This window comes from Stenotrophomonas lacuserhaii, from assembly GCF_039674585.1.
GTDB classification, from domain to species: domain Bacteria; phylum Pseudomonadota; class Gammaproteobacteria; order Xanthomonadales; family Xanthomonadaceae; genus Stenotrophomonas; species Stenotrophomonas pennii_A.
Genome location: NZ_JBDJNU010000003.1, coordinates 113,029 through 170,699, shown reverse-complemented (window position 1 = coordinate 170,699; position 57,671 = coordinate 113,029). Strand labels below are relative to the sequence as shown.

Below are 57,671 nucleotides of genomic sequence, written 5' to 3'. Positions count from 1 at the left end.
GGCCTGGGCGGCGATCTTCGACTACTACGTATTCGGCCCCGCCGAGCGCGCCGGGCAGCATCTGCCCGAAGCCGCCAGGGGCGAGCTGGCACCGTTCGATACGACCCAGGCACGGCGCATGCGCGCCCGGCTTCTGGCGCTACTCAACCGTTGATGGGGACATCGCATTGAACGCTGTGGACACAACAGAAGGGCGGATCCGCAAGGTCGTCATCGCCGGCGGTGGCACTGCCGGTTGGCTTGCCGGCTGCGCGCTGGCCCACCAGTTCCGCGATCAGCTGGACATCGTTCTGGTGGAGTCCGAGCAGATCGGTACCGTCGGCGTGGGCGAATCCACCGTGCCGCCCATCCGCATGTTCCACCGCTTCCTGCAGATCGACGAGCAGGAGTTCCTGCGCGCGGTGGCCGGTACGTTCAAGCTCTCGATCTCGTTCGAGAACTGGCGTCGCCCCGGGGACCGTTTCATCCATCCGTTCGGCACGATCGGGCAGGGTACCTGGGCCACGCCGTTCCACCATTTCTGGTTGGAGAGCCTGCGCCGGGGCATGCCCTCGGACCTGGGCGAATTCTGCCTGGAAAGTGCGGCCTCGCTGGAAGACCGGTTCTCGCTGCAGACCCAGCCGCAGGCCAGCTACGCCTATCACTTCGACGCCAGTCTCTACGCCAGGTTCCTGCGTGGCAAGGCCGAAGCAAACGGCCTGCGCCGGGTGGAAGGCAAGATCCGCGAAGTCCGCCAGCACGCCCATGACGGCGCGGTGGCATCGCTGGTGCTTGAAGACGGACAGGTCATCGAGGGCGACCTGTTCATCGACTGCACCGGCTTCCGCGGGCTGTTGACCGAGCAGACCCTGCACACCGGCTATGAAGACTGGCACGAATGGTTGCCCAGCGATCGCGCCGTTGCGGTACAGACCGAGTCGGTGGATCCGCCGGTGCCGTACACGCGCGCCATCGCACACGAGGCCGGCTGGCGCTGGCATATCGCGCTGCAGCACCGGGTGGGCTGTGGGCTGGTGTTTTCCAGCCGCCACATGTCCGATGACGAGGCGCAGGCCAAGCTGCTGCGCGACATCGAGGGCCGGCCCCTGCGTGACCCCTGGCTGGTGCCGTTCCGCAGCGGGCGCCGGTTGAAGGCATGGAACAGGAATGTGGTGGCGCTGGGGCTTGCCAGTGGGTTCATCGAGCCGCTGGAATCCACCAGCATCCACCTGACCATCAGCGCGGTGGTGCGCCTGATCCAGTTGTTCCCGCTGGAGGGCATCAGCCCATCGCTGATGGCGCTCTACAACGATGTCAGCCGTCAGGAAATGGAGCACGTTCGCGATTTCATCATCCTGCATTACCACGCGAACCAGCGCGACGAGCCGATGTGGAAAGCGTGTCGGGAGATGGCACTGCCGGAGTCGCTGCAGGTTCGCCTGCGCGCGTGGCGCGAGCGCGCCCACGCCTGGCAGGACCCCGGCGAACTGTTCCGGGTCGACTCGTGGACCAGCGTCCTGACCGGGCAGGGCATCCAGCCGGGACCGCCGCATCCGCTGTCGCGCGCCATCAGCGATGCGGACCTGCGCACGCTGCTGGAGCGCATCCGTCGGCCGGTGCAGCAGGAGGTGGCGAAGATGCCGTCGCAGGCCGCGTTCATCGAGCGCTACTGCAACGCGTCGGCGCAGGCATGGCAACCGGGCATGGCGGTGACATAGCCGCCCGACATGCTGTTGCCGCTGATTGGTAGCGCTACCTTCAAGCCAAGACGGATGGAAACGATGGATCTGGTTGCCGGAATCGACGCGGGTACGCAAAGCCTGAAGGTGGTGGTCTACGACCCTGCCGGGCGCAACGTGGTGGCCAGCGCCAGCGCGCCCTTGGCGCTGGCCAGCGGTGCCGACGGCAGCCGGGAACAACAGCCGGCAGACTGGGTCGCGGCACTGCACGCCTGCTTCGCCGACATCGAGCCCGCGCTGCGCTCGCGCATTGGCGCGCTGGCCGTTTCGGGCCAGCAGCACGGGTTCGTGGCGGTCGATGCGGCCGGTGAGGTGCTGGCACCGGCCAAGCTGTGGTGCGACACCAGCACCTCGGCCGAGTGCGGGCAGATCATGCAGGCGGCAGGCGGCAGGGCGCGCACCATCGCGCTGGCCGGCAACCCCGTCCTCACCGGGTACACGGCTTCCAAGCTGCCATGGACCAAGGCCCATCGGCCCGAGGCCTATGCCCGGCTTGCGAGCATCCTGCTACCCCACGATTACCTCAATTTCGTGTTGACCGGACAGCGTTTCTGCGAGTACGGGGATGCGTCCGGCACGGGCTGGCTGGACGTACGTACCCGCACCTGGTCGAGCGAGCTGTTGCATGCGACCGATCCCGAGCGCGATCTTGCGGCCTGCCTGCCACGCATCGCCGGGCCCGAAGAAGTGTTCGACATCGACCCCGCCACGGCGACGGCGTTGGGGCTGCCGGCGACGGTGAAAGTGGCTGTCGGAGGCGGCGACAACATGATGGCGGCCATCGGCACCGGCTGCGTGGTGCCGGGGCGGCTGGCGATGAGCCTGGGCACCTCGGGCACGCTGTTCGCTTACTCCGATACACCCGTGGTCGATCCGGACGGGGCATGGGCGGCCTTCTGTTCGTCCACCGGCGGCTGGCTGCCGCTGATCTGCACGATGAACTGCACCGTGGCGACCGAGCAGGTCGCGTCGGCTTTCGGCTTCAGCACGCGCGACGGCGACGCTCACCTGCGAGCGACTCCGCCCGGTGCAGACGGGCTGGTGATGCTGCCGTACCTCAATGGCGAACGCACGCCGGACCTGTCGTTCGGCAAAGGCATGCTGGCCGGGCTGGACACCATCAACATGACGCCTGCACACCTCTATCGCGCGGCGATGGAAGGGGCCACTTACAGCCTGAAGTACGGCTTCGATGCCTTCGTACGCGCGGGCATGTCGTTCGATTCCATCGTGCTGACCGGCGGCGGCAGCAACAGCACGCAGTGGCGGCAACTGGTGGCCGATGTGTTCGGCCTGCCGGTGGACGTACCCACCCAACCTGAAGGCGCCGCGTTCGGTGCGGCGCTGCAGGCGGTGTGGGCGCTGGGCCACGCGCGGGGCGAAGCCACCTCGATCGCCGAGATCGCCGACCAGCACGTGGCGCTGGACCCACTCCGGTCCGCACGACCGGACCCGGCGCGCATGCAGGCCTACGCCACCGCCTATGCACGGTTCCTGCGCCACCTCGATGCCATCACGCCGCTGTATCGCGACGGATCCCCCTCAACGCCACACCCCGCACAACGACAGGAAGACCCCTAATGACCACCCAGCCCTTCATCGGCAGCAAGGAATACTTCCCCGGCATCGGCCGCATCCCCTTCGAAGGACGGGGGTCGGACAACCCGCTCGCCTTCAAGGTCTATGACGCGGACAAGCTCGTCGGGGGCAAGACGATGCAGGAGCACCTGCGCTTCGCGGTCTGCTACTGGCACACCTTCTGCAATGCCGGGCATGATCCGTTCGGCCCGGGTACCCGGCATTTCCCTTGGGAAGCCGGTTCGCCGATGGCCAGCGCCGAGGCGAAGCTGGACGCGGCGTTCGAGTTCTTCACCAAGCTGGGCGTGCCGTACTGGTGCTTCCATGACATCGACCTGGCACCGGACGCCGACGACGTCGGTGTCTACGAAAAGAACCTCAAGCACATGGTGGCGCTGGCCAAGGCCCGCCAGGACGACACCGGCATGAAGCTGCTGTGGGGCACGGCCAATCTGTTCTCGCACCCGCGCTACATGAACGGTGCGTCCACCAATCCGGACTTCGCGGTGGTGGCGCGGGCCGCCGTACAGGTGAAGGCGGCGCTGGAAGCAACCGTTGAACTGGGCGGCGAACATTACGTGTTCTGGGGTGGCCGCGAAGGGTATGCCGCCCTCGCCAATACGCAGATGAAGCGCGAAGTCGACCACCTTGCACGCTTCCTGACCATGGCGCGCGACCATGGCCGCAGCATCGGCCTGAAGGGCAATTTCCTGATCGAGCCCAAGCCGATGGAACCGATGAAACACCAGTACGACTTCGACAGTGCCACGGTGGTCGGGTTCCTGAAGGAACACGGCCTGGACAAGGATTTCAAGCTCAACATCGAGGCGAACCACGCCACGTTGTCCGGCCACACCTTCGAGCACGATCTGCAGGTCGCGTCGGACCACGGGCTGCTGGGCAGCATCGATGCCAACCGCGGCAATGCCCAGAACGGCTGGGATACCGACCAGTTCCCCACCGATCTGTACGACACGGTCGGCGCGATGCTGGTGGTGCTGCGCCAGGGCGGGCTGGAGGGCGGCCTCAATTTCGATGCCAAGGTGCGCCGTGAATCGACCGACCTGGAAGACCTGTTCATCGCACACGTGGGTGGCATGGATGCGTTCGCCCATGGGCTGGAAGTCGCCCACGCGCTGATCAACGAGTCGCCGCTGGAACAGTGGCGGAAGGAGCGTTACGCCAGCTTCGACAGTGGTACCGGCAAGGCATTCGCAAGTGGCGCGCTCAGCCTTGCCGAACTGGCCGCGCAGGGTGCGAAGGGCGGCGAGCCCAGGCAGGTCAGCGGCAAGCAGGAGCGCTACGAAAACCTGATCAACCAGTACCTGCTGCGCTGACCGCGCAAGCTCGCGTCGATGGAACCCAACCGGGGAGGGGCAGGGCAATGCAACAGGCAGTGAACAGCGGCGAGAACACCCGACTGATCGTCCTGATCAGCGTGGTGGCGACGATTGGCGGATTCCTGTTCGGGTTCGACAGCGGCGTGATCAATGGCACCCAGGACGGACTGCACCAGACGTTCAAGTCCGGCGAATGGATGCAGGGATTCGAGATCGCCTCGATGCTGCTGGGCTGCGCGTTCGGCGCCTTCAGCGCCGGCCGCCTGGCCGATCGCCTTGGCCGCCGCAACGTGCTGATCGTATCGGCGGTGCTGTTCCTGCTGTCGGCGATCGGCGCCGGTGCAGCCCCGTCGTCGGCGATGTTCATCATCGCGCGGGTACTGGGCGGTTTCGCGGTAGGCGCGGCCAGCGTGATCTCCCCGGCGTACATCGCCGAAGTCGCGCCGGCGCGTTACCGTGGCCGCCTGGCCACGGTCCAACAGATCGCGATCATCAGCGGACTTACGGCCGCGTTCCTGTCCAACTATCTGCTGGCGGCCACCGCAGGTGCCTCGACCGAGCCGCTGTGGGCAGGCCATGCGGCCTGGCGCTGGATGTTCTGGATGCAGGCGGTACCCTCGCTGTTGTTCCTGGTGCTGCTGTTGGCCATTCCAGAAAGCCCGCGCTACCTGATGGTGAAGCGCCGCAAGGACGAGGCCTTGCAGGTGCTTGGGCGGCTGTTCGGCGCGGCCGAAGCGCAGGCCAAGCTGGCCGAGATCGATGCCTCGCTGTCGACCGACCACCATCGCCCGAGGCTTTCGGACCTGCGTGACAAGGCCAGCGGCAGCGTCCGCCCGATTGTCTGGGTGGGCATCGGCCTGGCGACCTTCCAGCAACTGGTTGGCATCAACGTGGTGTTCTACTACGGCGCCGTGCTCTGGCAGGCGGTCGGCTTCTCTGAGAACGACGCCCTGCTGATCAACATCCTGTCCGGTGCGCTCAGCATCGGCGCCTGCATCGTGACCGTGCTGCTGATCGACCGCATCGGGCGCAAGCCGTTGCTGTGGGTCGGCTCGGCCGGCATGGCGGTGGCCTTGGCGCTGCTGGTGTCTTCCTTCGCCAGCGGCTCGCTGGTCGATGGGCGCCTGCAGCTGCCCGGCGGCATGGGCACGCTGGCGCTGGTGGCTGCCAATGCCTACGTGGTCTTCTTCAACGTCTCCTGGGGTCCGGTGATGTGGGTGATGCTGGGCGAGATGTTCCCCAACCAGATCCGCGGCTCGGCGCTGGCGGTGGCTGGTGCGGCGCAATGGACCGCCAACTTCGCCGTGACGGTGACCTTCCCGATCCTGCTGGCCGCCATCGGGCTGGCCGCAACCTACAGCCTCTACCTGGTGGCGGCGGTCATCTCGGTGTTCTTCGTGCTGCGGTTCGTGCACGAAACCAAGGGCAAGGAACTGGAGCAGATGGAAGGATGAACACGATGACGAATCGACGCTTCATGCAGGCCCGTGGTGGCGTACTGCTGGCCGCGCTGGTGCTGGCCGTGGCGGCCTGCGGGAACGAGGGGAAACCCGTTGCAGCTGCGCCGGCCGACCCGGATCCGTGGCCGCAGGTCGCCTGGCCGCTGGCCGAGGATGCGGCCCTGGAGGAACGCATCACCGACCTCATGGCTACCCTGACGGTGGAGGACAAAGTCGGCCAGCTGGTGCAGGGGGACATCGCCAGCGTCACCCCGGACGACGTGCGCCGCTACCGGCTGGGTTCCATCCTGGCAGGCGGCAACTCGGACCCCGGCGGCCGTTACGATGCCTCGCCTGCGCAATGGCTGGCACTGGCCGATGATTTCCATGCCGCGTCGATGGACACCTCGCACGGCGGCAAGGCGATCCCGGTGCTGTTCGGCATCGACGCCGTGCACGGGCAGAGCAACATCATCGGCGCGACCCTGTTCGCGCACAACATCGGCCTGGGCGCGACCCGCAATCCGGAACTGCTGCGCCGGATCGGCGAGATCACCGCACTGGAGACCCGCGTGACCGGGATGGAGTGGGCCTTCGCACCGACCGTGGCGGTACCGCAGGACGATCGCTGGGGACGCACCTACGAAGGCTATTCCGAGTCGCCGGAGGTGGTGGCCAGCTACGCCGCTGCAATGGTCGAAGGCCTGCAGGGCAAGGTGGGCTCGCCCACCTTCCTCGACGGGCGCCACGTGATCGCTTCGGTGAAGCATTTCCTCGGTGATGGCGGGACCGTCGATGGCAAAGACCAGGGCGATGCCCGGATCGATGAAACCGAGCTGGTGCGCATCCACGCGGCCGGCTATCCGCCCGCCATTGCCGCAGGCGCACAGACCGTCATGGCGTCGTTCAACAGCGTCAACGGCGAGAAAATGCACGGCCACAAGCCATACCTGACCGATGCGCTGAAGGATCGCATGAACTTTGGTGGATTCGTGGTGGGCGACTGGAACGGCCACGGGCAGGTGAAGGGCTGCACCACCACGGACTGCCCTGCCACCATCAACGCCGGCCTGGACATGGCGATGGCATCGGACAGCTGGAAGGGCTTCTACGAGACCACGCTGGCGGCGGCCAGGGCCGGCACCATCAGCCCGCAACGCCTGGATGACGCGGTGCGTCGCATCCTGCGGGTCAAGCTGCGCCTGGGCTTGTTCGAGGCGGGGAAACCGTCTTCGCGTGCGGTCGGCGGCCAGTTCGCGCTGATCGGTGCACCGGCCCATCGCGCGGTCGCCCGGCAGGCAGTGCGCGAGTCGCTGGTGCTGCTGAAGAACCAGGGCGGCGTGCTGCCGCTGTCGCCGAAGCAACGCATCCTGGTGGCCGGTGACGGTGCCCACGATGTCGGCAAGCAGGCCGGCGGATGGACGCTCAACTGGCAGGGCACCGGCACGACGCGCAAGGATTTCCCGAATGCAGACAGCATCTTCGAGGGCATCGCGCAGCAGGTGAAGGCGGCCGGTGGTCACGCCGAACTTGCGGTTGACGGACGCTATGCGACCCGACCGGATGCAGCCGTGGTGGTGTTCGGGGAAAACCCGTACGCCGAGTTCCAGGGCGATCTGCCGACGCTGGCGTACAAGCCGGGCGACGATGCGGACCTGGCGCTGCTCAAGCGCCTGAAAGCCGATGGCATTCCCGTTGTCGCGGTGTTCCTCAGCGGACGCCCGCTGTGGGTCAACCGTGAGCTCAATGCCGCCGATGCCTTCGTCGCGGCATGGCTGCCGGGCTCGGAGGGCGCGGGCATCGCCGATGTACTGCTGCGCGGTCCCGATGGCAATGTCCAGCACGACTTCAAAGGCACCTTGAGCTTCAGTTGGCCGCGCACGGCGACCCAGTACGCCAACAACGTGGGCCAGAAGGATTACAACCCGCTGTTCCCGTTCGGCTTCGGGATGACCTACGCCGACAACGGAGCACTGGCCCTGCTGCCGGAAATTTCAGGCGTGACCGGCAAGGAAGGGGCGGTCGGTGTGTTCTTCGCACGCGGTGACGCCGGCCCCGGCATGGCGCTGCGACTGGAAGACGACACAGGGCAGGGCGTGACGGTCACGAAGGTGCCGGATGCCCTCGCGTCCGACCTGCTCACGGTTGCCGGCGTGGATCATCTGGCGCAGGAAGACGGGCGCCGGCTCAGCTGGTCGGGCAAGGCCGAGGCGACTGTCGCACTGCAATCGCACACGGCGCTGGATTTGCAGCGCGAGAGCAACGGCGACCTGATGCTGTTGACCACCCTGCGGGTGGATTCCGCACCGCAGGGCGATGCCTGGCTGTCGGCGGGCTGCGGCACGGGTTGCACGGCGCGCATCGCGATCGGTCCCACGCTGGGGCGATTGCCGGCAGGCCAATGGACACGCGTAGGGGTGCCGCTGAAGTGCCTTGCCGCCGCGGGTGCGGATGTCGGCAAGCTGGATCGCCCCTGGTCGATCGGCGCGGCGGGGAAGATGACACTGGCGGTGTCGCGCGTAGCGCTCGGGGCGCTGAACGAGGCGGAGACCACCATCGAGTGCACAGGCGCGTGACGGTGCGTGCTGCGCTAGGGAGGCCCGGGAGGACGCGCGACCGAATCGCGCACCACCAGGCGGTGGGGCACGACGTGGTCAGTCAGTACACGTACGCCTTGCTGCCGGCGGCGGATGGTGCGCAGCAGGATTTCGACCGCGGCATCGGCCATCGAGGCGATCGGCTGATGGACAGTGGTGAGCTCGGGCCAGACGGTGGTTGCGGCCGAGGTGTCATCGAAACCGACGACCGACAGGTCGCGGGGCACCTCAAGGCCGCGTCGGTGGGCAACGGAGATCGCCGCCGCCCCCATGTCGTCGTTGCTGGCAAAGATCGCGGTGGGCGGCCGACGGTGGCGCAGCAGCTTCTCGGCGGCGGCCAGCCCGGAGCGGTAGGTGTAGTCGCCCTGCTGGACCAGGGCGGGGTCGACTTCCAGCCCTGCGTCATGCAGCGCGCTGACGAAGCCGTCGTAGCGCCGCGCGCTTGCGCTGAGGTCGCTGCGCCCGCAGATGAAGCCGATGCGGCTGTGGCCGTGCTGGATCAAGTGTTCGGCCAGTTCCCTGCCGGCGTGGAAGTCGTCGATGCGCACGCAGGAAATGTCGTTGCCGAGGTGGCCCGATGCGATCGCGACCACCGGGATGCCCGCCCTGAGCAACTCGTTCACCGCAGGCTGCGACTCGCACAGCGGCGGCGGCAGGATGACCCCGTCGACCCGGCCGGCAAGCGCACGCGCCGACCTGCGCTCTGCGGCAGGGCCCAGATCGTCCCAGTAATCGACGACCAGCTGGATCGCGGCGCCCGACGCCACGCGCAGCAGCCCGACCAGCAATTCGCGCAGGTAGGCACCACTGGGATCGGTGTAGATCAGTGCGATGCGCGTGTGCTGTGCGGCGGCCAGCGAACTGGCGGCGAGGTTGGGCGTGTAGCCGAGTTCACGCACCGCGCGCATCACGCGCTCACGGGTGACATCGCGGACTTTGCCCTGGTTGATCGCGCGCGATACGGTCATCGGCGAGACCCCGGCCAAGGCCGCCACTTCGTCGATCGTCACGCCACTGGTTTTGCGGCGGACCGATTTCTTCGGCTTCTCCAATACGCGCTCCCGTTGTGCTTCATGGCGCCATTGCAAGCCGCGCACGTCCCGAGCTTACAAGGTTTACCGCCCGCGCTGCGGGGTCGCCCGGATGGCAAGCGGTGTCATTGGATCCTGGCTGCCGTGGTGGCCCTGATGACCTGCATCGGCAGCGCGCAGGCAGAGGATGGCTACGCGCTGTGGATGCGCTATGCACCCCTCGATGCCCCGCTTGCCGCCGCCTACCGCACGCAGCTGGCCGAAGTGGTTGCGCCTGATCACACACCGGGACAGCGCGCCGCACGCGAAGAGCTGGAGCGTGGCCTGGCCGGACTGCTTGGCAGCGCCCCGCCCATGCGGGTTGCGGCGGCCACCGGGCCTGCCGTGGTGCTGGGTACGCCGCAGTCATCGCCGTTGATCGCGCCGTTCGGCGAGCAGATGGCATCGCTGGGCGGGGAGGGCTACCTGCTCGAACGTACGCGTCTGGGTGGGCACGATGTGATGCTGGTGGCCGCTCGCACGGATATCGGCGTGCTGTACGGCACCTTCCATCTGCTGCGCCTGCTGCAGGCCGGCACGGCACTGGACACCCTTGCAGTGCGCGAATCGCCGCAGCTCGGTCGGCGCGTACTCAACCACTGGGACGACCTGGACGGCCATGTGGAACGCGGCTATGCAGGCCGCTCGCTGTGGGAGTGGCAGACCCTGCCGGAATGGCGGGACCCGCGCTATAACGTCTACGCACGCGCCAACGCGTCGGTGGGCATCAACGGCACGGTGCTGAACAACGTGAATGCCAACGCGCAGAGCCTGGCACCGGAGTATCTGGACAAGGCAGCGGCGCTGGCCGACCTGTTCCGGCCCTACGGCATCCGGGTCTACCTGAGCGCGCGCTTCAGCGCGCCGATCGAACTGGGCGGGCTGGAAACCGCCGATCCCCTCGACCCGGCGGTACGGCGGTGGTGGCGGGACAAGGCCGCGGACATCTACAGCCGCATTCCGGATTTTGGCGGCCTGCTGGTAAAGGCCAATTCGGAAGGCCAGCCCGGCCCGCAGGACTACGGTCGTTCGCACGCCGAAGGTGCCAACCTGCTGGCCGATGCGCTGGCCCCGCATGGCGGCGTGGTGATGTGGCGGGCCTTCGTCTATGCGCACGACGTTCCTGCGGACCGGGCCACGCAGGCCTATACCGAGTTTGTCGGCCTGGACGGTGGCTTCCGCCCGAACGTGATCCTGCAGGTAAAGAACGGCCCGATCGATTTCCAGCCGCGGGAGCCGTTCCATCCGCTGTTCGGTGCCATGCCGCGTACCCCGCTGATGATGGAGGTCCAGATCACCAAGGAGTATCTCGGCTTCGCCACGCACCTGGTGTATCTGGGGCCACTGTACGAGGAAGTGCTGCACGCCGAAACCCACGCACGCGGTAGACGTTCCACCGTGGCGCAAACGCTCACTGGCATGGCCGGCGTCGCGAATATCGGCAACGATCGCACCTGGAGTGGATCGCACTTCGACCAGGCCAACTGGTACGCCTTCGGCCGTCTTGCGTGGAACCCGGGGCAGCGCGCCGCCGACATCGCGGCGGAGTGGGCGGCGATGACCTTCTCACCGGATCGCGGGGTGGTACAGCCCATCGTCGGCATGATGATGGGCTCGCGCGAGGCGGCGGTGAACTACATGACCCCGCTTGGCCTGCATCACCTGATGGCGCGCGGACACCACCATGGCCCCGGCCCGTGGGTCGACGGCGGTCCGCGCGCGGACTGGACGTCGGTGTACTACCACCGCGCCGACCGCGATGGCATCGGCTTTGACCGCACCGCGCGCGGCAGCAATGCCGTGGCCCAGTACGCGCTGCACGTGGCAGACCGCTACGGTGACCCGCAGCAGGTCCCCGAATCGTTGATGTTGTGGTTCCACCACCTGCCATGGGACCACCGCATGGCGTCCGGCCAGACCCTGTGGGACGAACTGGTCCGGCGCTATGCGCAGGGCGTGCGCGGTGTCGAGGACATGCAGAGTACCTGGGCAGGCCTGCGCGGCAGGGTGGATGCACAACGCTACGCGCAGGTTGACGCCTTCCTGCGCATCCAGCGCCGCGAAGCACAGTGGTGGCGCGACGCCAGCGTGGCGTACTTCCAGGCGGTCAGCGGCCGGCCCTTGCCGGAGGGAGAGGCCGCGCCGCCGCATCCGCTGGCGTGGTACCAGGCCCTGCAGTCTCCGTCCGCGCCGGGAGATGGCCGATGAGCCGGGCAGCGTGGAGGGGCTGGCTGCTGGCGATCACGCTGGGCTGCTGCGCAGGGCCCGCACCGGCGCAGCACACGGTGGCGACGTTGCTGCATCCGCTGTTCCAGGATCACGCCGTCCTGCAGCGGGACCAGGAGATTCCGGTCTGGGGGACTGCCGCTTCGGGCGTCAGCGTCCGGGTGGAGCTGGCGGGCCGGAACGCCACCGCGCGCGCCGATGACAGCGGCCACTGGCTGGCCATGCTGCCGCCGCTGGCGGCAGGCGGCCCGTACGAACTGGCGATCCGGGCCGGGGATGCCGTCCAGGTCGTGCGCGATGTGCAGATGGGCGACGTCTGGCTGTGTTCCGGGCAGTCGAACATGGAGCTTCCGGTCTGGCGCGCGCTCGATGCCGCCAGCGAAATCGCTGCCGCCACGCAGCCGATGATCCGCCTGTTCAGCGTGCCGAAGGCGGCGGCCGTTTCGCCACGACAGGAGTTTGCAGGACCCGTTGCCTGGCAGCCCGCGTCGCCGGCTACCGTGCGCGACTTTTCCGCTGCCTGCTTCTACTTCGCGCGTGAGCTGCAGAAGACGGTCGCGGTACCGATGGGGCTGATTCAGGCGGCGTGGGGCGGTTCCCGCATCGAGGCATGGACCAGCGCCTCTGCCCTGCGCCGACAGGACGGCATGGACCCGGCGCTGGACGTACTGGCGCTGTACGCAACCGATCCGGTGGCCGCCACCGTCCGATGGGGCCAACACTGGCAGCAGTGGTGGTCCACGCACACGGGCGCGGGCGCCGATGAACGCCCATGGCAGCCCGCGGCAGATCGCACCGGCTGGCAGCAAGCGCCGTCCCTGCTGGGGGCATGGGAGCACTGGGGCGTGCCTGCGCTTTCCCACTACAACGGCATGGTCTGGTACCGCAGCCAGGTGACCCTGACCGTGGCACAGGCAGGGCAGGGCGCACGCCTTGAACTGGGTGCGGTGGATGAGACGGACATGACCTGGGTCAACGGCGTGGCCGTGGGCAGCGAGAACGCGCCCGGCACGGCGCGGTCCTATGCGGTGCCGGCGGGCCTGCTGGATGCCGGTGCCAACACGGTGGTGATCAATGTGCTGGATACCTATGGCGACGGCGGCCTGGCAGGTCCTGCAAGCGCCCAAGCGCTGGTGCTGGACGATGGCACGCGCCTGGTGCTGGACGCGCCCTGGCAGTACCAGCCAGCGCCCACGGCGCAGGCCCCACCGCTGGCGCCGTGGCACGCCGCCACGGGGTTGTCGACGCTCCACAACGGCATGATCGCCCCGCTCGGCCAGCCTGGCCTGCGCGGAATACTCTGGTACCAGGGCGAATCCAATACCGGCGACGGCGCGGACTATGCGGTACGCCTGCGCGGCCTGCGCGATGACTGGCGCGCGCGGTTCGGTGCGCAGGTGCCCTTGCTGGTGGTGCAGCTGGCCGGCTATGGCCAGCCGCCCGAAGCACCGACGGAAAGCGGCTGGGCACATGTCCGCGAGGCGCAGCGGCGGGTCGTGGCAGAAGACCCGCACGCCGGCCTCGCACTGGCGATCGACATCGGCGACGCCTACGACATCCATCCCCCCAACAAACAGGAACTCGGCCGGCGCCTGGCGCGCGTGGCACGCCGCGTCGTCTACGGCGAGCGCGCGATCGCCGCGTCCGGCCCGACCGCACGCACGGCATCGCGTACTCCTGCGGGGATACGGATCGCCTTCGATGACGTCACCGGCGCCCTGGCCACCACCGGTGCCAACGGCCCCATCGGCTTCGAACTATGCGATGCGCAGGCGCGGCAATGCACCTACGTGGAGGCGCTGCTGGACGGCCCTGACGTGGTGCTGCAAAGCCCGCAGCCAGCGCCCGGCGCGCGCGTGCGCTACTGCTGGGCCGATGGCCCGATCTGCACACTGCGCGATCGCAGCGGCGCACCGGCCGGCCCCTTCGAACTGTCACTCGACGCTGCGGAGATTCCATGATGCTGACGCGCCTGCTGCTCGCCACGATGATCCTGTTGTCGGCCGCTGCGACGCCGCCGCTGGGGGCCGCGCCTGCGCCACCGGTTCATTTCGACTGGTTCGAGTACGCCGGTCGTGACGCTGCCTTCGAAGCGCCCCTGCCGCCCGGGCACTACCGCAACCCGATCCTCGCCGGCTTCCACGCCGACCCCAGCATCACCCGTGCGAACGGCCGCTTCTACCTGGTCAATTCCAGCTTCACCTACTTCCCCGGCATCCCCGTTTTCGAAAGTGTGGACCTGGTGCACTGGAAGCAGATCGGCAACGTCATCGACCGCCCGACGCAGCTGGATTTCGATGGCCTGAGCGTGTCGCGCGGTATCTTCGCTCCGGCAATCTCGTACCACGACGGCCTGTTCCATGTGGTCACCACCGCAGTGGACAGTGGCGGCAACTTCATTGCTACCGCGAGCGATCCTGCCGGGCCGTGGTCAGACCCGCACTGGCTGCCGGGCGTGGAGGGCATCGATCCATCGCTGTTCTTCGACGACGATGGCCGCGTGTACCTGCTGAACAATGACGTGCCGCCCTCTCGGCCGCGCTACGAGGGCCACCGTGCGATCTGGATGCAGCAGATCGACATGGACAACTACGCGCCGATGGGCCCGCGCAAGGTGCTGATCGACGGCGGCGTGGAGCCGGCGAAGAACCCGATCTGGATCGAAGGACCGCACCTGTACAAACGCGAGGGCTGGTATTACCTGTCCGATGCAGAGGGCGGCACCGGGCCGCAGCATTCGCAGGTGGTGCTGCGCAGCCGTGATGTCTGGGGACCTTACGTCCCGTATGCGGGCAACCCCATCCTGACCCAGCGCGACCTGCCGGAGGACCGGCCACTGCCGATCACCAATGCCGGCCATGCGGACCTGGTGGAGGGGCCGGATGGGTCGTGGTGGGCGGTGTTCCTTGCCAGCCGCAACTATGCCAAGCGCCACTACAACACGGGGCGGGAGACCTACCTGCTGCCGGTCCGCTGGCGCGACGGCTGGCCGGTGATCCTGCCAGCCAACCAGACCATTCCGTATGCGCTCAAGGCACCGTCATGGATGCAGGGCGATGCGTCGCAGGCACCGTTCACCGGCAATTTCGTCGATCGCGATGAGTTCGATGCGCCGACGCTCGGCAGCGGCTGGCTGCGCGTGCGTGTGCCCAAGCAAGCATGGGCAGACCTGCGCGAGCGCCCCGGCGCGCTGACGCTGCACCCGCTGGCGGAGAACCTCGACACGCTGCGCAACCCCGCCTTCCTGGGCCGACGCCAGCAGCACCTGCGCTTCCAGGCCAGCACCGCGATGGGGCGCCCGGCAGCAGGCGTGGCGGCTGGATTGGCTGCGTTCCAGAGTGAAGCGTACTGGTATTTCCTTGGCGTCCGCCGCCTCGGCGCTGACCGCGTGACGGTCTTCCTGGAAGGACGCGACGGCGGCGGGACGACCCGGCTGCTGGCCAACCGCGAGGTGGACGCGAGCGCTTCGCTGCGGCTGAAGATCACCGGTGATGAAGCCCGCTATGCCTTTGCATTCGACAGCGGCGACGGGCATGGCTGGCAGACCCTCGCAGGCGAGGTGGATGGAACGGTATTGAGTACTGATCGCGCAGGCGGCTTCGTGGGCGCTCTGCTGGGACCATTCGCACGCGATGAGCGTGCCTTGAGGAGTAAATGATGACGCGCACGCCCCGGCTCCATCCCCCGATGTTCCGCACGCTGGCGCTGTGCGCCGCCATTGCCTTGAGCAGCGTCGGCCAAGCGGCCCAAACCCAGCCCTGGCGCGACACCTCGGCAAGCTTTGAAAGCCGCGCCGCCGCGCTGGTGGCCCGGATGACCCTGGAGGAAAAAGCGGCGCAGATGCAGAACGCCGCGCCGGCCATCGAGCGCCTCGGCGTTCCCGCCTACGACTGGTGGAACGAAGGCCTGCACGGGGTGGCACGCGCAGGGCAGGCGACGGTGTTCCCGCAGGCCATCGGACTGGCCGCCACCTTCGACGTGCCGCTGGTGCGCCAGGTGGCCACCACCATCAGTGACGAAGCGCGGGCCAAGCATCACCAGTTCGTCCGCGAAGGGTCACATGGCCGCTACCAGGGGCTGACCTACTGGTCGCCGAACATCAACATCTTCCGCGACCCACGCTGGGGCCGCGGCCAGGAAACCTACGGCGAAGACCCGTACCTCACTGCGCGCATGGGCGTGGCCTTCGTGCACGGACTGCAGGGCGACGACCCGGTGTACCGCAAGCTGGATGCCACGGCCAAGCACCTGGCCGTGCACAGCGGGCCGGAGGCCGACCGCCACCACTTCGATGCCCGCCCCAGCAAGCGCGATCTGTATGACACCTACCTGCCGGCGTTCGAAGCGCTGGTGAAGGAGGGCCAGGTGGATGCGGTGATGGGCGCTTACAACCGCGTCTACGGCGAGTCCGCCAGCGCCAGCCGCTTCCTGCTGCGCGATGTACTGCGCCGCGACTGGGGATTCAAGGGTTACGTGGTGTCCGACTGCTGGGCCATCGTGGATATCTGGAAGCATCACAGAATCGTTCCCAGCCGTGAAGCTGCCGCGGCATTGGCGGTCAAGAACGGTACCGAACTGGAGTGTGGCCAGGAGTACGCCACGCTGCCTGCCGCGGTACGGCAAGGGCTGATCACTGAAGCAGAAATCGACGATGCGGTGACCCGGCTGTTCACCGCGCGGATGCGGCTGGGCATGTTCGACCCGGCCGAACGGGTGCGCTGGGCGCGGATTCCCGCATCGGTGAACCAGGCCCCGGCGCACGATGCGCTGGCGTTGAAGGCCGCGCAGGAATCGCTGGTACTGCTGAAGAACGAAGGCGTGCTGCCGCTGTCACGCGACCTCAAGCGCATCGCCGTGGTCGGCCCCACCGCCGATGACACCATGGCGCTGCTCGGCAACTACTTCGGCACGCCGGCCGCACCGGTGACCGTCCTGCAGGGAATACGCGATGCAGCGAAGGGCATCGAGGTGCGCTATGCACGCGGCGTGGACCTGGTCGAAGGGCGCGACGATCCCAACGCCACCCCGCTGATCGAAGCGGCCTACCTGCGGCCGTCGGCCGACTCGCCGGAACGGGGCCTGCGCGGGGAGTACTTCCGTACGGCGGATCTGTCCGGCACGCCGGCCCTGGTGCGCACCGACGCCCAGATCGGCTTCCGCTGGGATCGCGGTTCACCGACCGACAACCTGCTGGCCCGCGGTGAAGCCGCGCCGGGGCAGGGCATTCCCAGCGATGGTTTCAGCATCCGCTGGAGTGGCGAGCTGGTGCCGCCGGTGTCTGGCCGCTACCGCATAGAGGCAGCAGCCGACGACGGCTACCGCCTGTACATCGATGGCAAGCGGGTACTGGACCGGTGGGGTGACAGCGATCGCCTGCAGGGCGATGGCGTTGAACTGGACCTGCAGGCCGGACGCGCCTACGCGCTGAAGCTTGAATACTTCGATGCCGAGCGCGATGCCGGCGTGCGGCTGGGCTGGCGCATGCCCGGTGCGAAGCCGCCGTTCGAGGAAGCGGTGGACGCAGCCCGCGAAGCGGACGTGGTGGTGTTTGTCGGCGGGCTGACCGGCGATGTGGAAGGCGAAGAAATGAAGGTCAACTACCCCGGTTTCGCCGGCGGTGACCGTACCGATCTGCGCCTGCCCGCGCCGCAGCGTGCACTGCTGGAAGCCCTGCATGCCACCGGCAAGCCGGTGGTGATGGTGCTGACCGGCGGCTCCGCGCTGGCCGTGGACTGGGCCGATACGAATGTGCCGGCAATCCTGATGAGCTGGTACCCCGGGCAACGAGGTGGCACGGCCGTAGGCCAGGCCCTGTTTGGCGACGTCAATCCCGGCGGACGCCTTCCGGTCACCTTCTACAAGGCGGACCAGGCGATGCCGGCGTTCGACGATTACACGATGGAAGGACGCACCTACCGCTATTTCCGCGGCGCCCCGCTGTATCCGTTTGGACACGGGCTGTCCTACACCCGGTTCAACTACGGCACGCTGCAGCTCGATTCCGCCCGCATCGGCGGCGACGGGACGCTCAAGGTGCAGGTCGAGATAACCAACGCCGGCAAGCGCCCGGGCGATGAAGTCGTGCAGTTGTATGTGCGGCGCATGCAGGCACAGCCCGGCGATGCCCAGCAGGAGCTGCGCGGCTTCCAGCGTGTCCACCTGGCCCCGGGCGAACGGCGCACGGTCGCCTTTGATCTGCAGGCGAAGGACGCCCTGCGCCAGTACGACGAGATACGCGCGGCGTATGCCGTGCCGGCCGGATCCTACGAGGCCAGGGTGGGCAGCTCCAGCACCGACATCCGCGCGACAGGCAGGTTCACCGTGGAGGCCGGCCGTGACTGATGCAGGCAGCGTGGCAAGCACCGAACACACGCTGTCGATCCGGGAAAAGGTAGGCTACAGCCTGGGCGATCTCGCGGCGAACCTGATCTTCCAGACGCTGATCACCTACCTGGCGTTCTTCTACACCGACGTATATCGGCTTCCGCCCGCCACCGCCGCAACGATCATCTTCGTGATCGGCGTGCTCGGCGCGTTCGTGTTTACGCCGCTGGTCGGCATTGCCGCCGATCGCACGGTCAGCCGCTGGGGCAAGTTCCGGCCGTGGATCCTGTGGACGGCGATTCCGTTCGGGGTGTTGTCCTTGCTTGCCTTCAGCACGCCGGACCTGGGGCCCCGCGCGAAGATCGTCTACGCCGTGGCCACCTACGGCCTGCTGATGCTGGTATACGCGGCCAACAACCTGCCGTACTCCGCGCTCAGCGGGGTGCTTACCGGCAGCATGGCCCAGCGCAACAGCCTGTCGGCCTACCGCTTCGTGGCGGTGATGATCGCGCAGTTCATCATCCAGGTGCTGCTGTTGCCGCTGGTGCTGATCCTCGGCGGTGGCGATCGCATGCTGGGCTTCGAGCGGGTCATGACGGTGTTCGCGGTGGTGGGCACGCTGTTCTTCCTGACCACCTTCGCCACCACGCGCGAACGCATCGTCCCGGCCCGGGAACAGACCGCCGGCGTACTGCAGGACCTGTCCGACCTGCTGCGCAACCGGCCGTGGAAGGTGATGCTGCTGCTGACCATCCTGGTGTTCGTCAACCTGGCCCTGAAGGGCGGCACCTACATCTACTATTTCCAGTACTACATGCGAGATGCCGCGCTGGCGGGCTTCCTCGACAGCTCCGGCTTCAACGCTTTCATCGGCGGATTGAACGCAACGCTGAGCAGGTGGGGCCTGGCCGGATTCAGCTGGCCGGAAGACCCGGCGACCTCGGCCTTCAGCCTGTTCAACGCGTGCGGCATCCTCTGCATGATCCTGGGCATCGGCGTATCGCGCCGGCTGGCTGACCGCTTCGGCAAACGGGATGTCTTCGGTGGCGCGCTGCTGGTGTGCACGCTGTTCCTGCTGGCGTTCTACTTCTTCCCGCCCACCGCAGTCGGCGTGGCCTTCATCGCCTTCATGCTGCATGGGTTCTGCTACGGAATCACCATCCCGCTGCTGTGGGCGATGATCGCCGACGTCGCCGACTATTCGGAGTGGAAGAACCACCGCCGCGCCACCGCGATCGTGTTCTCCGCGATGCTGTGCGGCCTGAAGATCGGCCTGAGCATTGGCGGTGCGCTGGTTGCGGGGATCCTCGCGCACCATGGCTACCAGGCTGGCGCGGAACAGCAGCCGCAGGCGGTGGTGGACGGCATCCGTCTTACGGTCAGCGTCTACTGCTCGATCCCGTTCCTGCTCGCGGTGGCGCTGCTGTTCCTGTATGAGATCGACAAGCGTATGGAGAACCGGATCGAGCAGGAGCTGCTGCAGCGCCGGCAGGCTGGCAACCTTGACCAGCTGGCGGTGCGTGCGATCTCCCGGCCCGTGGTGACCCACCTTTACACGGCAGATCCGTCGGCCCACGTGTTCGAAGGGCGGCTGTACATCTATCCCTCGCACGACATCGACAGCGGTGCTCCGTTCGATGACGAGGGCGGTCACTTCGGCATGGAGGACTACCATGTGCTGCGGATGGATACGCCCGCTGGCGAGGCCATCGACTGCGGCATCGCGCTGCATGTGCGCGATGTTCCCTGGGCCAGCCGGCAGATGTGGGCGCCGGACGCGGCAAGCCGTGATGGGCGCTATTACCTTTATTTCCCCGCCAAGGATGCGCAGGGCCTGTTCCGCATCGGCGTGGCGGTAGGGGATCGTCCGGAGGGCCCGTTCACTGCCGAAGCAGAGGCGATGGAGGGCACGTACTCGATCGACCCGGCGGTGTTCGAGGACGACGACGGCACGCATTACCTGTACTTCGGTGGCATCTGGGGGGGCCAGCTGCAGAAGTACCGTGACAACCGCTTCGATGCGGCGCACGAGGAGCCCACCGGCGATGCGCCTGCATTGGGGCCACGCGTTGGTCGGCTGGAAGCAGGCATGACCCGGCTTGCCGAGCCCACCCGGGAAATCGTGATCCTGGATGAGCACGGACTGCCGCTGCGCGCCGATGACCATGCGCGCCGCTTCTTCGAGGGACCCTGGCTGCACAAGTACCAAGGGCGGTATTACCTGTCGTACTCCACCGGTGATACGCACCTTCTGTGCTACGCAACCAGCGATAGTCCGTATGGACCGTTCATCTATGGCGGGGTGATCCTCAAGCCGGTGGTGGGCTGGACCACGCACCATTCCATCTGCGCATTCGAGGGACAGTGGTATCTGTTCTACCACGATGCCTTGGCGTCCGGCGGGGTCACCCACCTGCGCTCGGTCAAGTGCACGCCGCTGCACATGGAAGCCGATGGCAGCATCCGCACCATCGACCCTTATGGCGCTTGAACCTTGGTCACCGCTGGATGATGCGCAGGCGCCGCTGGCAGGTGGCCAGCTGCATTGGCTGCGGGCGGGCAGGGTGGCGATCGCGCTCGCTCCTGAAGCAGGCGGACGGATCGCGCAGATGCGGTACGACGGCGTGGACTGGCTGGCAGGCGAGCGCGAGGGCAGGGCGGCTGCCATCGGCTGGGGGTGCTACCCGATGGTGCCCTGGGCTGGGCGCATCCGGCGTGGTCGCTTCAGCTTTGATGGCAAGGATTTCACGCTGCCTGCGAACCTTGGGGCGCATGCGATCCACGGGGTGGGATTCTCGAGGCCATGGCAGATCAAGCGCCTCGAAGTGGACACTGCGATGTTGTCGTTGGCCCTTCCGGAAGACCGCTACTGGCCGTTCGGTGGCCTTGCGACGCAGTGTATCCATGTCGTGCCGGACGGCGTCGAACTGCGGCTTGCGGTGCAGGCCGGCGACAAGGCGATGCCCGCCGTGATCGGCTGGCATCCCTGGTTCCGCAAGCCGGACCAGCTGCTGTTCTCACCGAGTGCGATGTATCCGCGGGACGGGGAGGGCATTGCCACGCTGCCTTGCATCACCCCCGCGCCTGCCCCGTGGGACGACTGTTTCATCAACCGGGCCGAGGTGACGCTGGTCGCGGAAGGACAGCGGCTGCGGCTGCAGGCGGATACGGACCATTGGGTGGTGTATGACGGGACTACGTACGCTACCTGTGTGGAACCGCAGACGGGGCCGCCTGATGGGTTTACGTTGCTGCCGAGGCGGTTGGGGCCGGGGGAGCGGTTGGAGTTGCGGTTTGAATTGATGTGGGAGAGCGAGGTACACGGATGATCCTTGCAGAGGCCACTTTCACCCCTTTCCATGCCGTGATTACGCAGCCTTGATGCGCGTCGGTATTCAATGACCTCCAGCAGCGGATCACTGCCCGATCAACGAAGCTGACGAATGACGATGATCGACCCGAACAAGCCACTTTCGCAGGAACCGCCCACCTTCGACGCCGTCGTTGTCGGCGGAAGTCATGCTGGCATGTCGGCTGCCTTGCAGCTTGCGAGGGCATGCCGAACGGTGCTGGTCATTGATCACGGTCAGCCGCGCAACCAGCGCGCCACGAAGGCGCACGGTTGGCTGGGCTGGGATGGCGTTGCCCCTGCACGGATTCTCGAGGTGAGCCGCCAGCAATTGCTCACCTATGAGCGAGTGCAATGGTCGACGGACGAGGTGCTTGAGGCTTCCGGCTCCCTGGAGACTGGTTTTCTGCTCCGCTGCGCATCCGGCAAGCCATACCACGCAAAAAGGTTGATCCTCGCCCATGGCGTGGTGGATCAGCTGCCGGACCTGCCAGGGCTTGCGGAGCGGTGGGGCGAGACGGTCCTGCATTGCCCTTACTGCCACGGCTATGAAATCCGCGGAACAGATATTGGGTTGCTCGTGGCCCCCAGAAAGGAGGCAGTGGACCAGGTCAAGGCGCTTTCGCAGTGGGGAAACATCACCGCGGTCCACGCTGGGGAGCTGAGCGGGGCCGACCTGGAAGAACTGTCCGCCGAACTGCGCACTATCGGCGTGAACCTGGAAGAAAACGCCTTGATCGGCATGACCGGGAAAGCAACCCTGAACTTCGCCGACGGGCGAGGGCGGGACGTTGCGGCGCTGTTCGTCCATCCGCACACCAGGCTGGCATCGGACCTTTCCACACAGTTGGGTTGCGCCATCGAGGACGCAGGATGCATCACCACCGATTCGGCCAAGCAGACCACCGTACCGGGGGTGTTCGCCTGCGGAGACGCCGCCCGGTTCGCCGGGAACATTGCGCTGGCAGTGGGAGAGGGAGCGTTGGCAGGCGTCGCTGCCCACCGATCGTTGCTGGGCCTGCTCGCTGACGATTGACCTTTGTGACGCGTCACGTCTTGCCGTGATCCTTTATCATTCTCCCAACATAACGGGGGCGGATATGGATATTCGGACTGGGGTACTGACTCTTCTGCTGGTCGCTGCGGCACCATGCGTTGCGCAACAAATCCGCTCGGCGACTGGCCCGGCTCCCAGGCCACTCCCAGTACCTCCCAAGCCAGCACATAACTCCATGGCGAAGAGCACAACGCCATTCAACTGCGAGCAGTACCGCTGGCCCAATCATCCCCATCCGCGCATGAAGGCGTACTGCGAACGCTTGGAATCGCAGACGCTGACAGATGAAGCACGGCGCGCAGGAAGGCCGGGGCCATCCGATGACGTGGTCCAGCTGCCATCTCTTGGATCGGAAGCCGCTCGCCGCTCGGGTCTGTCCTGTGTGGGAGGCCAAGCCATGCGAAAGCTGCCCAACGGGTGGGAGCAGGTTTCGTCTCCTTCGGGCGGTTGGCAGCGGTGCCGCGAGCAATGAGCGGGCTGTAGGTTCGGCCGGCTACAGCACCTGGCCCGCATACTGGATCATTCTCACCTGCCCGCGGCTTAGCCGCTGCGCGAGAGTTCGCGCGCGAGGAAAGGGGCCGTCCTGCTTGCCTTGGCGCGAGACACCTGATGCGGCGTTCCCTTCGCCACTACGGTGCCGCCCGCAGCACCTGCGCCAGGCCCCACGTCAATCACCCAATCGGCCTGCGCCACCGCCCGCATGTCATGCTCGATCATCACCACCGTGTTCCCTGCATCAACCAACCGCTGCAGCTGAAGCATCAACCTGTCCGCGTCCGACGCATGCAGGCCGGTAGTCGGTTCGTCGAGCACATAGAGCGTGCGCCCCCGCTGGCCGCGCTGCAGCTCGGTTGCCAGCTTGATGCGTTGTGCCTCTCCGCCTGAAAGTTCCGTCGCCGGCTGGCCCAGCCGTAGATAGCCCAAGCCGATTTCCCGTAGCACCTGCAGCGAGCGGGCAATCGCATCCTCCTCGCCGAAGAACGCGTGCGCCTGGTCAACCGTCAACTGCAGGACCTCGGCGATGTTGCGGCCATTCCACAGCACCTTCAGCGTGGCCTCGTTGTAGCGCGCGCCATGGCATGTAGGGCAGGGCGCGTAGACGCTGGGCATGAACAGCAGCTCGACACTGACGAACCCTTCGCCCTCGCAGGTCGGACACCGGCCTTTGGCCACGTTGAAAGAGAAACGGCCCGCATCGAAACGGCGTCGGCGTGCATCCGGGGTGCTGGCGAACAGCTTCCGCACATGGTCGAACAGCCCGGTATAGGTGGCAAGGTTCGACCGCGGCGTGCGGCCGATGGGCTTCTGGTCCACCTGGACGACCCGCTGGATGGCGTCCACATCGCCTGCCAGCTGGCCGCGCGTTGCTTCGATGACGGATGGCCCATCCGTGGGCGCGACATCGGCGCCATCATCCGGCGGCTCATGGCCCAGGTGCAGTAGTACCAACTCCGGCAGCGCCTGCGCCATCAGGCTGGACTTGCCCGACCCCGAAATCCCGGTCACTGCAGTCAGCAATCCCAGCGGCAGCTGCGCATCCACTCCCTGCAGGTTGTGGCGGTGGATACCCTTCAGTTCCAGCCAGCTCGCGGCGTTGCGCTTGCGGCTTGCAGGCGCAGGCACCTGGTCGAAAAGATACTGGGCGGTGCGGGAATCCTGCACCTGGCGCAGGCCACCGGGTTCGCCACTGTAGAGAACGCGCCCGCCGTGCTCGCCCGCCTGCGGGCCAACATCCACCAGCCATTGCGCGCGGCGCATCAGCTCCAGATCGTGTTCGACGACAAAAACCGAGTTTCCCCCGTCGCGCAGCTGGCCAAGCGCATCGTACAGCGCCTCGCTGTCGGCAGGGTGCAGGCCAGCCGATGGCTCATCCAGCACGTACAGCACGCCGAAAAGCAAAGAACTCAGCTGCGTACCCAGTCGCAGACGCTGCAGTTCTCCGGCCGAAAGCGTGGGTGTCGCGCGATCCAGGGAGAGATACCCCACGCCGAGCGAACGCAGCTGCGAGACACGCGCCATGATGCCGCCCGCCAGCCGCTGGGCCGCCATGCGCTTTTCCTCCGACATGGCCGAGGTCAGGCGTACGTCAGGCGCCGCGGCGTGGGCGGTGCGCCCGCTTGCCATCCGTTGGGCGCGGTCGCGGCGTGTCGCGTTCCTGCTGCGTGAGCCACGGCTATGTGCGCTGAAATCACCCTGTGCCACGGGCTCCAGCAGATCCGCCAGTTGATCCAATGGCAGCCGCATGAACTCGCCGATGTCCACGCCGGCGAAGGTGACCGATAGCGCTTCAGGTTTCAGGCGCTTGCCGTGGCAGGCGGGACACAGCTTGCCCTCCATATAGCGGGAAACCCGCTTCCGCATCAGCGCGCTCTGGGTCGTGGCAAAGGTGTGCAGCACGTAGCGGCGGGCGCCGGTGAAGGTCCCCATGTAGCTCGGTTCAAGCTTCCGCTTCAGGGCGGCGCGGGTTTCGGCCGGGGTGAAGCCTGCATAGACCGGCACGCTTGGCGCTTCCTCGGTGAACAGGATCCACTCCCTGTCCTTCTTCGGCAGCTTCTTCCACGGCACGTCGATGTCGTAGCCCAGCGTGACCAGGATGTCGCGCAGGTTCTGGCCGTGCCATGCAGGCGGCCAGGAGGCGATGGCACGTTCGCGGATGCTCAGCGACGGGTCGGGAACCATCAGTGCTTCGGTCACCTCGTAGACGTGACCAAGACCATGGCAGGTGCTGCAGGCGCCCTGCGGCGTGTTGGGTGAGAAGTCCTCGGCGTACAGCATGGGTTGGCCGGGCGGGTAGGCCCCAGCACGCGAATACATCATCCGCACCAGGCTGGACAGCGTGGTCACACTGCCCACCGATGAACGTGCATTACTGGCCCCGCGCTGCTGCTGCAGTGCTACCGCCGGCGGCAGCCCGTCGATGGCATCCACATCGGGCACGCCGGCCTGGTCGATCAGGCGCCGTGCGTAGGGCGCTACAGACTCGAAATAGCGCCGCTGCGCCTCAGCGAAGACGGTGCCAAAGGCCAGCGATGACTTTCCCGAACCCGATACCCCCGAGAACACGACCAGCGCATTGCGCGGAATGGAGACATCGACATTCTTGAGGTTATGCTCGCGCGCTCCGCGGACCTCGATGCAACCACTGGATGCGGCAGCGGAGGATGGCGGATCGATGGGCGGGTGGGGCATGGCGGCGGTCCTGCGGGGCAGTGAGCGGCACGCGTGACAGCGCGCCCGATGGCTCATTCTCGCTGCTGTGGGGTGAAGGTTGGTGAGGGTGTTGTGGAATCCTACTGCCGCTGCTCGGTGTGGGCGCGGAGGGATAATGTTGCGGGCAATGATCGGCTTATCGGTGGCGAAGGCAATGATCGTTATGTGTTCTCCGTGGTGACGGTCACGACGTGATCGATGATCTAGATGCGGATGGCTGGGATGAACTGGAGCTTCGGATCTACGACAACGAGCCCGTCCAGTTCCGCTGGGAAGGCGACAGCTTGGACGTACTGGTGGGCGAGGGGCAGGGTCGCATCACCATCGAAGGCTGGTACGCTGAGCCCGCCAAGCGTCTGGATGGCATCGCCATTGGGTTTGACCGCTGGCTGAGGGCTGATGAGGTTGAAGCCCGGGCGGAGGATGACTCAAGCGCGGCCATCGCGTCGCATGGAGGGCTCCATCAGAGCTCCAGGACGGAGATCGATCACCTGGTGACCGAAATGGCAAACGGTCGCTGGGATCGCGCAGGCACCAGTGCAAACCTCTTTGCCCCGATCCAGCATGGTGCGGTGGTCCTGTTGGCAGCACAGTAACGTTTGGCCTCCGCATAGGGGCGCCTTGTGCGTCCCCATGCGGAGATAGCGCATGACTGGATCAGCGGACGAGGAAGCGTTATGGAAATGAAAGTCGCCGCCAAGGCTGGACTGGCGCTAAGTGCACTGGCCGTCGCTGGGTTCATCTGGGTCAAGTTCGGTGCGGACGGGGGAGGGCGGGAGGCTCAGATGTCCGCAATGAAGCAAGCTGATGTTGCGACCGTCAGCGACGGCGTCCTTTCATACTGTGGCGAGACCATAAGGATTGGTGCCAGGACCCAGGAGGCAACGGATGCCCGCCAATCAAGATCCGGTGCTCTCAGGGTCAGCATGAAAGAAAGGGGTACACGCGAAGCAGATTCAGCGTCACTGACCATCTTCACCGCGAGCCCGCTCAGCAAGAGCTGTCTCGATGAAGCTGTGAAATCGCCGATCGGGGTCGCGCTAAGTTGCGATCCGCCCAATGCGCCCGGCTGGTCGGATTGGTCCAAAAGAAGCTGGGAAGTACGTACCGAACGGCCTGAATACGGGATAGTGGTGCTGGAAGGCGATCAAGCGGGCTGGCTGGCTGGCGGCTTCCGTTTCATCGCTGCGCCGTCATTGCTGTATCGCATCGGCGAGTTCCCTTTTCAAGGAAAGTGCTTTAGTGAGCCGGGCGTAGGTAGCGGAGCAGAGCGATGCCTCGTCAACTTTCGGAAAGGACGGCTGGGTGTTGGATACAGCTATTTGACTGACTCAATCAGGCCTTGGCGAGAAGTGGATGAGCTTGTGCGCAGCACTCTTGAAGGGAAGCCATCGACTCGGTTATGTCCATATGAGGCGCAGCGCTCCCAAGTGCCGCGGTCATGAGCTCAATGACAGCGACTGGGGGCTCCGGGCCTACAGCATAAAGCCGACCCGTAGGCTCAGCGGCCCGCACCCGGCGATGAGCGTCAGTGCCTCGTCATCGTAGGAAGCCTCAATGTTGCTGATAGCGTCCTTCAAGCGCTCGCCCTGACCATAAGCACCGGCTCCGCAAACGTTGAAGTTGTTAATGGCGTCGTTGTCACCATCATCGGTGAATGCCTTTCAGGTAGCAACGCGGCATGAAATGCTGCTCTTTGTTGGCCGCCATGCCCGTTCCCCTTCGGGTGGTGCGTCAGCGCTTGTGCAGGGCGAATCCCGAGCATTAGCTTCCCGGCCAGCGGCCGGCACTACCGTCGGATTTCGCGCAGATTTGCTTAGACCATCCTTAGATCTGGCGAGCTCGTCCTTGCCAGTAGGCCCGGAAGGGAAGCAAGAGCCGATCCAAAGCTTGAGCCAGTGCCGGCCGAAAGCTACCCAGCGGCGGCAACGCTTGATTTCGCAATCTTGGTATAAACACCCATTTGTTGCGTCGCTAAACCACCGTATTCAATGAATTTTTGGCGGCCTCGGGATCTTTTGCCGTTGCGACGCACTTGATCGCCGTAGTGTTGCGCGGTCGGTGGTTTAGCGCGCAACACCTGAACGCAACAGTGCCTAGGGGGTTTTGCACGAATTGCGGTGATAAAAGCCCCCTGCACAGGGGCGACACTACGCGGTTCAGAGATCAGATAGTATCGCTCTGAACAACGAGCCGGCCACTTCGACGTGCGGGTTCGTCGCCGAACATCTGGCCGCAAAGGACTGTGCATGCCGATTGAACGTATCGTCATCGACAACTTCAAGTCGTTTCGCCATCTGGACCTGCCCCTCAACGCCCACATGAACCTGGTGGTGGGGGACAACGAGGTTGGTAAGTCCACCCTGCTGGAGGCCATCCACGCGGTGGTCACCGGGCAACTGCATGGGCGCAATCTCGCCTACGAGCTCACGCCCTACCTGTTCCACCAGCCCACGGTGCAGGAATATTTGGCGACCCTTGCTGCAGGCACGCCGGCCTCGCCGCCACGGATCTCCATCGAAGCCTACCTGGGCGCAGACGCCGCGCTGGCGTCGCTGCGCGGCACCAACAATTCGCTGCGACTGGATACTGCCGGCATCCGGCTGCTGGTCGAGCTCAACGACGACTACCGCGAAGAGTTCAACGCCTACCTGCAGCAGCACCAGGGCGCGGTCAGCCTGCCGGTGGAGTACTACACGGTGCGCTGGTATTCCTTCGCCAACAATGGCGTCACCGCCCGCAGTATTCCGTTCGACTCCACGATCATCGACACGCACGGCATCAAGACCTTGTCTGGTGCTGATCGCTACATCGCCGGCATCATCGAGCAGGCACTGACGCCTGCGCAGCGCGTCTCGCTGTCGCTGAGCTTCCGCCGCATGCGGCAGAGCTTTTCAGAAGAAGCGGACGTGGCGGCCATCAATGCCTACTTGACCGAGCACACCGGGGACATCAGCCACCGGGCGCTGACGGTGGGTGTGGACACATCGCCGCGCTCAACGTGGGAAACTAGCTTGTCACCGTACCTAGATGAGCTCCCGTTCACCCAGGCCGGCAAGGGCGAGCAAAGCGCGGTGAAGATGAAGCTGGCGATGCACGCGGCGGGCGCGGCCCACGTGCTGCTGATCGAGGAGCCTGAGAACCATCTGTCATATTCCAGCATGAACCAGCTGATCGACAAGATTGCGGCACTCTCCACCGCCCAGCAGGTGATTATCGCCACCCACAACAGCTTCGTGTTGAACAAGCTGGGCGTGGACAACGTGATCCTGTTCAGCGCGCAAGGCCAGATGAAGCTGGACCAGCTGCCCAGCGATACCCACGACTATTTCATGAAGCTGCCAGGCCACGACACGCTGCGGCTGATCCTGGCCAAGCAGGCGATCTTGGTGGAGGGTCCGTCTGATGAGCTGATCGTGCAGCGTGCCTACAGCGACCATCACGGCGTGGCGCCAATGGCTCGCGGCGTAGACATCATTTCGGTCAAGTCGCTGGCATTCAAGCGCTTCTTGCAGATTGCAGATCGGCTGAAAATCCACGCCAAGGTGATCACCGACAACGACGGTGATATCGCCGTTGTGCAGGAGCGCTATGCCGAGCACATCAACGCGATCTATTACGATTCCGACGAAAGCGCCCCATCGCTGGAAGAGCAGCTGACCAAAGCCAACTCGCTGGCCGAACTCAATACCGTGCTGGGCAAGACGTTTGCTGATGAGGTGGCGCTGCTCAAGTACATGAAGGGCCATAAGACCGATACGGCCCTGGCGATCTTCAACAGCCCGCACTCGATCAGGTTCCCCGACTATGTCCAGCGTGCCATCACCTAACCGGGTACTGCTCTCGGCGGCCGGCTCGGGCAAGACCACGTTGCTGGTGCGGCAGGCCTTGGAGCGGCCTGGGCGTCGCATTGCGATTGTCACCTACACGCTGGAAAACCTTGAAGAGATCCGGCGCTCGTTTGAGGTCCACGCCGGCGCGGTGCCCGCCCATGTCACCTTACACAGCTGGTATGGCTTCCTGCTGCACCAGTGCATCCGCCCGTACCAGGCGGCACTGTGTCCTGAGCCTCGCATCGAGACCATCCTGTTCGTAGACGGTGTCACCAACAACCGCGCCCCACGCACCCAGGTGGCGCGCCACTATCTGGCAGGCAACCGGGTGTATTCGGACCGGGCGGCCGACTTTGCTGTGCGCTGCGATGAGCTGACCCAAGGCCAGGTCATCGCACGCCTGGCGGCCATGTACGACGAGCTCTACATCGACGAAGTTCAGGACCTGGCCGGCTTTGATCTGGATCTGGTCGAGCGGCTGTTGAAGAGCGATATCGCCATCACGTTGGTGGGTGATACGCGCCAGGCAACGTACGCCACCAACTATGCGCAAAGGCACAGTCAATACCGTGGGCCGAATCTGGCAGCGCTGTTTCAGATCTGGGAGTCGGACGGCTTATGCCAGCTGGATCACCGCCTCATCAGTCTGCGCTGCGTCCAGACCCTGTGCGATATGGCTGACACGCTCTATCCGCAGATGCCCCGGACCCAATCTGGCAATGGCGAGGTCACCGGGCACGATGGCGTCTACCTCGTCGCTCCCGGCGACGTTGCGGCGTACATGCAGGAGTTTGCCCCCACCGTGCTCCGGCATGACCGGCGCCAGAAGTGCGACGGACTACCGGCCGTGAACTTTGGGCAGTGCAAGGGCCGCACCTACAGTCGAGTCCTCATTTTTCCGAACGGGCCATTGACGCAGTACCTGCGCACGGCCGATGCGGCGCGTATCACCGCGCCACCGAAGTACTACGTGGCCTTCACTCGGGCGCGGCAAAGCGTGGCCTTTGTGTATGCCGGCGCATGTGCGCTGCCGGGTCATCAGGTCTATGCGCCTGCTAGCGCAGACGCATAGAACCACGGGCAGGGATCACATCTTCTTCAAGGGTGCCGCGGTTGGCGGCGGCGGCACCGGGCCCGGATCGTTGAAGCACAGCACGACCTGATCGATGCCGAATTGGTCGGCCAGCACGCGGGCGATCACCGCATGCACCAGGTCCTGGTCGACCGAGGGCGCGGCGACGGTGATGGTGGCCGCGATCGCACGACCGCGCTCTTTGGCGGGGACTAGGCGCAGGTCATCCACCGCTTTCACGCCGGGGTCGGTAAACATCGCCGCACGGACCTTTTCCAGGTTGATCTCGTTCATGGTGTAGAGGACTCCAAGGCAGTGTGATCGCCGCGGCGAGCTCGGTCGCGATGCAGCCAACGATAGAGCACCGGCAGCACCAATAAGGTCAATGCGGTGGATGAGACGATGCCGCCGATGACGACAGTGGCCAGCGGCCGCTGCACCTCTGAGCCGGCCCCGACATTCAAGGCCATGGGCAGGAAGCCCAGGGAGGCCACCAGGGCGGTCATCAGCACCGGCCGCAGGCGGCCAAGGGCTCCGTCGCGTACCGCCTCGTCCAGGGGATCACCCTGTTCGCGCAAGCGGCGAATGAACGCGATCATGACCAGGCCGTTGAGTACGGCCACGCCCGACAGTGCGATGAAGCCCACGCCGGCCGAGATCGACAGCGGAATCCCACGCAGAGCCAGTGCCAGCACACCGCCTGTCAGCGCCAATGGCACACCACTGAACACGATGGTCGCATCCTTGGCCGAACCGAAGGCCATGAACAGCAGAGCGAAGATCAATGCCAGTGTCACCGGGACCACCACCCCCAGACGTTGGGTGGCCGAGATCAGCTGCTCAAAGGTGCCGCCGTAATCGATCCAATAGCCCTCTGGAAGCGTGACATCTTGGCCAATGCGCGTGCGCAACTCGCCGACGAACCCGCCCAGATCGCGTTCGCGCACGTTGGCAGTGATCACCACGCGCCTCTTGCCGTTCTCACGATTGATTTGATTGGGCCCGCGCTCCACCTGGATCTTCGCCACTTCCCGCAGGGGCACCGTACGAGGCCCGCCATTGGCGCCGGCAGCCAGGCGGCTGGACTCGTCGACACTGGTGCTTGCCGGCAACGGAATGGGCAGATCTGCCAGCACGGCCGGGTCTTGGCGCTGCGATTCAGGCAGGCGCACGACCAGGTCGAAGCGACGGTCGCCCTCGATGAGCTGACCAGCAACGCTGCCGCCGATGGCGGTGGCCACCGTCTCCTGCACATCGCCCGGGTTCAGGCCGTACCGTGCCAATGCCGCCGGATCTGGCGTGATCGTCAGCAACGGCAGGCCGGAGACTTGCTCGGCCTTGACGTCTTCGGCGCCGGAGACGCTACGCATGACCCGCTCGACCCGGCTGGCCAGGCGCGTCAGCTGGTCCAGGTTGTCGCCGTAGACCTTGACCGCCACGTCCGAACGGACGCCGGAGATCAACTCGTTGGTGCGCATCTGGATGGGCTGGGTGAACTCGTAGTTGCTGCCCGGAATTTCCTTGGCCGCCGCCTCCAGCTCTTCCACCAGCTCGGCCTTGGGCTTGCGCGGATCGGGCCACTGGTCGCGGGGCTTGAGCATCAGGAAGGTGTCGGCCATCGATGGCGGCATCGGGTCGGTGGCCACCTCGGCGGTGCCGATCTTGGAGAAGATGTTGGCCACCTCCGGGAACTGGGCCAGGCGCTTCTCCAGCGTTTCCTGCATGGCCACCGACTGCTCCAGGCTGGTGCCGGGGATACGCATGGGCTGCAAGGTGATGTCGCCCTCATCCAGGCTCGGCACGAACTCCGAGCCCAAGCGGGTGGCCAGCACGCCACAGCCCACCACCAGCACGGCCGCGCCTACCAGCACCACGACCCGGCGCCGCAGTGCCCAATCCAGCAGCGGCGTATAGCGGGCCCGCGACCAGCGCATCAGGCGGTTGTCGTGCTCAGCCACGCGGCCGCGCAGGAAGGTGGCGATCGCCGCCGGCACGAAGGTCAGCGACAACACCATGGCACCGGTCAGGGCCAGCACCACCGTGATCGCCATCGGGTGGAACATTTTTCCTTCCACCCCGGACAGCGCGAAGATCGGCAGGTAGACCGCCGCGATGATGCCCAGGCCAAACAGGCTGGGACGGATCACCTCGGCGGTGGCCGAGGCGGTCAGGTCATAGCGCTCTTCATCGTTGAGCTGGCGGCTCAGCGCGTGCTGCGCCTCCCCAAACCGGCGCAGACAGTTCTCGATGATGATCACCGCCCCGTCCACGATCAGGCCGAAGTCCAGCGCACCCAGACTCATCAGGTTGCCCGATACACCGCCACGCACCATGCCGATGATGGTGAACAGCATCGCCAGCGGAATCACCGCCGCAGTGATCAACGAGGCGCGCACATTGCCCAGCAGCAGGAACAGCACCACCACCACCAGCAGCGCGCCCTCGATCAGGTTCTTGGATACCGTGCCGATGGTGCGGTCCACAAGCCCGGTGCGGTCATAGACGGCCTTGGCATGCACTCCAGGAGGCAAGCTTGCGTTGGCGGCGTCCAGCTTGGCCGCGGCCGCCTGGGAGACTTCCCGGCTGTTGGCGCCGAACAGCATGAAGGCGGTACCGACTACGACCTCATGGCCGTTCTGGGTGGCCGCGCCGGTACGCAGCTCCTTGCCTTCGCCCACGCTGGCGACATCGCGAACCCGAATGGGCACGCCATCGCGGCGGTCCAGCACGATGTTGCCGATCGCCTCCAGATTGGCCAGCTGGCCGGGAACGCGCACCAGGAATTGCTGTCCATTGCGCTCGATGTAGCCGGCGCCGATGTTCTGGTTGTTGCGCATGACCGCCGCGACCACGTCGTTCAACGTGAAGCCCAGCGCCACCAGCTGGGCCGGATCGGGGGTGATGTGGATCTGCCGCTCGAAGCCGCCGATGGTGTTGACCTCGGTGACGCCGGGTGTGGTGCGCAGCTGCGGCCGGATCACCCAGTCCTGCAGGGTGCGCAGGTCCGTGGCCGTGTAGGGTGTGCCGTCAGGCTTGCGAGCGTCGGGCTCGGCCTCCACGGTGTACATGAAGATCTCGCCCAGCCCGGTGGAGATGGGGCCCATCTCCGGATCCAATCCTTCGGGCAGCTGGGAGGCGATCTGCTGTAGCCGTTCGGCGACCTGCTGGCGGGCAAAGTACAGGTCGGTGCCGTCCTTGAACACGACGGTGACCTGGGAGAGCCCGTAGCGCGACAGCGAGCGGCTATAGTCCAACTTGGGCAGGCCGGCCATGGCCGTTTCGATGGCGAAGGTCACCCGTTGCTCGGCCTCCAGCGGCGAGTAGCCCGGGGCCTGGGTGTTGATCTGGACCTGGACGTTGGTGATGTCCGGCGTGGCGTCGATTGAGAGGTGACGGTAGCTCCACACGCCCAGCGCAACCAACGCAGCGGTGAGCACCAGCGTCAGCCAGCGATGGCGGATGGACAGCCCAATGAGGCGTTCGAGCATGGCGGGCCTCAATGGTCTTCTTCGACGGTGGATTTTTCGATGTCGGCCTTGATCAGGAAGCTCTGGGCCACCACCACCTGTTCACCGGCCTTGAGCCCTTCCAGCACTTCGGCGCGCTCAGCGTCGCGGCGCCCCAGCTTGACCGACCGGGTGTGGTAGGTCTCTCCCTGCTGCACGTAGACCACGTCCTGATCTTCTGCGGACTGCAACGCGGTGATCGGCACGACCAACGCCGCCGATTGACGATCCACGGTGACCCGCGCCTTGACCGCCGAACCCGGACGCCACAGGCCATCGGTGTTGGCCAAGGTGGCGCGCGCAATGGTGCTTTGGCTGGCGGTGGCGGTGCCTGGCAGGACGCGCTCCAAGGTGGTCTGCGCCGTGACGCCATCGCTCAAGCGGGTGACTGTCACCGGCACGCCGGCACCGATGTGCTGGACGTCGGCCCCGAAGATGTGCAGGTCCACCCACAGGGTGGACAGATCGGCGACCTCGAACAGTGGCGCGCCCTCAGCCGCCGCCATGCCCACGGCGGCCGTACGCGCCATCACCACGCCGCTGATTGGCGCGGTGACGGTATAGGTGGTCAGGCTCAGGTTGCTCTCCACGGTGGCCAGGGCCTGGCCGGCACGCACCTGATCACCCACGCCGGCTCGCACAGAGCGGACCGGTCCGGGGAAGCGTGCAGTGACCTGCGCGATGCGCCCATCGATCGGGGTGAGCAGCCCTTGTACCTCATGCTCGTCAGCAATCTCACCTGGACCCGCCGGCGCGACCTGGATACCCGCCGCCTGCGCAGCTTTGGCGGCAATCTTGGTTTCCAGCGGCGCTTCCTCGTGCTCGCCGTGCTCTTCGCCCTCAGCGGCGGCGCCGCCCTCGGAGGCTTCGTTGGGGGTCGACGCGTTGCAGGCGGCCAGCATCAGGGCCATGCCCAGTGCGGTCCAGAAAAAGCGATTCATGGGGTCTCTCCGGTGGAAGCGGCCGCCGGCGGCGTGACAAGCGCCTGGCCGGTCAGTCGTTGAATTTCGATCAGGGCGCGCTGCGCATCGAGCGCCACGTCCAGCTGCTGCTGGGCCATGGCCGTGCGTTCGGACTGCAGCTGTGCCCATTCCAGATAGCTGATCGCGCCGGCGCGATAGGCGCGCTCGGCAGCCTGCTCGGCCCGGGCCAGCTTCGGCAGTACGTCTCCTTGCAGCCGCGCCACTTCGGCCTGCGCCACGGTGTAACGGCCATGGGCCTCGACCAGCGTGGAGTACAGCGACAGGCCCTTGGCCTCGCGCTCGATCGTCAGCACCTCCAGCTCGGCTTCGCCGGCGCGAATCTCCGGCTGTGCGCGGCTGCGGCTGCCCAGTGGCATGGACACGCTGGCCACCAGCGCGGTGTCGTCGGACTCCTGCAGGCGGCGCACACCGAGCTGCCAGGACAGGTCTGGCGAGGCCGCCGAACGCGCCAGTTGCAGTCGCGCCTGCGCGATCCGACGGGCGTCGGCAAACTGCGCCAGCTCCGGAGTCCGCTCCAGTTCCTCGGCCAGCGTCTGCATGGACGCGATCGCCGGCAAGGCCATGGGATCGGCCGCAGCCACCTCGAAGTTGGGAGCACGTTCGCCCCACAGTGCGGCCAGATGCTGACGGGCGGCGATTCGCTGCTGATCGGCCCGATCACGGGTCAGCTCGGCCCGCGCCAGCGCTGCCTGCGCGGTGAGTACCACCGATTCGGGCGAAGCACCGGCCTGCAGGCGCTGCCGGGCGGCCGCCACGGTCCGCTGGCGCTGGCCGACATCCACGTCCGCCAGCCGTCGTTGACGGTCGGCGCCAACGACGGCCAGATAGCGCTGCGCCGTCTCGGCGAGCAGGTCCAGCCGACCGGTCTCCCGCTGCACGGCCAGCGCATCAATCCGGCTTTGGGCAAGGGTTCGGCGCGCATCGAGCTTGCCGCCGCGCTCCAGGACTGAGCTCAGGCTCAAGGTCAGCTCGGCGCTGTCCAGACCACGGGCCACGCCCGTGCCCAATGCATTTTCGACCTCGGCACCGACCGTCCACGGTGGGCGCTGCATGGCCTGATCGCGCTCGGCAGCGAGCACGGTGGCCCGCGCATCCACCAGGCGCAGCTCGGGGTGGGTTTGGGCCACACGCGCGAACGCGTCGTCCAAAGTCATCAATTCGGCCGCCGCCGCCGGCGTCGTCACCGCGCCGCCCAACAGCAGCCATGCGGCTATAGCCGCCAATCGCACATGCATGGAAGTACTCCGAAGGTTCTCGATATCGACAGGGCGCCGGCGCATGCCGGCCGACCTCACCCTGCGATCGGCGGTCGGAATGGCGCGATCAGGTGCGCGGGCGGATACCGGGGCGTATCGGCGTCCACCTCGTGCAAGTACCGACCGATGTCCGCCACGGCCAGCAGCATCTCAGGGGCCGGCACGGCTTGGCCGCAACACAGCACCAGCTGCTGAAGCCGGTGCAGGGCGACGTCTACGCCACGCTCGGCAGCTGGCGGCGACACTGCCGGGCCGCGGTCGGCAGTGGCCAGGTGGGTTTGAACATGTAGCTCGCCGACCAGTGCCAGCACCGGCTGCGCCACCAGACCCACGGCCAAGTGCGCCAGCAAGAGCCAGCGCAGGCCAGAACCCAGCCGGCCAAGCCTGGTCATGCAGCCGTCTTGCTCGCGTCGGCACGTGCCCGGCGGGCATCACCCAAGATCTCGAAGGACTCCTTGATCACATACAGGCCGATCAGGGCGCCGATCACGAAATCTGGGTACGGGCTGGCCAGCCACCACACCAGCAGGCCGGCCAGAATCACGCCAACATTGGCGACCACATCGGCGCGGGTGAACAGCCAGGTCGCCCGCAGGTGCACTTCACCGGATTTGAGCGGCGCCAGCATGCGCAGGACGGTCATATTGACCACCAGCGACAGCAGGGCGGTGCCGATCATCCAGCCACTAACCGGCTCGGCGCCGTACATCACGCGACGGCCGACCTCCAGCAGCACACCCACGCCCAGCACCAGCAGCACGCTGCCGCTGACCCAGGCTGCGTTCGCCTTGAAGCGGGCCGTGCGCCCGATGGCGACCAGGCCGATGGCATAAGCGGTGGCGTCGGACAGCATGTCCAGGGCGTCGGCCAGCAGACCGGTGGAATGAGCAACCCAGCCGGCGATGCCGCCGATCACGGCCATCGCCGCGTTCAACGCTAGGGCGATCCAGAGGACGCGCCGCTCCTGCGCATTCTTGGCCTCGTGGTGGCAGCCGCAATCACTCATCGGAACATCTCCATTCGCAGGGAAGCCGGGCCCGGGCGGGCCGCTGGCATGACACAGCCGGTGAGGGTAAAGTCCGTAGCTACTACGGAGTCAAGCGTACTACGAATGAAAATCAGTGAAGCTGCCGACGCCAGCGGGTGCCATCTGGAGACCATCCGCTACTACGAGCGGATCGGCTTGCTGCCGCGCCCGGGGCGCTCGGGCAATGGCTACCGGGTCTATGGACCGGCCGACATCGAGCGGCTGCGCTTCATTGCGCGTGGCCGGGATCTGGGCTTCAGCCTGGAAGAGGTCCGCAGCCTGCTGCAGTTGGCCGGCGATGAGGAGCTTTCGTGCGGGGACGTGGATCGGCTGGCCCGCAGCCATCTGGCCGACGTGCGCGCCCGCATGGCCGATCTGCAGCGCATGGCCAGCGAGTTGGAACGGGTGATTGCTAGTTGCCATGGTGGTCAGCGGGCGGAGTGCACGATCCTGTCGACTCTGCGCCAGCCGACCTCGGTGGAGGCCACCACGCGCCAGTGACCGAACTGGACCGCTCAACTAGTGTGGTACGACTAGCGCGTAAGGCCTCCTTCCCAACAGCTTGGTGCGTCTGCTGCGCGTGTTGCTGAGCAGTGCCGGGTTGCCGCCGCTCGGTTCCCAGCAGCCACTCGCTGCGTCGCGTCTTTGCCTGCTGGCCCAATTCCAAAGCTGCGACCGGAAGGCGATGATGGAGTACGTGGACTGGTGTGATGGAATATAACGACTTCGTGAAATAGGTCTGGGGGGATCTGCAACCGAGACGGCACACTCATCCTTGCGTTTCGGACGCTTAGGCAGGTTTGACCCTTAACGTAATGAGTCCTTGCCGACGGTACGGGCGTCGCTCCTTCATGGCCATCGCAAAACGGTAGCAGCGAGAGTGGGTGAAGCCGGGTGCACGCTGAGCCCCTCGCAGTGGCGGATCGGTGTCCGCAGGTCTAAAGCGCGAAAACCTCGCATTCCAGTTTTCGAAACAGGGGCGCCCTTGTACACATGCAGCCAAAAGATCATCTGCAGGAACTGACCGTGACTGAAGGCGAGGGTATGCCCGGCACTCCTTCCGGCTTCAAGCAGACAAAGAGCGTCACGCGTACGCCTGACGAGCATTGAGAATGACTCCGCACCGGGCCCATCTATGTAGTTCGGATCGCTGCGGCTCCAGTAGTCTTCGACCCACTGCATCCGCTCGCCTGCAGTCGTCCCCGCACAGCGAGCCGGGCAAAGATAGGTGAACTCTTGGATGGGGAGCTCCTGGACAGTCAGCCCGTACCGCTCTGCAGTAGGGGTCGCCGTTTGGACTGCCCGCAAGTAAGGTGAGCTCCAGACTGCCCCTACTGGAGAGGGGAACGCTGATCGCGCCAATTGTTTCGCGTGCAAATGCCCCGCCGGCGTCAGAGGAATGGTCGCAGGATCATGCGTTGCAAAGCCAGCATTTGCGGTGCTTTGCGCGTGTCTAATCAGCGTGAGCATTGAGTCTCATTTGAGTTCGTTTCTCCTCTGGACGAGAGTGCGTGCGATACCAATTTTATGCGGATTTCGGGGGTTTAAGGCGACCGCGCGTACGCTTCGAACCTAGGATCAGATTTGCGTTAGCGTCCAAAAAAGCGCCCATGTCGCTGCGGCGCTGGAGAACCTTGGCCGGTATCTCCAGGTTTAACTTCCTCGCAAGCGACACGGCATAGCTTACTTGTGCGGAAGTGGGTGGCTTCAGGTCCCAGTCGAGGCAGTCTGATAGAACTGGCAAAAGGCGAGCCGCAATCCGAGCTGCAAACTCTTCACGTTCCGGGTCATGGGCCAGCCGCAGCCACTGCTCTTGTACGGACTCAAGCACACCAACTGGGGCGCCTAGGTCAAGCAGGAGGTCGTAATCGGGATCAATTAGAAGCAGCGCCATGGCTTTGTCAGCTGATACCTATAAGTAGTCTACCTTTAGGGTGGTAGCTATAGAAGTAGCTCAACGCCAATCCTGTGCCCATGCAGGAAGAGAATCTAGCGCTCCAACTTGGGGCAGCCATTCGAACAAGCCGCCTAGCCACCGGCTCGAGCCAAGAGCGCTTCGCCGACGCAATTTCAATGCATCGCGCCTACTACAGTGCAATTGAGCGAGGCGAGAAGAACATCACTATAGGGACCCTGGTCCGGCTCGCAAATGGGCTAGGGATCAAGCCGTCCGAGCTCTTGGCTGCTGCCGGGCTTTAGGTTGGCAGGGCCATAGCGGGGACTGCGGTCGCGTTTGCTGGGACCTGCATTCGGCCGTAGGCTAGCCACAACTCGTGCGAGCGGGCCCAGATGTCAGATCTCTTAGAGCCAACGGCAGAGCCTGAAGAGCCAGGTTCCGGTTCTGCAGGAAGCTGGGTGTCTCGACACGTTTCATTACGGCGGCGTGACGCCGAATGGATGGATCCATTGAGAGCAGCCATCTCCGAGCGATTGAAACCCCGACCAGATGAGAAATTTGCGAACGAACTGCTCGAAAGGGCAATCGGCGCTTATTCGGCACGGCGTGCGGGCCGTGAGTAGGGGAAGGCCTGTGCCCCATTGCAAGTATGGACGCGCCGCTTCCTGCACTTGCAGGATCAACATAGAGCAGGGCCAGCCCATCGCAGAACCTGGATCGTCATTGAACAGACACATCTCTGGGAAATAATTCGACTATTCCAGATAAATGGTTTTGATGGCATGCGCAAGCTCAATGTTCTGTTCCTCTGCACAGGTAACTCAGCGCGCAGCATTCTTGCCGAGGCTCTTGCTAACCATCTTGGCCGCGAGCGCCTACGTGCTTTTAGCGCCGGAAGTCATCCCAAAGGCGAAGTCCACCCCATAGCCCTGCAGGTGCTGGAGGAGATTGGATTTGAGACTGCCAATCTTTCCAGTAAGCCTTGGGAGGTCTTTGCAGGCGCCGATGCACCACACATGGATTTGATCGTGACAGTTTGCGATCGCGCAGCGGGCGAAGCATGTCCTGTGTGGCCTGGCCACCCCGTCACGGCCCACTGGGGCATCCCTGACCCGGCAGCGATGCACGGTAGCGGGGAACAGGTCCACAAGGCTTTCCTGACTGCACTCCATCAGCTTCAACATCGCCTGGCATTGTTGCTTGCACTTAAACCTGAAGCTTTAGACCGCATGACCTTGCAGTCACAAGTGCGGGGGCTGGCCGACGGCGGCGCGGCTCAGTCACCGGGTGTGGACGAAGCTGAGGATCGGAGGTAGTCGCTGATCTGCCTAACAGCTTCGCGCGCGTAGCGGGTGACGCCGATCAGCGTGGCTGATGCGGTACCGTTCCAGTCGCCGTAGCCCAACAGCCAGACCAATGGCTCTGCGACAGAGCGAACCTTGGAGTCGTCCACGTTGATCTGACCATGCGCGTTGACCAAGCCCAGCCCTTCCAAGTATGACAACGCCGGCCGGAAGCCGGTGCACCAGATCACGGCATCAATGGGGCGCTCGCTGCCATCTGGCCGTTGCATACCTGTGGGGGTGAAACGGGCCGGCGGCCTTATGGAGGCAAGCACGCCGCGTTGACGCGCGTCCACCACCGGCGGCACCATGACGATGTCGCCGAAACCGCCCTGCGGCAAATTCGGCTCGCGGCCTTCCTGCTGCGCTCTCCATTTCTCTGTGGCGCGTTCGAACAGCACGCGCCCATCGACATCGTCACCCAGGAACGCCGGCTCCTGCTGGGTGATCCAAATGGCTTGGGCGACCTTGGATACCTCGGCCAGAATCTGCGCGCCGGAGTTGCCGCCTCCGATGATGGCCACGCGCAGTCCGGCAAAGGGTTCGGGGGTGCGATAGTAGGCCGAGTGCAGCTGCATACCAGCAAATGTGTTCAACCCGTCGAACGCAGGTCTGTAAGGATGACGCCAGGTACCGGTGGCGCTGATTACCGCACGCGCTTGCCACTGCCGGCCGTCATCTGCCTCTACCAGCAATTGATCGCCTGAGCGGCTGATGCGCTGCACCCACACGGGGCGCAACACCGGCAGCGCGTACTTGTCTTCGTAGCGGGCCAGGTAGTTGATCACTTCCGTCTTGGCGGGGTAGGGCGCGCGGCTGACCGGCATCGGCCAGCCGGGAATCGAGCTCCAGCCTGCGGGCGAGAACAAGTGCAACGACTCCCACGCATGCTGCCAGGCACCGCCGGGAGCTGCCTCCGCATCAAGAATCACATAGGACAGCCCGCTCCGGCGCAGGAAGTAGCCGGCTGCCAAGCCGGACTGGCCACCCCCGATCACCACCACATCGATGCTGTCCATCTACGCTCCCTTCTGCCTGCGCAACAGTCAGGCGGCGCTTCTATGCTGCTGTTGATCAGAGATATTGAGCGCATCCAGGTAACGCTCGGCATCCAGCGCGGCCATGCAGCCGAAACCGGCCGAGGTGATCGCCTGGCGGTAGTGCTGGTCGGCCACGTCGCCGGCGGCGAACACGCCTTCCACCGAGGTCTGGGTGGCGTTGCCGCCCAGGCCCGAACGGATGTCCAGGTAGCCGTTGTTCATGGTCAGCTGGCCGTCGAACAGGCTGGTGTTGGGGTGGTGGCCGATGGCCACGAAGAAGCCGTGCGCCTCGATGTCGCGGGTGCTGCCGTCCAGGGTGGACTTCACCCGCACGCCGGTGACGCCGGCGTCATTGCCCAGCACTTCGTCCACCTGGTGGTGCCAGACGGTCTCGATCTTGCCGGCGGCGACCTTGGCAAACAGCTTGTCCTGCATGATCTTTTCCGCCTTGAGGGTGTCGCGGCGGTGCACCAGGTAGACCTTGCGGGCGATGTTGGACAGGTACAGCGCCTCTTCCACGGCGGTGTTGCCGCCGCCGACCACGACCACGTCCTGGTCACGATAGAAGAAGCCGTCGCAGGTGGCACAGGCCGACACGCCGCGGCCCTTGAAGGTTTCCTCGGACGCAATGCCCAGGTACTTGGCGGTAGCGCCGGTGGCGATGATCAGCGCGTCGCAGGTGTACTCGGCGCTGTCGCCGATCAGCCGGAACGGGCGCTGGGACAGGTCGGCGGCGTGGATGTGGTCGAAGATCACCTCGGTCTCGAAGCGTTCGGCGTGGGCCTGCATGCGGCTCATCAGGTCCGGGCCCATCAGCCCATGCGCGTCGCCGGGCCAGTTGTCCACCTCGGTGGTGGTCATCAGCTGGCCGCCCTGCTGCAGACCGGTGATCACCACCGGCTTGAGGTTGGCGCGGGCGGCGTAGACCGCCGCGGTCCAGCCAGCCGGGCCAGAGCCGAGGATTAACAGCGAAAGGTGTCGTGTGCTGCTCATTGATCAGTGGCTCCTGGCATCGGCAGGAAAGTAGCGCTTGCCCAGCCGCAGGGCGACGTGCACCAGCAGGATCAGCACCGGCACTTCCACCAGCGGGCCGATGACCGCCGCGAAGGCGACCGGCGAGGCCAGGCCGAACGCCGCGATCGCCACGGCGATGGCGAGTTCGAAGTTGTTGCCCGCCGCAGTGAAGGCGATTGCGGTGGTACGCGGGTAATCCTTGGCGATGAGTTTGCCCATGAAGAAGCTGAGGATGAACTGGATGATGAAGTACAGCGTCAGCGGGATCGCGATGCGCACCGCGTCCATGGGGATGCGCAGCACGTCGCCGCCTTTCAGGCTGAACATCGCCATGATGGTGAACAGCAGCGCGGCCAGGGTGATCGGGCTGATCGCCGGCAGGAATTTCTCTTCATACCAGCGCACGCCCTTGCGCGCCTTCAGCCAGCGGCTGGTAAGGAAGCCGGCCAGGAACGGAATGCCCAGGTAGATCAGCACGGCTTCGGCGATGGTCCAGAAGCTGACATCGATCACGCTGCCCTGCAGGCCGAATACCGGCGGCAGCCAGGACAGGAAGAACCACGCGTAGACGCTGAACAGCGCGATCTGGAAGATCGAATTGAACGCCACCAGGCCGGCCACGTACTGGCTGTCACCGCGTGCCAGCTGGTTCCATACCAACACCATCGCGATGCAGCGGGCCAGGCCGATCAGGATCAGGCCGGTCATGTATTCGGGGTAGTCGCGCAGGAACAGCATGGCCAAGCCGAACATCAGGAACGGACCGACGATCCAGTTCTGCAGCAGCGAGAGCATGAGCACGCGCTTGTCGGCGAAGACCTTGGGCAGTTCTTCGTATTTCACCTTGGCCAGCGGCGGATACATCATCAGGATCAAGCCGATCGCGATCGGGATGTTGGTCGACCCGACCGACAGGCTGTTGAGCGCGGCAGGGACACCTTCGAACATCGCGCCCAGACCGACGCCGAGCGCCATGGCCGCAAAGATCCACAGGGTTAGATACCGGTCCAGGAAGGAAAGGCGGGAAGTATCAGTGGTCATGGTGTTTTCCGGAGAGGCGGTCAGTCGATCTGCGCGATAGGGTCGAGCTGGGCCTTGAGGGCCGCACGGTCGTTCCAGGCACTGTCGGGGATGTCGAGGAAGGCCTGCAGGCGCGCTTTGATGATCTGGTGCGCGCGGTCGAACGCTGCAGCTTTTTGCTCGTCAGTCCCTTCCAGTCCGGCGGGATCGAACAGCCCCCAATGCACGCGCACGAAATCACCAAACACCACCGGACACGCCTCGGCGGCCGCGCTGTCACACACGGTGACGATCAGGTCCATGGCAGCGGCATCGGCCTCGGCAAATTCGTCCCAGGACTTGCTACGCATGCCCTCGACCGGGAAGCCTTCGCGCTCCAGCTGGGCAATGGCAAAGGGATTGACGCGACCGGCCGGCTGGCTGCCCGCACTGAAGGAGAGATAGCGGCCTTCGCCCCATTTTTTAAGGGTCGATTCGGCAAGCACGCTGCGGGCGGAGTTGCCAGTACACAAGAACAGAACACGACGGGTCATTTGAGCGATCTCTATGACGGGGGAAGGTCAGCAGCCAGCAGGACGTTCGCAGGCTTGTTCGTCGGCGCAGCAGTTTTCGGTCAGGTAGGCCACCAGCGCGCTCATCGCCTCGAACTCGGCCCGGTAGCAGATGGTGCGACCGCGCTGCTCGGCGGTGATCAGGCCAGCGGCCAGCAACTCCTTCAGATGGAAAGAGAGGGTGGCACCGGGAAGGGAGAGGGACTGGGCGATGTCGCCGGCCAGCTTGCCGCCACTTCCGGCCTGGACCAGCAGGCGGAAGATGGAAAGCCGGGTGGCGTGACCCAGGGCGGCCAGGGCGTGAGTTGCGTTTTTATGTTCCATGCTTCTAGAATAGTCGAATCGAATAGGCAGGACAACCCCCATGCAACACCTTCCCAATGTCGTCCCGGGCGCCTTGAACCCTCCGGTGGCCGAAAAGCTGAGCGAGCCGAATGCCGCGCCGCACCGGCCCCGCATCCTGATCTTGTACGGTTCCCTGCGCCCGCAGTCGTTCAGCCGCAAGCTGGCTTTGGAGGCGCAGCGGTTACTGGAACATCTGGGCGCAGAGACCCGAGTGTTTGATCCGCATGAACTGCCGATGCTCGATTCGGTGCCCGCCTCCCACCCCAAGGTGCAGGAGCTGCGCCAAGCCTCGTTGTGGTCCGAAGGGCACGTGTGGGTCAGCCCGGAACGGCACGGGACGCTGACTGCCGTGTTCAAGAACCAGATTGACTGGCTACCGCTGGAAGAGGGCAGCGTACGCCCGACCCAAGGTCGCACGCTGGCAGTGATGCAGGTCTGCGGTGGCTCCCAGTCCTTCAACGTGGTCAACGCGTTGCGCGTTCTCGGCCGCTGGATGCGGATGGTCACGATTCCGAACCAGTCCTCGGTGGCCAAGGCCTGGCAGGAGTTCGATGACGAGGGGCGCATGAAGCCTTCCGCCTACTACGATCGCGTCGTGGATGTGATGGAAGAGCTGGTCAAGTTCACCCTCCTGGTGCGTGGACGCAGTGACTACCTGGTTGATCGCTACAGCGAACGAAAGGGGGCTGTCGAAGCGGCCGCGCTGACTGCCGCGGCCGGTGTCGTCGAGACCGCATTGAATGAAAAGGAGAACGCATGAACGCTGTCATCTATCACACCCCCAAGTGCGGCACCTCGCGAAACACCTTGGCTTTGATTCGCCACGCCGGCATTGAGCCTGAAGTCATTGAGTACCTGGCCAACCCACCCAGCCGAACGCGGCTTGTCGAGCTGATTGCCGCCGCCGGATTGGATGTTCGCGGTGCAATCCGCCAGAAAGGCACACCCTATCTGGAACTGGGGCTGGACGATCCCGCGTTGAGCGAGGACGCACTGCTGGATGCCATGCTGGCCAATCCTATTCTCATCAATCGCCCCTTCGTCCAGACCACCACGGGCACGCGCCTGTGCCGGCCTTCTGAGGTGGTTCTGGACATCCTGCCAGCAGTGCACGAGCCCTTTACCAAGGAAGATGGCGAAGTGGTGATCGATCAGGACGGCAAGCGCGTCCGCTGAGTTGCTAAGCGGCAGGGAGAGTTCGAGAGCATGCAAAGCGCGCCCAAGCAGCCGCAAAAGCTGCCCCGGCTGATCGTTGCGCTGGGAGTGGGCCAGATCATTGCGTGGGCCAGCAGCTATTACCTGTTGGCCATTCTGGCGCTTCCTATGTCCAGAAGCACTGGCTGGTCGCTGGGGCTGTTGGTCGGAGGCCTCTCCGCTGGGCTGGTCACAGCCGGACTACTCGCTCCTCTGGCCGGTCGGACCATCGACAGGCGGGGAGGGCGGACCGTACTGGCGGTCAGCTCCGTAGTGTTTGCCATGGGCCTCGCGGCGCTGGCCACGTCACACTCCCCAACTACCTATTACCTTGGCTGGGTGGTACTGGGCGTTGCCATGTCTGCGGGCCTGTATGACGCTGCGTTCACGACACTGGGACAACTGCTCGGGGCAAACGCGAAGCAATCCATTGCCGGCCTGACCTTGGTGGCCGGCTTCGCAAGCACGCTCGGCTGGCCAGCGCTGACCTACCTTGACGAGGCCATAGGATGGCGCGGCGCGTTGTGGGTGGCTGCCGCATTCAACCTGCTGGTCGCATTGCCCATCCATTTGCTCGCCATTCCGAAGCATCAGCCCCGTACGGGCGCAAGTCCGCATCCCTCAGCGGCCGCTGCCGTCCACACCAGCACTGCAGCACCCGTTTCTGCTGCAGCACCGCCTGCACACTGGCTTGTGCTCATTGGCCTGTTGCTGACCTGCCAGGCAGCGATCATGGCGACCTTATCGGTGCATCTGATTGCGCTGCTCGGTGCCATCGGGCTGGCGCCATCGGTTGCGCTGCTCGCTGGCATGGTGATCGGCCCCGCGCAGGTCATCGCTCGTTTGCTGGAGATGTACTTCGGGCGAGGCGTGCATCCGACCTGGTCCGCACGCGTGGGGATTGCAGCGACATTGGCAGCCCTACTGCTGCTACTCACTGGATACTCGTGGGCAGCGATCATTGCATTCGTCATTTACGGTGCCGGCAACGGGATACTCACGGTGGCCCGCGGCACCCTCCCGTTGGCGTTGATCGGATCGGCGGACTACGGCAAGACCATGGGCCAACTTGCCCGTCCCATGCTACTGGCACAGGCGGCAGCACCGCCGCTTGCAGCCATTGCGCTCGAGCGAACCGAGCCTGTTTGGCTGATCTGCCTATTGGCGCTGCTTGCCACTGTTTCCTTGGTTGGAAGCTGTTGGTTGCCTGCAAAGACGCAGGGCGCGAGCCCTTGAATATGCATGCATGTGCATATATGCTTTATGCATGAGCAAGGGCACCCCCAAGGCAGACGCCATTGAGCAAGCAGTAAGCGTGCTGGCAGACCCCATTTTTCGGGCGCTGGCTGAGCCGTCGCGCTTGGCCGTGCTCAAGCGTGTGCTTCAGGTGGAACGGGCAGATATCGCGGAGATTGCCGCCGGCCTTCCACAGGAGCGATCCGTGGTCTCACGTCACCTGCAGGGACTCCACGATGCTGGGATCCTACGCGCAGAGCGGGTGAGCCGGCAGGTGTACTACCAGGTCGATGGCCCCGCGATGGTCGCACGCTTGGAGCAGATCCTGCTGCAGGTCAGGGCGCTGGCACCTTACTGCTGCCCCGGTGATTTGAAGTAATACCGCAGGCAATTCTTGATCCATCAACGCAACTCACATATATGCATATAGGCGCATACACGCATGAATAAGTTGAATGTCGACGTCGTCGTGATCGGGGCAGGGCAGGCAGGCTTGGCGATGTCCTACCGGCTCAAGAACGCAGGCGTGTCGCACCTGATTCTCGAACGACAACCGGCCGCTGGTGGCAGTTGGCCGTGGTACTACGACAGCCTGACCCTGTTCTCCCCGGCAGGATATTCCTCGCTGCCTGGCCTCGAGTTCCCCGGCGGAGCCAAGCGCTATCCCAAGCTGTACGAGGTCACCGCGTATCTGCGCCAGTATGCGTCCGCCTTCGACCTGCCAGTGCGCGCCAACAGCGAGGTTGTGGAGGTCATCTCCGAAGCAAGCCAACATCGCGTCAAACTTGCCGATGGAGCGGTCATTACCGCCCAGGCAGTAGTGGTGGCAACCGGTGGCTTCAACACACCTCACCTGCCGGAGATCCCTGGAAGGCAGCTATACCAAGGGACGATTCTGCACAGTTCGGCCTACCGAACACCCACCGGCTTCGAGGGCAAACGCGTCGTCGTCGTCGGTGCGGCCAACTCAGCGGTACAGATCGCGCACGAACTGCACTCCACTGCCACCGTGGTGCTGGCAACCCGCGAGCCAGTGAAGTTCATGCCACAACGGTTCCTCGGCTTCGATTTTCATGACTGGCTCAAGTGGACCGGCCTGGGCAATTCCCGTTGGCTGAGCGATCAGAGCACGCCCGTTCTGGATGATGGACGTTATCGACACGCGCTCCGTACGGGTGCCATCTCCCGTCGAGAGATGTTCACTGCGTTTACCAGTGATGGGGTGGTGTGGCCGAATGCAGAAATACAGGGAGTCGACGCTGTGATCTTCGCAACAGGCTTCCGGCATAACACCTCATTCCTGCCACGGGAAGCCATGGGCCAGGACGGGCGAGCGCTACACAGCAAAGGCGTTTCCACCACGATCAAAGGGCTCTACTACCTCGGGCTGCCGTTACAGCGCAATTTTGCCTCTGCCACGCTTCGCGGGGTGGGCAGTGATTCAGTGGGCATCGTCGCCGCGATCATGACCCACTTGCGGTCCGCATAGATCCCCGCTGAGATGTTCCAATACCGATGCCCGGCTGGCATCATCCGGCACTCAAATTAACAATGAGAACAATGACTTGTGATAGTCCAGCAGTCGTTGGCAAGGGGCCCTTTCGCCTGGCGGATGAGGTCGTGCCGAGACCATCCGGGACGGCACGGTTCAACCGATACTGCGTAGGCCCTCAGGCTGTGGCACGCTATCGGCGGGGAAGCACCTTTAGAGCGTGCCAGAAGGAATAAGGATGATCCATCTACCACCCTTGATTGTGGAGCGTCGGCACGCAGTCGGTACTGTGCGCCACCAACTGCGTCCGGCTGCTGACGTCGTCGTACACGCCGTTACCTCTGTGAAGATCTCACCTCGAGTCGAGCAACCGCTCTGGGAGCTGGATACTGGAGAGCGGATAGTTGTTACCAGCCGCAGCGGCGTGGCGATTCCGGAGGGCGCAGACGGTGTCTTGCGCGAACGCGACGGAGCCTTTTCATGGTCGTCGCATCGCCTCATCGAGCAATTTGTCCAGGAAGCCGGGCGAATCGGCTGGCATGAGCAGGCCCGGCGTACCGCGGCCACATGGAATGGCCGACTCGCGTTCCGTGCCGAGGTTCGCCAGCCCGATGGCAGTGTGGATCCGGGGGAAGCAGGGTTGCGCCCTCCGCAGCTAGGTGCTCTACACGCGATCGGCGCGCACTGGAGTCTGGACCTGCGGCCAGCCACAGTGGTCATGCCCACCGGCACCGGCAAGACCGAGACCATGCTCGCAGCACTGGCGGCCTACGGGCGGAATCCGATCCTGGTTGTTGTTCCGTGGGACCTACTGCGGAAGCAGACGGCCAACAAGTTCCTAGCATTCGGCCTGCTGAGAGCGCTGGGAGTGCTGCCTCATGATGTGCCCAATCCGATCGTAGGCATCATGACAAAGCGGCCAACCAGTGTGGTCGATCTGGATCTGTTCAACGAGTGCAACGTGATTGTTGCCACCATCCATACGGTAGGAGTGGGGATTGACACGCAATTGCTCGCGACGATCGCGCAACGGTGCAAGGCGCTGATCTTGGACGAGGCGCATCACGTTGCAGCCACCAACTGGAACAGACTGAAAACCGCGTTTCAGTCCATTCCCATTTTGCAGTTCACTGCGACCCCGTTCCGTCGTGATGGCCAGCTTGTCGACGGCCGCGTCATATTCAACTACTCCCTGGCGTCCGCACAGCGTGATGGCTACTTCAAGCGCATACGATTCGAACCAATCCATGAGGTCGGCGGAACCGCCCGCTCTGACCAGGCCTTGGCCGCCGCCGCCGTTCAACAACTTAGGCAGGACCTGGCCGCAGGATTTGATCATTTGATGATGGCGCGTTGTGCCAGCATTGGCCGCGCCGCGACCGTTTACCAGATCTATCGCGACCTTGCACCTGATTTGCGTCCCGTGCTGATCCACTCGGACGAGTCCGACGCCGCAGCCCGCTTGGCGGCACTGCGAGCGGGGCAGGCACGAATCGTAGTGTGCGTGGACATGCTCGGCGAAGGCTTTGATCTGCCCCAGCTTAAGGTCGCTGCTATCCATGACATGCACCGCAGCTTAGCCATTTTATTACAGTTCGTTGGCCGATTTACCCGAGTGGCGGGCGCTCGTATCGGTGAAGCAACTGCTTTGGCCAACCTCGCAGATCCCGGGGCGGCTCACGCGTTGGAACGACTCTATAGTGAGGATGCAGACTGGAACCAGGTGCTCAGCGAACTGAGTTCAGAGGCCGCACGAGACCACGCCGAGCTAGTCGAGTTCCTGCAGACGTCCCAACGGCTTGATGAGGTGGACGATTTCAACGTAGCCATTTCCCAACAACTGCTACGTCCGGTTTTCAGCACCGCGGTGTATCGCGTTCCCAGATTCGTACCGGAACGCTTCCATGGAGGTCTTGCCGAGGCGCGCCACGTGCACGCGGTTTGGTTACACCACGCCTCCCAAACGCTGTACTTCGTAACGCGAACCGAGCCGCGTGTACGTTGGACCCAGTCCAAGGGCGTGCGCGATCGGGAGTGGGCTCTTTTCGTCCTCCACTATGATCCTGTCATGGGACTACTTTTCCTATCGTCCACCGACCATAGCTCCTTGTTTGGCGAGTTGGCCGAAGCAGTCAGTGGCGAGTCAGAGCTTATTTCGGGCGAGAACATGTTTCGGGTGCTAGGGCATATCAATCGCCTGGTGTTTCAGAGCATGGGTGTCAAGAAACATGGTCGGCGCAACCTTAGCTACGCCATGTACACCGGCGGCGACGTCGCCCAAGCCCTGGGAATGACTGAGCGCCAAGGCTCAGTCAAGAACAACGTTAGCGGCATTGGCTGGGAAGCAGGACAAAAGGTGTCGGTTGGCTGCTCCTACAAGGGCAGGGTGTGGTCGCGAGAGCAAGGAACCGTGCCTGCATTGGTCAATTGGTGCAAAGCCATGGGTACGAAGCTACTGGATGACCGCATCGACGTCGCCACGATAATCGCTAACGTTCTTATTCCAGAAGAGGTGGCCAGCCTGCCGGCAGATAAGGCCATCCTCTCTTTGGAGTGGCCTGCAGAGCTTTTGGCGCTGGCCGAAGAGCGGGTGGTATTGGGAACGAATGCGGAGGCGGCTGAAGGCTGGCCGCTGTACTTAGTGGACATCAACTACGACGGCAGGCAAGGCAACGACGTCTACTTTTCCATTAGGACGGATGATCAGGACCCACTGGCCCAGTTAGTGCTGTCAGTCGGCGGCGAAGCTGGATATAGCGTGGCACAGACAGGCGGCGCGCAGGTCCAGATCAGCGTCGGCCGGCGGACACTCGCCCTAGATGCGTATCTATGCGAGTGCCCGCCACTGCTTCGATTCGTCGACTTGTGCGAGCTGGACGGCAACCTTTTGATCCGCCCCCAAGACCCACGACATCTGGTGATCGACGACTCGCGGTTCGAGTCTTGGGATTGGACTGACGTTGATATCACGAAGGAGTCGATGTGGAAGCACGGGGCACTGCGACACGATTCCGTGCAATGGAAGGCAGCACGACACTTTATTGATGGTGGCTTCGAAGTCGTTTTCGACGATGACGCTGCCGGTGAGGCGGCAGATCTGGTTTGCTTGAAGGAGGAGGAGGCCTCGATCCGCTTGGCGTTGGTGCACTGCAAGTTCTCGGGTAACGCTGAAGCGGGTGAGCGCATTAAGGATGTCGTAGAAGTGTGTTCGCAGGCCATCCGTTCTGCAAAGTGGAAATGGCGATTCGTTGATCTCGGCAAACACCTCCTGCGTCGCGAGGATCGGCTCAGGGCTTGGAATCGGCCAACCCGGTTCTTGGAAGGCAGTGCCGTTGACCTAAATCGCATTGTGCGTGCAAGCCGATTTAAGCCAGTTGAGGCAGAGGTCTTGATCATCCAGCCTGGCATTTCAGCGGCAGCACGAAGTGATGACCAGAACATGGTCCTGGGCGCCGCTGTAGCGTATTTGAAAGAGACCATCGGCTGCGACCTTGATATCGTGTGTAGCATGTAGAACTCAAGCCACCGCAACTAAGTACCAAACGAGCGCGACCGTTTATCCGGGCCGACGGGATAAATTTGGATCCCACCGCGTCACTTCTTGGGCCTCTGCGGTGGCAACGTTCGAATCGCTGCTTCAGGTAGCGCCCCGAGTTTTGCCAACCGATCTCTGCAATCGCGATATGAATCATAGAACTGTGCCCACTTGCTGAATCCTCCCAACTCGCCCACTGCGCGGAGCAGGGCAACATGCGAGGCCGTCAGCAGGGCAACTTGCGATTCGAGTGTAGATATGTACAGGTCTCGATCTGCGAGCGCACCCGCAGCAGCACCGCTCAACTTTCCGGGCCTGCCACGCCAACGACGAAACTCACGTTGCCGCTCCTGATACAGCGCTAGCAGATGGCTTCGTTCGTTGTTACGGGTAATCGACGAGGCGGCACTGATCGTTGGGTGCAAGCGCGCCACCGCGCGGGCGGTGATGTTCTCATCGCGGGACAGAAGGTCGTCAAGGACCTTTAGCATTTCCGGATCGGTGTCAACATGAATCTTTTCCGCGAATTCAATATTCATCCATCACTCCCTTACGGTCAGGAAGCGAGAAGTCCGGACCGTCTGGGAATGGCCTTTCGCCTTCGGTGGTCCCCAAGAGAGCCCGAACGCCATCAAGCCTGACCCTCGCGTGATCAATCTGATTGGTACGTCCGATGCTCGTCGACGGACGTGCCTCTGCAATCTCAATGGCATCGAGCAGCTTCAACTCGAGAGTCCGAAGATGAGCGCGATTCTCGGGCAAATTGGTTGCGGAAAGGTGGCGGCAACCCGCAAAGCACTCCAAGTGCTTTGGACAGGGATCAACAGTAAAACTGTTCAGGCAATGACCATATGGTGTCGCATGAAACCCGTCTGCCTCAATCTTCAAGAACTCAAACGCTGCTGCATCGCCTTCGTTTTTCTGGACGAGCTTGAAGGAATCAACGATTGGCCCGCTTGCCTTGCCCGATTGAATCATTTTCGCCACTATGCTCGCTCGCTGGCCCAACGCAGCTTCAACGTCAATCGGAAGTTCCAGTTGATCTAGCTCTTCTGCAAGGCTGCGATGATCGTACTCATAGCTCTGAGCTGTACTTCTACGATTAAAGCGCTTTGAGATGATGGTATCCGCAACACCTAGACGAAATAGCTCCGTGTTCTGAAGATGGCGGAGCGCATGTGACGTTAGGGTCGCACTCCGATCCTCGTCGGACTGACCATAGCGCATGAACAGGGTCTCACCAGTCTTTTGTTCACCAAGGGACATGTTGATCATGGTCGCATCTGGTCGGCCAACTGCGACATACCGGCCTATGTCACAGATTCCGCTATTCCTTTCCTCGCTCAGGGATCGCTTTGGGTGGAGGAACAGGAATTCCCATGATGCAAAGCGACGATCTGCCAAATCGAAATACTCTGTATCTGAAATCTTGGATGCAGTTGCCGCGCGCACATATCTTTCGGCGTCCTCGACCCTGATGAAGAAAGATTGGAGATCCCGCCTACTACCTAGCGCCACCGCCTCGCCACTGGAGTTCCTGAGGGCCAGGGCCCCGTGCTCCCTGCTATCAATCGCAGCGATTCGTCGGAAGAACATGCGAAAAGCTGCCGTCGCTTCCGCCTGCAATTGGGTGCTCATGTGCATCTGCGTGTTCTGCAGTTCATCAAAGCACTCGATTGAGTAATTTTCACGGCATCGCTTTATCCACTCTCGCTTTCGATCCTCGGCCATATCAACCCAGAATGCGTTTCCCGTAAGATTCGTATAGATCTGAGTTATCGGAACCAAGTCTCCTGGCTGATGGTGAGGAAACACTCGGCCCGTTTCAGTCTGCTTCTGCAGGGTTCTCCGCAACGGTGCCGTGATAGCCTCAGCCCTATTTAAGGTGCCCGAAACAATCTCCTCAAACATCTCCGGGACGTAGTGAGTCCTATCAATCAGAATCGAGCTCCCACCACCTTTGGCTTGCTGCTTTTCCGCAAAATGACGGATCATCAACGCCTTCGAGAAGCCTCCAGACTGCCCCGCAGGCTGCTTCGTTGAGTCGCAATAGTGACGATCTGTGCGCCACTCTGCAGGCAGCAGAGTGGCCTCACCTATTCTGAATCCGGTCAGGATCATGATACGGATGGCTGCGAAGCGCAGCTCATCCATGAAGCTCAGAGGCTGTTCGGTCATGATGATCCTCACCAGCTCCCAGAAAGCACGGCGTTCAGGCAGCAGTTCCGCGCGCTTTCGATCTTCCAAACTCTCCCTAATTTCTGTTTGCGATTTTAGGTAGCCCGCGCGTCGATCTAGGCGCGGCTGTAGTCGTTTGGTAGACAGGGTAGGGTAGAGCGGCCCCGAGTCGGCCAAGTGGTTTCCATCGAATACAACCCTGATCAGCCCGGCGATGAGATCCCCTAGCTTGCCCGATGCTTGAAGCATGTTTCCCACGTTCACGGCGAGAGCGATGTCGTCAGTCGAAATGCGCCACGGTTCGGACTCAGAAGCAATGGTCGCAAGAACTCGTAATGGGCGCACTACATTGTTGGCGACGTGACCAGAAGAATTTCTGCGTACAAAGACCTGCTCCATCACGGTCGCTTTGATAAGATCCTGCCACGCATGGGAGAATGCGCCGGGCGTCCGGGCAGGCAGGCCGCTTGAGAGACGAGTTGAGTTGATCGCGTCAAGCACCGATGGCTCTGATCCAAGGTGACGCAGACGGTGCTTGGGAGCAACACCTCCAGAAAGCGCAGTAATGTCCCACTCATGCCCTTTAAGCGCCGACCCATTTATATCCAGCGGAATCTCCCAGACTATCGAGTTAGCTGTAGCCAGTTCTTTTCCGAGCTGAACAAATGCTTTGAAATGTGTGTTCACGATGCCGTACCTTTCAGTTCCACGACAACTGCTTGCACTTCAGCAATTGTTCGCTCCAGCTGTAGATATGCGGGCGACACCGAGTCGCTGCGCGACGAACTGTGGAAGAACCTCACAATGCCGCGCAGGTCGGCTAGGACCTTTGAATGCATACCAATGTCCTGAACAGGCATGAACTTTCTGCATCCATAGCAAGACATGATTGGATTGAAGGGGCAGGCCGGCTGCCCAGATGCGCAGCCACCAATTCCGGCGATGACAACTCCGTGTGGAACTCCTGCAATCTGCTGATCCCCCTTCAGTTGCGCGAGATCCTCTGGCGCAATGAATCTGCTGTGCGCTATTCGAGCTACACGCTGATAAATGTCCGATATCCCCAGCGCTCGGTTGACCCGCTCAGCCTGATTTGATGACGTCTCGTAATAGACCAGGGCAGTGGTCGAGTCAGTATGCCCAAGGAACTCGGCGAGCTCCTCATGACTTGCGCCGGCGTCAACCAGCCTCTGCGCAGCGGTATGACGCAGTGCATAAGCAGTCTCCGAGCCGCCGATTAGCCTACGCAGGACGAGCGCAATACGACGCCCCGCCTCGTGCGAAGACTGCACTCCGAACACCCTTTGCCCGGGGTCGATTCCTCGAGAATGCGCCTGGTCCCTTAGTGAAGCGAAGATCGGGACCCACTCAAGCTTCACGCGGCGCAGCAGCGACCTTACTGCTGATTTCCCTCTCTGCTTGACCATTCGGAACGTTAGGTGAACTGAGCCGGGTCGTTCAGTTCGATCAAGCCTTATCCGCACATCTCGAAAAGTGAGCATGGCAATCTGCACCGGTCGCATTCCGAACTGGTACGCGCAAAGAAGCATGGCGGCATCCTGCAACACCTCCTCAGCGAGCGGCCTTGAACTACACTCATCTGCCACCTCATCCAAGAAGCGGACGATCGCGGCCTCTGCGTCAACGGAAAGGAAGGCATCTCCCGACCTTACAACTGCATACTTGTCATAGAACGGCAAGGGCAGGGCAGCCAGAACATCCTCGTATATCTCTGACCATCCGTTGACTCGATACTTCGCGAGGAGATGCAAAGTTGCCTTAGCGCAGTTGTACGTGTGCCGCGGATGATTCAAGGCAAGGAAGGGAACCCAAACGGAGGAAATGCCGAGGGGGCCTGCCGCTAGTAGCCTGGAGACCATTTCCGCGTCGATTTTTTTCCCTGAGGACAAGTAGTCCAGGGCGGTACCGGGCCCAAGATCTTTCCCAAGCATAAGCACGAGGACATGCTTCATCAGGGTTGCGAAGTCTTCAGAGCTGTGCTCGAAGGATAGGGAAATGGCGCGTCCGTTGTAATGGATATCGACCTTGCTGCACTCCGCAAGATTCCTTATCGATCGCTGGGTGTCGTCAAAGTCGTCGTGGTACCGGACCAGCGACGGAAGTGCAGGGAGCTTCGCAACGACATCACGAATTATTTTTGAATCGGAAGATGGAAGCTGCTCACGAAAAAGATCCATTCGATCATCCCCTCTATCCTTAGACGTTAAGTGCCCTCAGAACCTCAACTCTTTCATCGAACGCCGCGTTCCAGACAGACGACAAGCGATCCTCGAAAACAGCTCGAGCGTAGTGAATCGGCATTTGCGACTCCCGAGACCACCCGAAGAACGATCGCAGCTTCTGCAGTGCTTCATCCATAGGATCACCTTGGACCAACAGCTGATTAAGCCGCATGACAGCACACGTGTGCCTCAGATCATGCGGGGTGACGCTACTTCTGCCATTTCGATCTCTAAGCTCCTGAATGACAGAAGACGGAAGCTTTGCGGATACCTTCGCAAACATCTTTGTCAGTGATTCGGTGGACAACGGGCTTCCCAGCTGCGTACTTAGTAGAAAGGCGTGATTGGGTCTACCTCGGTAGTTCTCTACGTAAACCTGGACCAACGATGAGATGGTATCGCTCACGGGAAGCTGACGTATTGAACTGGCTGACTTGATACTTGGCGCTGAGTAACGCGGATCATCGTCGTTGGAGTACTTGCTTTCCTGGACGTTCAACCAGCTACGAAAACGGCCCTGTCTCTCATCAAAGCTGCCTTTGATTGCGTCTGCAGTGAGCAGGAGGATTTCTCCTCGGCGCAGTCCTTGATGAAGCATCAGCAGGAAAGCCAAGAAGGCAAGCCACCGCGTCCGCTGGCGAGGAAATGGATTAGAAGTTGATGACGGCTCAAGGATCACGTAAAGGGCCTCAACTACGCTCGCCGGAAGTGATCGCACATGAGCCGCGCGTCGGCCCCTCCGAACGTGCAGCTGCCCGTAGAGATGAGACAATCGGTGCAGTCTCGCATCCATCTGATGCAGACGATCCAACGGAAGGGCAACCTTTGATAGTCTTGTGACAATCGATTCTACAAAGGAAAGCCCAGTTCTCCATCGCGCTTCGTCGGATGGCCCCACGATGGGTTGGTTCTTGATTGAAACAAACCAAGATTCGAGAATTTCCGAGAGCAGAGCATCGTCCACCGAACCCAATGCGTCGTCCAGGGAGCTGGATCCG

At 63.8% G+C, this 57,671-nt stretch carries 44 protein-coding genes and 1 pseudogene (2 of these 45 only partly in view); 27 read left to right on the top strand and 18 right to left on the bottom strand.

Features of this window, described 5'->3' with window-relative positions:
• The 6 genes from ABE522_RS02350 to ABE522_RS02325 all read left to right on the top strand — a co-directional run.
• Nucleotides 1-154 carry the 3' portion of a cupin-like domain-containing protein gene (locus ABE522_RS02350; protein WP_406846284.1) on the top strand. Its footprint begins 848 nt before the window's first position, so the window shows 154 of its 1,002 coding nt (coding positions 849-1,002); its start codon lies off the left edge, out of view; its stop codon occupies nucleotides 152-154.
• 13 nt (nucleotides 155-167) lie between these two features.
• Nucleotides 168-1,697: a tryptophan halogenase family protein gene (locus tag ABE522_RS02345; RefSeq protein ID WP_346590274.1), complete on the top strand. Its 1,530-nt coding sequence runs from the start codon at nucleotides 168-170 to the stop codon at nucleotides 1,695-1,697.
• Between the two features lie 63 nt (nucleotides 1,698-1,760).
• Nucleotides 1,761-3,299, top strand: coding sequence for a xylulokinase (gene xylB / locus ABE522_RS02340; protein WP_346590272.1), 1,539 nt, complete (start codon nucleotides 1,761-1,763; stop codon nucleotides 3,297-3,299).
• The gene (xylA, locus tag ABE522_RS02335; protein WP_346590271.1) at nucleotides 3,299-4,633 is read left to right on the top strand and encodes a xylose isomerase; all 1,335 of its coding nucleotides are present in this window, start codon (nucleotides 3,299-3,301) and stop codon (nucleotides 4,631-4,633) included. Before xylB ends, xylA begins: the two co-directional genes overlap by 1 nt.
• 47 nt (nucleotides 4,634-4,680) lie before the next feature.
• Nucleotides 4,681-6,090: a sugar porter family MFS transporter gene (locus ABE522_RS02330; RefSeq protein WP_346590269.1), complete on the top strand. Its 1,410-nt coding sequence runs from the start codon at nucleotides 4,681-4,683 to the stop codon at nucleotides 6,088-6,090.
• On the top strand, nucleotides 6,087-8,651 hold the full coding sequence (locus tag ABE522_RS02325; protein WP_346590267.1) for an exo 1,3/1,4-beta-D-glucan glucohydrolase: 2,565 nt from the start codon (nucleotides 6,087-6,089) through the stop codon (nucleotides 8,649-8,651). Before ABE522_RS02330 ends, ABE522_RS02325 begins: the two co-directional genes overlap by 4 nt.
• Nucleotides 8,652-8,665: 14 nt before the next feature.
• Here the strand turns inward: ABE522_RS02325 and ABE522_RS02320 are convergent, their stop codons facing one another.
• Nucleotides 8,666-9,724 (bottom strand): LacI family DNA-binding transcriptional regulator, encoded by a 1,059-nt coding sequence (locus ABE522_RS02320; RefSeq protein WP_346590265.1) that lies wholly within the window; start codon nucleotides 9,722-9,724, stop codon nucleotides 8,666-8,668.
• A 135-nt stretch (nucleotides 9,725-9,859) separates the two neighbouring features.
• On the opposite strand from ABE522_RS02320, the gene ABE522_RS02315 reads away from it, so the two are divergent.
• From ABE522_RS02315 to ABE522_RS02280, 8 genes and pseudogenes are all read left to right on the top strand, one after another.
• Complete coding sequence (locus ABE522_RS02315) at nucleotides 9,860-11,950, top strand: alpha-glucuronidase family glycosyl hydrolase (protein WP_346590263.1); 2,091 nt, start codon at nucleotides 9,860-9,862, stop codon at nucleotides 11,948-11,950.
• Entirely contained in the window at nucleotides 11,947-13,929 is a 1,983-nt protein-coding gene (locus ABE522_RS02310; RefSeq protein ID WP_346590261.1) for a sialate O-acetylesterase, read from the top strand. Before ABE522_RS02315 ends, ABE522_RS02310 begins: the two co-directional genes overlap by 4 nt.
• Entirely contained in the window at nucleotides 13,929-15,626 is a 1,698-nt protein-coding gene (locus ABE522_RS02305) for a glycoside hydrolase family 43 protein (protein WP_406846287.1), read from the top strand. The genes ABE522_RS02310 and ABE522_RS02305 overlap by 1 nt, the downstream gene beginning before the upstream one ends.
• A 29-nt stretch (nucleotides 15,627-15,655) precedes the next feature.
• Nucleotides 15,656-18,310, top strand: a complete 2,655-nt coding sequence (locus tag ABE522_RS02300; RefSeq protein ID WP_346590303.1) for a glycoside hydrolase family 3 protein — start codon at nucleotides 15,656-15,658, stop codon at nucleotides 18,308-18,310.
• A gap of 10 nt (nucleotides 18,311-18,320) precedes the next feature.
• Nucleotides 18,321-19,793 (top strand): annotated as a pseudogene (locus tag ABE522_RS02295) (MFS transporter); the annotation flags it as partial.
• Nucleotides 19,794-19,808: 15 nt separating this feature from the next.
• Nucleotides 19,809-20,783 carry a glycoside hydrolase family 43 protein gene (locus ABE522_RS02290; RefSeq protein ID WP_346590301.1) on the top strand — a complete coding sequence of 325 codons (975 nt, stop codon included), beginning with the start codon at nucleotides 19,809-19,811 and terminating at the stop codon, nucleotides 20,781-20,783.
• Nucleotides 20,773-21,621: an aldose epimerase family protein gene (locus ABE522_RS02285; RefSeq protein WP_406846286.1), complete on the top strand. Its 849-nt coding sequence runs from the start codon at nucleotides 20,773-20,775 to the stop codon at nucleotides 21,619-21,621. The genes ABE522_RS02290 and ABE522_RS02285 overlap by 11 nt, the downstream gene beginning before the upstream one ends.
• 114 nt (nucleotides 21,622-21,735) lie before the next feature.
• Entirely contained in the window at nucleotides 21,736-22,677 is a 942-nt protein-coding gene (locus ABE522_RS02280) for an NAD(P)/FAD-dependent oxidoreductase (RefSeq protein WP_346590258.1), read from the top strand.
• Between the two features lie 561 nt (nucleotides 22,678-23,238).
• On the opposite strand, the gene ABE522_RS02275 is transcribed toward ABE522_RS02280, so the two are convergent.
• The gene (locus tag ABE522_RS02275; RefSeq protein WP_346590256.1) at nucleotides 23,239-25,887 is read right to left on the bottom strand and encodes an excinuclease ABC subunit UvrA; all 2,649 of its coding nucleotides are present in this window, start codon (nucleotides 25,885-25,887) and stop codon (nucleotides 23,239-23,241) included.
• A gap of 212 nt (nucleotides 25,888-26,099) precedes the next feature.
• On the opposite strand from ABE522_RS02275, the gene ABE522_RS02270 reads away from it, so the two are divergent.
• From ABE522_RS02270 to ABE522_RS02255, 4 genes are all read left to right on the top strand, one after another.
• Complete coding sequence (locus tag ABE522_RS02270) at nucleotides 26,100-26,504, top strand: hypothetical protein (protein WP_346590255.1); 405 nt, start codon at nucleotides 26,100-26,102, stop codon at nucleotides 26,502-26,504.
• 81 nt (nucleotides 26,505-26,585) lie between these two features.
• The gene (locus ABE522_RS02265; protein WP_346590254.1) at nucleotides 26,586-27,353 is read left to right on the top strand and encodes a hypothetical protein; all 768 of its coding nucleotides are present in this window, start codon (nucleotides 26,586-26,588) and stop codon (nucleotides 27,351-27,353) included.
• 804 nt (nucleotides 27,354-28,157) lie between these two features.
• Nucleotides 28,158-29,738, top strand: a complete 1,581-nt coding sequence (locus tag ABE522_RS02260) for an ATP-dependent nuclease (protein ID WP_346590299.1) — start codon at nucleotides 28,158-28,160, stop codon at nucleotides 29,736-29,738.
• Nucleotides 29,716-30,813: a UvrD-helicase domain-containing protein gene (locus ABE522_RS02255; RefSeq protein WP_346590252.1), complete on the top strand. Its 1,098-nt coding sequence runs from the start codon at nucleotides 29,716-29,718 to the stop codon at nucleotides 30,811-30,813. The genes ABE522_RS02260 and ABE522_RS02255 overlap by 23 nt, the downstream gene beginning before the upstream one ends.
• Nucleotides 30,814-30,828: 15 nt before the next feature.
• On the opposite strand, the gene ABE522_RS02250 is transcribed toward ABE522_RS02255, so the two are convergent.
• The 6 genes from ABE522_RS02250 to ABE522_RS02225 are packed head-to-tail and all read right to left on the bottom strand — an operon-like array spanning nucleotide 30,829 to nucleotide 37,564.
• Nucleotides 30,829-31,107 (bottom strand): hypothetical protein, encoded by a 279-nt coding sequence (locus ABE522_RS02250; RefSeq protein WP_346590251.1) that lies wholly within the window; start codon nucleotides 31,105-31,107, stop codon nucleotides 30,829-30,831.
• Nucleotides 31,104-34,301 carry an efflux RND transporter permease subunit gene (locus ABE522_RS02245; RefSeq protein WP_346590250.1) on the bottom strand — a complete coding sequence of 1,066 codons (3,198 nt, stop codon included), beginning with the start codon at nucleotides 34,299-34,301 and terminating at the stop codon, nucleotides 31,104-31,106. Before ABE522_RS02245 ends, ABE522_RS02250 begins: the two co-directional genes overlap by 4 nt.
• An 8-nt stretch (nucleotides 34,302-34,309) precedes the next feature.
• Nucleotides 34,310-35,260: an efflux RND transporter periplasmic adaptor subunit gene (locus ABE522_RS02240; RefSeq protein ID WP_301868537.1), complete on the bottom strand. Its 951-nt coding sequence runs from the start codon at nucleotides 35,258-35,260 to the stop codon at nucleotides 34,310-34,312.
• A complete protein-coding gene (locus tag ABE522_RS02235) occupies nucleotides 35,257-36,537 on the bottom strand; it encodes a TolC family protein (protein ID WP_346590248.1) in 1,281 nt (426 codons plus the stop codon). Before ABE522_RS02235 ends, ABE522_RS02240 begins: the two co-directional genes overlap by 4 nt.
• A 56-nt stretch (nucleotides 36,538-36,593) precedes the next feature.
• Complete coding sequence (locus tag ABE522_RS02230; protein WP_301868539.1) at nucleotides 36,594-36,950, bottom strand: hypothetical protein; 357 nt, start codon at nucleotides 36,948-36,950, stop codon at nucleotides 36,594-36,596.
• The gene (locus ABE522_RS02225) at nucleotides 36,947-37,564 is read right to left on the bottom strand and encodes a cation efflux transmembrane domain-containing protein (RefSeq protein WP_301868540.1); all 618 of its coding nucleotides are present in this window, start codon (nucleotides 37,562-37,564) and stop codon (nucleotides 36,947-36,949) included. Before ABE522_RS02225 ends, ABE522_RS02230 begins: the two co-directional genes overlap by 4 nt.
• 105 nt (nucleotides 37,565-37,669) lie before the next feature.
• On the opposite strand from ABE522_RS02225, the gene ABE522_RS02220 reads away from it, so the two are divergent.
• Complete coding sequence (locus ABE522_RS02220) at nucleotides 37,670-38,086, top strand: MerR family transcriptional regulator (protein WP_301868541.1); 417 nt, start codon at nucleotides 37,670-37,672, stop codon at nucleotides 38,084-38,086.
• Nucleotides 38,087-38,434: 348 nt separating this feature from the next.
• Here the strand turns inward: ABE522_RS02220 and ABE522_RS17490 are convergent, their stop codons facing one another.
• Nucleotides 38,435-39,055, bottom strand: a complete 621-nt coding sequence (locus ABE522_RS17490) for a histidine phosphatase family protein (RefSeq protein WP_406846283.1) — start codon at nucleotides 39,053-39,055, stop codon at nucleotides 38,435-38,437.
• A gap of 504 nt (nucleotides 39,056-39,559) precedes the next feature.
• On the opposite strand from ABE522_RS17490, the gene ABE522_RS02215 reads away from it, so the two are divergent.
• Nucleotides 39,560-39,784, top strand: a complete 225-nt coding sequence (locus ABE522_RS02215) for a helix-turn-helix domain-containing protein (RefSeq protein ID WP_313218389.1) — start codon at nucleotides 39,560-39,562, stop codon at nucleotides 39,782-39,784.
• Nucleotides 39,785-40,264: 480 nt separating this feature from the next.
• On the top strand, nucleotides 40,265-40,798 hold the full coding sequence (locus tag ABE522_RS02210) for an arsenate reductase ArsC (protein ID WP_346590246.1): 534 nt from the start codon (nucleotides 40,265-40,267) through the stop codon (nucleotides 40,796-40,798).
• On the opposite strand, the gene ABE522_RS02205 is transcribed toward ABE522_RS02210, so the two are convergent.
• The 5 genes from ABE522_RS02205 to ABE522_RS02185 are packed head-to-tail and all read right to left on the bottom strand — an operon-like array spanning nucleotide 40,759 to nucleotide 44,774.
• A complete protein-coding gene (locus ABE522_RS02205) occupies nucleotides 40,759-41,844 on the bottom strand; it encodes an ArsO family NAD(P)H-dependent flavin-containing monooxygenase (protein WP_301868547.1) in 1,086 nt (361 codons plus the stop codon). The genes ABE522_RS02210 and ABE522_RS02205 overlap by 40 nt on opposite strands.
• A gap of 27 nt (nucleotides 41,845-41,871) precedes the next feature.
• Entirely contained in the window at nucleotides 41,872-42,858 is a 987-nt protein-coding gene (gene trxB, locus ABE522_RS02200; protein ID WP_301868549.1) for a thioredoxin-disulfide reductase, read from the bottom strand.
• Between the two features lie 3 nt (nucleotides 42,859-42,861).
• A complete protein-coding gene (gene arsB / locus ABE522_RS02195) occupies nucleotides 42,862-43,920 on the bottom strand; it encodes an ACR3 family arsenite efflux transporter (RefSeq protein ID WP_301868550.1) in 1,059 nt (352 codons plus the stop codon).
• 20 nt (nucleotides 43,921-43,940) lie between these two features.
• Complete coding sequence (locus ABE522_RS02190; RefSeq protein ID WP_301868552.1) at nucleotides 43,941-44,432, bottom strand: arsenate reductase ArsC; 492 nt, start codon at nucleotides 44,430-44,432, stop codon at nucleotides 43,941-43,943.
• Nucleotides 44,433-44,459: 27 nt separating this feature from the next.
• Nucleotides 44,460-44,774 (bottom strand): ArsR/SmtB family transcription factor, encoded by a 315-nt coding sequence (locus tag ABE522_RS02185; RefSeq protein ID WP_046272489.1) that lies wholly within the window; start codon nucleotides 44,772-44,774, stop codon nucleotides 44,460-44,462.
• Between the two features lie 40 nt (nucleotides 44,775-44,814).
• Here ABE522_RS02185 and arsH point away from each other — a divergent pair, with 40 nt between their 5' ends.
• The 6 genes from arsH (at nucleotide 44,815) to ABE522_RS02155 (ending at nucleotide 52,231) form a co-directional block, all read left to right on the top strand.
• On the top strand, nucleotides 44,815-45,555 hold the full coding sequence (gene arsH / locus ABE522_RS02180) for an arsenical resistance protein ArsH (protein ID WP_012480200.1): 741 nt from the start codon (nucleotides 44,815-44,817) through the stop codon (nucleotides 45,553-45,555).
• Nucleotides 45,552-45,971: an arsenate reductase (glutaredoxin) gene (gene arsC / locus ABE522_RS02175; RefSeq protein WP_346590243.1), complete on the top strand. Its 420-nt coding sequence runs from the start codon at nucleotides 45,552-45,554 to the stop codon at nucleotides 45,969-45,971. Before arsH ends, arsC begins: the two co-directional genes overlap by 4 nt.
• 30 nt (nucleotides 45,972-46,001) lie before the next feature.
• Nucleotides 46,002-47,225: an MFS transporter gene (locus ABE522_RS02170; RefSeq protein WP_301868554.1), complete on the top strand. Its 1,224-nt coding sequence runs from the start codon at nucleotides 46,002-46,004 to the stop codon at nucleotides 47,223-47,225.
• 31 nt (nucleotides 47,226-47,256) lie between these two features.
• On the top strand, nucleotides 47,257-47,604 hold the full coding sequence (locus tag ABE522_RS02165) for an ArsR/SmtB family transcription factor (protein WP_301868555.1): 348 nt from the start codon (nucleotides 47,257-47,259) through the stop codon (nucleotides 47,602-47,604).
• 63 nt (nucleotides 47,605-47,667) lie between these two features.
• The gene (locus tag ABE522_RS02160) at nucleotides 47,668-48,714 is read left to right on the top strand and encodes a flavin-containing monooxygenase (RefSeq protein ID WP_346590241.1); all 1,047 of its coding nucleotides are present in this window, start codon (nucleotides 47,668-47,670) and stop codon (nucleotides 48,712-48,714) included.
• A gap of 241 nt (nucleotides 48,715-48,955) precedes the next feature.
• Nucleotides 48,956-52,231, top strand: coding sequence for a DEAD/DEAH box helicase (locus tag ABE522_RS02155; RefSeq protein ID WP_346590240.1), 3,276 nt, complete (start codon nucleotides 48,956-48,958; stop codon nucleotides 52,229-52,231).
• An 80-nt stretch (nucleotides 52,232-52,311) separates the two neighbouring features.
• On the opposite strand, the gene ABE522_RS02150 is transcribed toward ABE522_RS02155, so the two are convergent.
• The 4 genes in view from ABE522_RS02150 to ABE522_RS02135 are tightly spaced (at most 19 nt apart) and all read right to left on the bottom strand, a layout consistent with a single transcriptional unit that may run on beyond the window.
• Entirely contained in the window at nucleotides 52,312-52,791 is a 480-nt protein-coding gene (locus ABE522_RS02150) for a hypothetical protein (RefSeq protein WP_346590239.1), read from the bottom strand.
• Entirely contained in the window at nucleotides 52,781-55,117 is a 2,337-nt protein-coding gene (locus tag ABE522_RS02145) for a hypothetical protein (protein WP_346590237.1), read from the bottom strand. The genes ABE522_RS02150 and ABE522_RS02145 overlap by 11 nt, the downstream gene beginning before the upstream one ends.
• Complete coding sequence (locus ABE522_RS02140) at nucleotides 55,114-56,628, bottom strand: site-specific integrase (protein ID WP_301868561.1); 1,515 nt, start codon at nucleotides 56,626-56,628, stop codon at nucleotides 55,114-55,116. Before ABE522_RS02140 ends, ABE522_RS02145 begins: the two co-directional genes overlap by 4 nt.
• Before the next feature lie 19 nt (nucleotides 56,629-56,647).
• On the bottom strand, nucleotides 56,648-57,671 hold the 3' portion of the coding sequence (locus ABE522_RS02135) for a site-specific integrase (protein ID WP_346590236.1). It continues 194 nt past the right edge of the window; 1,024 of the gene's 1,218 nt are visible here — the last part of the coding sequence; its start codon lies beyond the right edge, outside the window; its stop codon occupies nucleotides 56,648-56,650.

Excerpts from the sequence above, each read along its gene's own strand:
- ABE522_RS02235 (WP_346590248.1), bottom strand. The coding sequence starts at position 36,537 with ATGCATGTGCGATTGGCGGCTATAGCCGCATGGCTGCTGTTGGGCGGC.
- ABE522_RS02185 (WP_046272489.1), bottom strand. The coding sequence starts at position 44,774 with ATGGAACATAAAAACGCAACTCACGCCCTGGCCGCCCTGGGTCACGCC.
- arsB (WP_301868550.1), bottom strand. The coding sequence starts at position 43,920 with ATGACCACTGATACTTCCCGCCTTTCCTTCCTGGACCGGTATCTAACC.
- ABE522_RS02300 (WP_346590303.1), top strand. The coding sequence starts at position 15,656 with ATGTTCCGCACGCTGGCGCTGTGCGCCGCCATTGCCTTGAGCAGCGTC.
- ABE522_RS02210 (WP_346590246.1), top strand. The coding sequence starts at position 40,265 with ATGCGCAAGCTCAATGTTCTGTTCCTCTGCACAGGTAACTCAGCGCGC.
- ABE522_RS02285 (WP_406846286.1), top strand. The coding sequence starts at position 20,773 with ATGGCGCTTGAACCTTGGTCACCGCTGGATGATGCGCAGGCGCCGCTG.
- ABE522_RS02250 (WP_346590251.1), bottom strand. The coding sequence starts at position 31,107 with ATGAACGAGATCAACCTGGAAAAGGTCCGTGCGGCGATGTTTACCGAC.
- ABE522_RS02305 (WP_406846287.1), top strand. The coding sequence starts at position 13,929 with ATGCTGACGCGCCTGCTGCTCGCCACGATGATCCTGTTGTCGGCCGCT.
- ABE522_RS02275 (WP_346590256.1), bottom strand. The coding sequence starts at position 25,887 with ATGCCCCACCCGCCCATCGATCCGCCATCCTCCGCTGCCGCATCCAGT.
- ABE522_RS02315 (WP_346590263.1), top strand. The coding sequence starts at position 9,860 with ATGACCTGCATCGGCAGCGCGCAGGCAGAGGATGGCTACGCGCTGTGG.
- ABE522_RS02310 (WP_346590261.1), top strand. The coding sequence starts at position 11,947 with ATGAGCCGGGCAGCGTGGAGGGGCTGGCTGCTGGCGATCACGCTGGGC.
- ABE522_RS02225 (WP_301868540.1), bottom strand. The coding sequence starts at position 37,564 with ATGAGTGATTGCGGCTGCCACCACGAGGCCAAGAATGCGCAGGAGCGG.
- ABE522_RS02280 (WP_346590258.1), top strand. The coding sequence starts at position 21,736 with ATGACGATGATCGACCCGAACAAGCCACTTTCGCAGGAACCGCCCACC.
- ABE522_RS02255 (WP_346590252.1), top strand. The coding sequence starts at position 29,716 with ATGTCCAGCGTGCCATCACCTAACCGGGTACTGCTCTCGGCGGCCGGC.
- ABE522_RS02150 (WP_346590239.1), bottom strand. The coding sequence starts at position 52,791 with ATGAATATTGAATTCGCGGAAAAGATTCATGTTGACACCGATCCGGAA.
- ABE522_RS02205 (WP_301868547.1), bottom strand. The coding sequence starts at position 41,844 with ATGGACAGCATCGATGTGGTGGTGATCGGGGGTGGCCAGTCCGGCTTG.
- arsH (WP_012480200.1), top strand. The coding sequence starts at position 44,815 with ATGCAACACCTTCCCAATGTCGTCCCGGGCGCCTTGAACCCTCCGGTG.
- ABE522_RS02265 (WP_346590254.1), top strand. The coding sequence starts at position 26,586 with ATGGAAATGAAAGTCGCCGCCAAGGCTGGACTGGCGCTAAGTGCACTG.
- ABE522_RS02325 (WP_346590267.1), top strand. The coding sequence starts at position 6,087 with ATGAACACGATGACGAATCGACGCTTCATGCAGGCCCGTGGTGGCGTA.
- ABE522_RS02165 (WP_301868555.1), top strand. The coding sequence starts at position 47,257 with ATGAGCAAGGGCACCCCCAAGGCAGACGCCATTGAGCAAGCAGTAAGC.
- ABE522_RS02140 (WP_301868561.1), bottom strand. The coding sequence starts at position 56,628 with ATGGATCTTTTTCGTGAGCAGCTTCCATCTTCCGATTCAAAAATAATT.
- trxB (WP_301868549.1), bottom strand. The coding sequence starts at position 42,858 with ATGAGCAGCACACGACACCTTTCGCTGTTAATCCTCGGCTCTGGCCCG.
- ABE522_RS02155 (WP_346590240.1), top strand. The coding sequence starts at position 48,956 with ATGATCCATCTACCACCCTTGATTGTGGAGCGTCGGCACGCAGTCGGT.
- ABE522_RS02215 (WP_313218389.1), top strand. The coding sequence starts at position 39,560 with ATGCAGGAAGAGAATCTAGCGCTCCAACTTGGGGCAGCCATTCGAACA.
- ABE522_RS02260 (WP_346590299.1), top strand. The coding sequence starts at position 28,158 with ATGCCGATTGAACGTATCGTCATCGACAACTTCAAGTCGTTTCGCCAT.
- arsC (WP_346590243.1), top strand. The coding sequence starts at position 45,552 with ATGAACGCTGTCATCTATCACACCCCCAAGTGCGGCACCTCGCGAAAC.
- ABE522_RS02240 (WP_301868537.1), bottom strand. The coding sequence starts at position 35,260 with ATGAATCGCTTTTTCTGGACCGCACTGGGCATGGCCCTGATGCTGGCC.
- ABE522_RS17490 (WP_406846283.1), bottom strand. The coding sequence starts at position 39,055 with ATGCTCACGCTGATTAGACACGCGCAAAGCACCGCAAATGCTGGCTTT.
- xylA (WP_346590271.1), top strand. The coding sequence starts at position 3,299 with ATGACCACCCAGCCCTTCATCGGCAGCAAGGAATACTTCCCCGGCATC.
- ABE522_RS02170 (WP_301868554.1), top strand. The coding sequence starts at position 46,002 with ATGCAAAGCGCGCCCAAGCAGCCGCAAAAGCTGCCCCGGCTGATCGTT.
- ABE522_RS02190 (WP_301868552.1), bottom strand. The coding sequence starts at position 44,432 with ATGACCCGTCGTGTTCTGTTCTTGTGTACTGGCAACTCCGCCCGCAGC.
- ABE522_RS02160 (WP_346590241.1), top strand. The coding sequence starts at position 47,668 with ATGAATAAGTTGAATGTCGACGTCGTCGTGATCGGGGCAGGGCAGGCA.
- ABE522_RS02330 (WP_346590269.1), top strand. The coding sequence starts at position 4,681 with ATGCAACAGGCAGTGAACAGCGGCGAGAACACCCGACTGATCGTCCTG.
- xylB (WP_346590272.1), top strand. The coding sequence starts at position 1,761 with ATGGATCTGGTTGCCGGAATCGACGCGGGTACGCAAAGCCTGAAGGTG.
- ABE522_RS02220 (WP_301868541.1), top strand. The coding sequence starts at position 37,670 with ATGAAAATCAGTGAAGCTGCCGACGCCAGCGGGTGCCATCTGGAGACC.
- ABE522_RS02230 (WP_301868539.1), bottom strand. The coding sequence starts at position 36,950 with ATGACCAGGCTTGGCCGGCTGGGTTCTGGCCTGCGCTGGCTCTTGCTG.
- ABE522_RS02245 (WP_346590250.1), bottom strand. The coding sequence starts at position 34,301 with ATGCTCGAACGCCTCATTGGGCTGTCCATCCGCCATCGCTGGCTGACG.